At 71.4% G+C, this 57,671-nt stretch carries 49 protein-coding genes and 2 pseudogenes (2 of these 51 cut by a window edge); 14 read left to right on the top strand and 37 right to left on the bottom strand.

Translation table 11 applies throughout. The features are described 5' to 3' along the window. The 11 genes from IMZ35_RS24445 to dgoD all read right to left on the bottom strand — a co-directional run. Positions 1-73, bottom strand: partial view of a glycoside hydrolase family protein gene (locus IMZ35_RS24445; RefSeq protein ID WP_199443532.1) — the 5' portion only. 1,526 nt of this gene lie to the left of the window's left edge; the window shows 73 of its 1,599 coding nt (coding positions 1-73); its start codon is at positions 71-73; its stop codon lies beyond the left edge, outside the window. A gap of 29 nt (positions 74-102) precedes the next feature. Continuing rightward, positions 103-702 (bottom strand): bifunctional 4-hydroxy-2-oxoglutarate aldolase/2-dehydro-3-deoxy-phosphogluconate aldolase, encoded by a 600-nt coding sequence (locus tag IMZ35_RS24440; protein WP_307868716.1) that lies wholly within the window; start codon positions 700-702, stop codon positions 103-105. Beyond that, positions 692-1,462 (bottom strand): IclR family transcriptional regulator, encoded by a 771-nt coding sequence (locus tag IMZ35_RS24435; protein ID WP_199443531.1) that lies wholly within the window; start codon positions 1,460-1,462, stop codon positions 692-694. Before IMZ35_RS24435 ends, IMZ35_RS24440 begins: the two co-directional genes overlap by 11 nt. Before the next feature lies 1 nt (position 1,463). Continuing rightward, positions 1,464-2,414 carry a sugar kinase gene (locus IMZ35_RS24430; RefSeq protein WP_199443530.1) on the bottom strand — a complete coding sequence of 317 codons (951 nt, stop codon included), beginning with the start codon at positions 2,412-2,414 and terminating at the stop codon, positions 1,464-1,466. Further along, entirely contained in the window at positions 2,411-3,403 is a 993-nt protein-coding gene (locus tag IMZ35_RS30985; protein WP_307868714.1) for a Gfo/Idh/MocA family protein, read from the bottom strand. Before IMZ35_RS30985 ends, IMZ35_RS24430 begins: the two co-directional genes overlap by 4 nt. After that, positions 3,400-4,299, bottom strand: a complete 900-nt coding sequence (locus IMZ35_RS24420) for an SMP-30/gluconolactonase/LRE family protein (RefSeq protein WP_199443529.1) — start codon at positions 4,297-4,299, stop codon at positions 3,400-3,402. Before IMZ35_RS24420 ends, IMZ35_RS30985 begins: the two co-directional genes overlap by 4 nt. A 20-nt stretch (positions 4,300-4,319) precedes the next feature. Beyond that, on the bottom strand, positions 4,320-6,713 hold the full coding sequence (locus IMZ35_RS24415; RefSeq protein ID WP_199443528.1) for an alpha-L-arabinofuranosidase family protein: 2,394 nt from the start codon (positions 6,711-6,713) through the stop codon (positions 4,320-4,322). After that, positions 6,710-7,705 carry an ABC transporter permease gene (locus tag IMZ35_RS24410; RefSeq protein ID WP_199443527.1) on the bottom strand — a complete coding sequence of 332 codons (996 nt, stop codon included), beginning with the start codon at positions 7,703-7,705 and terminating at the stop codon, positions 6,710-6,712. The genes IMZ35_RS24415 and IMZ35_RS24410 overlap by 4 nt, the downstream gene beginning before the upstream one ends. Further along, positions 7,702-9,204, bottom strand: a complete 1,503-nt coding sequence (locus IMZ35_RS24405; protein ID WP_199443526.1) for a sugar ABC transporter ATP-binding protein — start codon at positions 9,202-9,204, stop codon at positions 7,702-7,704. Before IMZ35_RS24405 ends, IMZ35_RS24410 begins: the two co-directional genes overlap by 4 nt. Next, a complete protein-coding gene (locus tag IMZ35_RS24400; protein WP_199443525.1) occupies positions 9,201-10,325 on the bottom strand; it encodes a substrate-binding domain-containing protein in 1,125 nt (374 codons plus the stop codon). The genes IMZ35_RS24405 and IMZ35_RS24400 overlap by 4 nt, the downstream gene beginning before the upstream one ends. Positions 10,326-10,457: 132 nt before the next feature. Beyond that, on the bottom strand, positions 10,458-11,606 hold the full coding sequence (dgoD, locus tag IMZ35_RS24395; protein ID WP_199443524.1) for a galactonate dehydratase: 1,149 nt from the start codon (positions 11,604-11,606) through the stop codon (positions 10,458-10,460). Between the two features lie 50 nt (positions 11,607-11,656). Here dgoD and IMZ35_RS24390 point away from each other — a divergent pair, with 50 nt between their 5' ends. From IMZ35_RS24390 to IMZ35_RS24380, 3 genes are read left to right on the top strand one after another with little or no spacing between them, the layout of a single operon-like run. Next, the gene (locus tag IMZ35_RS24390) at positions 11,657-12,382 is read left to right on the top strand and encodes a FadR/GntR family transcriptional regulator (RefSeq protein WP_199443523.1); all 726 of its coding nucleotides are present in this window, start codon (positions 11,657-11,659) and stop codon (positions 12,380-12,382) included. Position 12,383: 1 nt separating this feature from the next. Beyond that, the gene (locus IMZ35_RS24385; protein WP_199443522.1) at positions 12,384-13,151 is read left to right on the top strand and encodes an SDR family oxidoreductase; all 768 of its coding nucleotides are present in this window, start codon (positions 12,384-12,386) and stop codon (positions 13,149-13,151) included. Beyond that, the gene (locus IMZ35_RS24380) at positions 13,152-14,183 is read left to right on the top strand and encodes an alcohol dehydrogenase catalytic domain-containing protein (RefSeq protein WP_199443521.1); all 1,032 of its coding nucleotides are present in this window, start codon (positions 13,152-13,154) and stop codon (positions 14,181-14,183) included. A gap of 425 nt (positions 14,184-14,608) precedes the next feature. On the opposite strand, the gene IMZ35_RS24375 is transcribed toward IMZ35_RS24380, so the two are convergent. The 4 genes from IMZ35_RS24375 to IMZ35_RS24360 form a co-directional block, all read right to left on the bottom strand. After that, positions 14,609-15,559 carry an AraC family transcriptional regulator gene (locus tag IMZ35_RS24375; protein WP_307868712.1) on the bottom strand — a complete coding sequence of 317 codons (951 nt, stop codon included), beginning with the start codon at positions 15,557-15,559 and terminating at the stop codon, positions 14,609-14,611. Positions 15,560-15,621: 62 nt separating this feature from the next. Beyond that, on the bottom strand, positions 15,622-16,314 hold the full coding sequence (locus tag IMZ35_RS24370; RefSeq protein ID WP_199443520.1) for an SDR family oxidoreductase: 693 nt from the start codon (positions 16,312-16,314) through the stop codon (positions 15,622-15,624). A 1,366-nt stretch (positions 16,315-17,680) separates the two neighbouring features. Then, on the bottom strand, positions 17,681-18,604 hold the full coding sequence (locus IMZ35_RS24365; protein WP_199443519.1) for an NADP-dependent oxidoreductase: 924 nt from the start codon (positions 18,602-18,604) through the stop codon (positions 17,681-17,683). Positions 18,605-18,708: 104 nt separating this feature from the next. Further along, on the bottom strand, positions 18,709-19,104 hold the full coding sequence (locus IMZ35_RS24360; protein WP_199443518.1) for a MerR family transcriptional regulator: 396 nt from the start codon (positions 19,102-19,104) through the stop codon (positions 18,709-18,711). A gap of 327 nt (positions 19,105-19,431) precedes the next feature. Between IMZ35_RS24360 and IMZ35_RS24355 the strand changes: the two genes are divergently transcribed. After that, complete coding sequence (locus IMZ35_RS24355; protein ID WP_199443517.1) at positions 19,432-19,902, top strand: hypothetical protein; 471 nt, start codon at positions 19,432-19,434, stop codon at positions 19,900-19,902. 328 nt (positions 19,903-20,230) lie between these two features. On the opposite strand, the gene IMZ35_RS24350 is transcribed toward IMZ35_RS24355, so the two are convergent. From IMZ35_RS24350 to IMZ35_RS24320, 8 genes and pseudogenes are all read right to left on the bottom strand, one after another. Further along, complete coding sequence (locus IMZ35_RS24350) at positions 20,231-20,959, bottom strand: calcium-binding protein (protein WP_199443516.1); 729 nt, start codon at positions 20,957-20,959, stop codon at positions 20,231-20,233. Positions 20,960-22,577: 1,618 nt separating this feature from the next. Beyond that, entirely contained in the window at positions 22,578-23,441 is an 864-nt protein-coding gene (locus IMZ35_RS24345) for a chymotrypsin family serine protease (protein ID WP_199443515.1), read from the bottom strand. Between the two features lie 45 nt (positions 23,442-23,486). Beyond that, positions 23,487-23,861 carry a hypothetical protein gene (locus IMZ35_RS24340; protein ID WP_199443514.1) on the bottom strand — a complete coding sequence of 125 codons (375 nt, stop codon included), beginning with the start codon at positions 23,859-23,861 and terminating at the stop codon, positions 23,487-23,489. Between the two features lie 243 nt (positions 23,862-24,104). Then, positions 24,105-24,875: a hypothetical protein gene (locus tag IMZ35_RS24335; protein ID WP_199443513.1), complete on the bottom strand. Its 771-nt coding sequence runs from the start codon at positions 24,873-24,875 to the stop codon at positions 24,105-24,107. Positions 24,876-25,182: 307 nt separating this feature from the next. Next, positions 25,183-25,659: a DUF1048 domain-containing protein gene (locus IMZ35_RS30980; RefSeq protein WP_307868710.1), complete on the bottom strand. Its 477-nt coding sequence runs from the start codon at positions 25,657-25,659 to the stop codon at positions 25,183-25,185. 65 nt (positions 25,660-25,724) lie between these two features. Continuing rightward, positions 25,725-25,901: pseudogene (locus IMZ35_RS31915) on the bottom strand (DUF1048 domain-containing protein); the annotation flags it as partial. Further along, the gene (locus IMZ35_RS24325) at positions 25,898-26,224 is read right to left on the bottom strand and encodes a PadR family transcriptional regulator (RefSeq protein ID WP_199443511.1); all 327 of its coding nucleotides are present in this window, start codon (positions 26,222-26,224) and stop codon (positions 25,898-25,900) included. The pseudogene IMZ35_RS31915 and the gene IMZ35_RS24325, both read right to left, overlap by 4 nt. Positions 26,225-26,964: 740 nt before the next feature. Further along, positions 26,965-27,828 (bottom strand): NAD(P)-dependent oxidoreductase, encoded by an 864-nt coding sequence (locus IMZ35_RS24320; protein WP_199443510.1) that lies wholly within the window; start codon positions 27,826-27,828, stop codon positions 26,965-26,967. A 69-nt stretch (positions 27,829-27,897) separates the two neighbouring features. Between IMZ35_RS24320 and IMZ35_RS24315 the strand changes: the two genes are divergently transcribed. After that, positions 27,898-28,260, top strand: coding sequence for a MerR family transcriptional regulator (locus IMZ35_RS24315; RefSeq protein WP_199443509.1), 363 nt, complete (start codon positions 27,898-27,900; stop codon positions 28,258-28,260). Positions 28,261-28,331: 71 nt separating this feature from the next. On the opposite strand, the gene IMZ35_RS24310 is transcribed toward IMZ35_RS24315, so the two are convergent. The 5 genes from IMZ35_RS24310 to IMZ35_RS24290 form a co-directional block, all read right to left on the bottom strand. Then, positions 28,332-28,697: a DUF1330 domain-containing protein gene (locus tag IMZ35_RS24310; RefSeq protein WP_199443508.1), complete on the bottom strand. Its 366-nt coding sequence runs from the start codon at positions 28,695-28,697 to the stop codon at positions 28,332-28,334. Between the two features lie 223 nt (positions 28,698-28,920). Continuing rightward, positions 28,921-30,726: a glycoside hydrolase family 15 protein gene (locus IMZ35_RS24305; RefSeq protein ID WP_199443507.1), complete on the bottom strand. Its 1,806-nt coding sequence runs from the start codon at positions 30,724-30,726 to the stop codon at positions 28,921-28,923. 3 nt (positions 30,727-30,729) lie between these two features. Continuing rightward, entirely contained in the window at positions 30,730-31,188 is a 459-nt protein-coding gene (locus IMZ35_RS24300; protein WP_199443506.1) for a hypothetical protein, read from the bottom strand. A gap of 353 nt (positions 31,189-31,541) precedes the next feature. Continuing rightward, positions 31,542-33,239, bottom strand: coding sequence for a ThuA domain-containing protein (locus IMZ35_RS24295; RefSeq protein ID WP_199443505.1), 1,698 nt, complete (start codon positions 33,237-33,239; stop codon positions 31,542-31,544). Positions 33,240-33,292: 53 nt separating this feature from the next. Beyond that, positions 33,293-36,109, bottom strand: a complete 2,817-nt coding sequence (locus tag IMZ35_RS24290; protein WP_199443504.1) for a PQQ-dependent sugar dehydrogenase — start codon at positions 36,107-36,109, stop codon at positions 33,293-33,295. Positions 36,110-36,526: 417 nt separating this feature from the next. Between IMZ35_RS24290 and IMZ35_RS24285 the strand changes: the two genes are divergently transcribed. The 4 genes from IMZ35_RS24285 (at position 36,527) to IMZ35_RS24270 (ending at position 46,762) form a co-directional block, all read left to right on the top strand. Then, on the top strand, positions 36,527-39,385 hold the full coding sequence (locus IMZ35_RS24285) for a glycosyl hydrolase family 95 catalytic domain-containing protein (protein ID WP_199443503.1): 2,859 nt from the start codon (positions 36,527-36,529) through the stop codon (positions 39,383-39,385). A 651-nt stretch (positions 39,386-40,036) separates the two neighbouring features. Then, positions 40,037-42,145, top strand: coding sequence for a family 43 glycosylhydrolase (locus IMZ35_RS24280; RefSeq protein WP_199443502.1), 2,109 nt, complete (start codon positions 40,037-40,039; stop codon positions 42,143-42,145). A gap of 282 nt (positions 42,146-42,427) precedes the next feature. Then, positions 42,428-43,777: a glycoside hydrolase family 10 protein gene (locus IMZ35_RS24275; protein ID WP_199443501.1), complete on the top strand. Its 1,350-nt coding sequence runs from the start codon at positions 42,428-42,430 to the stop codon at positions 43,775-43,777. Positions 43,778-44,023: 246 nt separating this feature from the next. Then, a complete protein-coding gene (locus IMZ35_RS24270; RefSeq protein WP_199443500.1) occupies positions 44,024-46,762 on the top strand; it encodes a beta-L-arabinofuranosidase domain-containing protein in 2,739 nt (912 codons plus the stop codon). 308 nt (positions 46,763-47,070) lie between these two features. Here IMZ35_RS24270 and IMZ35_RS24265 read toward each other — a convergent pair whose 3' ends face one another. From IMZ35_RS24265 to IMZ35_RS24235, 7 genes are all read right to left on the bottom strand, one after another. Next, positions 47,071-47,388: a winged helix-turn-helix domain-containing protein gene (locus tag IMZ35_RS24265; protein WP_199443499.1), complete on the bottom strand. Its 318-nt coding sequence runs from the start codon at positions 47,386-47,388 to the stop codon at positions 47,071-47,073. After that, positions 47,385-47,843, bottom strand: a complete 459-nt coding sequence (locus IMZ35_RS24260; RefSeq protein ID WP_199443498.1) for a hypothetical protein — start codon at positions 47,841-47,843, stop codon at positions 47,385-47,387. Before IMZ35_RS24260 ends, IMZ35_RS24265 begins: the two co-directional genes overlap by 4 nt. A gap of 328 nt (positions 47,844-48,171) precedes the next feature. After that, positions 48,172-48,420 carry a hypothetical protein gene (locus IMZ35_RS24255; RefSeq protein WP_199443497.1) on the bottom strand — a complete coding sequence of 83 codons (249 nt, stop codon included), beginning with the start codon at positions 48,418-48,420 and terminating at the stop codon, positions 48,172-48,174. 119 nt (positions 48,421-48,539) lie between these two features. Next, entirely contained in the window at positions 48,540-49,229 is a 690-nt protein-coding gene (locus IMZ35_RS24250; RefSeq protein WP_199443496.1) for a type 1 glutamine amidotransferase domain-containing protein, read from the bottom strand. Positions 49,230-49,308: 79 nt separating this feature from the next. Then, a complete protein-coding gene (locus IMZ35_RS24245; RefSeq protein ID WP_199443495.1) occupies positions 49,309-49,902 on the bottom strand; it encodes a TetR/AcrR family transcriptional regulator in 594 nt (197 codons plus the stop codon). Positions 49,903-50,019: 117 nt separating this feature from the next. Then, positions 50,020-50,313 (bottom strand): hypothetical protein, encoded by a 294-nt coding sequence (locus tag IMZ35_RS24240; RefSeq protein ID WP_199443494.1) that lies wholly within the window; start codon positions 50,311-50,313, stop codon positions 50,020-50,022. Positions 50,314-50,642: 329 nt separating this feature from the next. Continuing rightward, on the bottom strand, positions 50,643-51,032 hold the full coding sequence (locus IMZ35_RS24235; RefSeq protein WP_199443493.1) for a cupin domain-containing protein: 390 nt from the start codon (positions 51,030-51,032) through the stop codon (positions 50,643-50,645). 65 nt (positions 51,033-51,097) lie between these two features. Between IMZ35_RS24235 and IMZ35_RS24230 the strand changes: the two genes are divergently transcribed. Beyond that, positions 51,098-52,102, top strand: a complete 1,005-nt coding sequence (locus tag IMZ35_RS24230) for a GlxA family transcriptional regulator (RefSeq protein WP_199443492.1) — start codon at positions 51,098-51,100, stop codon at positions 52,100-52,102. Between the two features lie 490 nt (positions 52,103-52,592). After that, positions 52,593-53,330 carry a class I SAM-dependent DNA methyltransferase gene (locus tag IMZ35_RS24225; RefSeq protein ID WP_307868707.1) on the top strand — a complete coding sequence of 246 codons (738 nt, stop codon included), beginning with the start codon at positions 52,593-52,595 and terminating at the stop codon, positions 53,328-53,330. A gap of 47 nt (positions 53,331-53,377) precedes the next feature. Here the strand turns inward: IMZ35_RS24225 and IMZ35_RS24220 are convergent. Next, positions 53,378-54,152, bottom strand: a pseudogene (locus IMZ35_RS24220) (IS5 family transposase). Between the two features lie 92 nt (positions 54,153-54,244). After that, positions 54,245-54,718 carry a MarR family winged helix-turn-helix transcriptional regulator gene (locus IMZ35_RS24215; RefSeq protein WP_307868705.1) on the bottom strand — a complete coding sequence of 158 codons (474 nt, stop codon included), beginning with the start codon at positions 54,716-54,718 and terminating at the stop codon, positions 54,245-54,247. 152 nt (positions 54,719-54,870) lie between these two features. Between IMZ35_RS24215 and IMZ35_RS24210 the strand changes: the two genes are divergently transcribed. The 3 genes from IMZ35_RS24210 to IMZ35_RS24200 form a co-directional block, all read left to right on the top strand. Further along, positions 54,871-55,818 (top strand): NmrA/HSCARG family protein, encoded by a 948-nt coding sequence (locus IMZ35_RS24210; protein ID WP_199443489.1) that lies wholly within the window; start codon positions 54,871-54,873, stop codon positions 55,816-55,818. Then, positions 55,815-56,585 (top strand): SDR family NAD(P)-dependent oxidoreductase, encoded by a 771-nt coding sequence (locus tag IMZ35_RS24205; RefSeq protein ID WP_199443488.1) that lies wholly within the window; start codon positions 55,815-55,817, stop codon positions 56,583-56,585. Before IMZ35_RS24210 ends, IMZ35_RS24205 begins: the two co-directional genes overlap by 4 nt. Positions 56,586-57,163: 578 nt before the next feature. After that, positions 57,164-57,671 carry the 5' portion of a DJ-1/PfpI family protein gene (locus IMZ35_RS24200; RefSeq protein ID WP_307868704.1) on the top strand. The gene runs 299 nt beyond the window's last position, so the window shows 508 of its 807 coding nt (coding positions 1-508); its start codon is at positions 57,164-57,166; its stop codon lies off the right edge, out of view.

The following is a 57,671-nucleotide window of genomic DNA, read 5'->3' as shown; positions in this document are numbered from 1 at the left end:
TCAGGCCCGTGGTCAGGCCCGCCACCGTCGCGGCGCCCGCGCCGAGGACGGTGCGGCGAGAAGGATGGGACATCGTCGTCTCCAGTTCTGCGGTGGGATGGTTCAGCGCGCGAGGGATCTGATGACCTCCGGGTCGGCACCGGTGAAGGCGCTGCCGAGCGACACGGCGCTCGCGCCCGCGTCGAGAAAGGCGGCGGCGTTGCCCGCGTCCACTCCACCGGTCGCCACGAAGCGCACACCGGGGAACGGGGCGCGCAGCGCGGTGAACCACGCGGGCGTCAGCAGGGAGGCGGGGAAGGCCTTCTGCCACAGACATCCGGCGGCGAGCGCGGCGGAGACCTCGGTGCCGGTGGCGACACCGGGCAGGTGCGGGACGCCCGCTGCGGCGGCTGCTTCGACCACACCGAGGTCGAAGCCGGGCGCGACGGTGAACTCGACTCCGAGCGCGTGCACCGCGCGGAACACCTCCGCGGTGGTCACCGTGCCCGCGCCGATCCGCACGGTCGGACGATCACGCGCCCAGTCGAGCGCCGCGGTCAAGGACGGCCCGGACCGCTCACCGTGCCAGGGAACCTCGACCAGCTCGACGCCGAGGGACACCGCGCGCTCGCACAGCCGCACCGTCGTCGACGGATCGTGACCGCGCAGGATCACCATGACCGGGAAGTTCCCGAGGTGGGTCGTGAAGAGGTCATCCGGCACTGCGGCTCACCCCCGCGGGCCCGCTCCAGCCCAGTTCCCGCGAGATCTCCGAGGCCACCTCCCACAACCGGGGCACGTGGCGGCGGAGCTTCTCCAACCGTTCGATGGCGCACAGCGCCGAGATCGACACGCCCGCGCGGATGGAGCCGCTGCCGTCGCGGACCGGGACGGCGATGCAGGCGAGGTAGTTCTCGTACTCGCCGTCGTCCACCGCGTACCCCTGTCTGCGGACCTTGGCCAGTTCGGCGGTGAACTCGGCGCGGTCGGTGATGGTCGAGTCGGTGAACCGCTCGAACGACGCCGACGCGAGAACCGCTTCGCACCGGTCGGGCGGCAGTCCGGCCAGGATCGCCTTGGCCACGCCGGCCGTGTGCACCTGGACGGGCGCGCCGATGCGAGACGCCATCCGCACGGCGCCGTTGCCCTCGACCTTGTCGACGTAGACGATGTCGTGCCCGTCGAGCTGAGCGAGGTGGACGGTGTGCCCGACCTCCCGCCCCAGCAGCTCCAGCTTGGGCCGGGCAGCGGTGCGCAGGTCCATCCGGTCCAGCGTCTCCACGGCCAGACCGATCAACCCGTAGCCGATGGTCCAGGTGAGGTCGTCGAGCCTGCGCACCAGGCGGTGCCGCTCCAGTGTCTGGAGCAGGCGCAGCACGGTCGAGCGGTGCACGCCGAGCAGCCCGGCGAGGTGGGGGAGCCGCTGCGGGCCGGGCGCGCAGGCGTCGAGGATGGCGGCGGCCCGGTCTACGGACTGGGACATGTCAGCTCCCTGCTGCCGTGGCCCGGGCCGCCTCGCGGACCAGGTCAGCTGGCGGACGGGTGGTCGTGACGTGGTCGGACAGCGACGTGAGTGCGGCCTCGGCCATCAGGTGCCCGAGACGCAGACGTGCCGGGTGCGGCAGGTCGATCAGCATCGCGTGCAACCACCCGGCCGCGAAGGCGTCGCCTGCGCCGACCGGTTCCACGACCTGCACGGGTAGCGCGGGCTCGGTGAACCGACCGTCCGCGGTGAACGTCGTCGCGTCGACCGCTCCGTCCTTGACGACCAGGGTCTGCGGTTCGGGAAGCAGGTCGCGCACCTGGTCCGGGGTCGTCGTCCCCCACAGCGCGGTCGCCTCGTCGAGCCCGACGAACACCACGTCCGCCTGCCGCGCGAGACCGCGCAGGGTCAGGGCGGCCTCACGGGGGTCCGCCCACAGCACCGGCCGGTGGTTGACGTCGAAGCTGGTCGACACGCCGAGTTCGGGCGCGACCGCGAGCGCGTGCCCGACGGCGTCCGCACACGACACCGACAGCGCGGGGGTCACACCGGACAGGTGCAGGTGCCGGGGGCGCGCGGCGAACGCCCGGTCCACGTCGGCGCGGGACAGGTGCGACGCGGCGGACCCGTCGCGGTAGTAGGTGATCCGCGAGCCGTCCGCCGCCGGGTCCTTGAGGAAGAACCCGGTGCGGTTCCGGTCGCGGCGCAGGGTCAGCGACACGTCCACCCCGGCGGCCGCGACGTCGTCGAGCACCCTTGCGCCCAGCGCGTCGTCGCCGACCAGGCTGACCCACGCGACCGTGCTGCCGAGCAGCGCGAGGCCCTGCGCGACGTTCGACTCCGCGCCCGCCGTGGTGAGCGCGAAGCTCCCCGCCGAGCGCAGGGACCTGCCGTCGGCGGGAACGAGCTGCGCCATGCTCTCGCCGAGGCACGCGGCGTCCAGGCGCCTCATGCCCGCTCCACCGCGACGGGGGCGCCGTCCCGCTCCAGCGAGTCGACGGCGGCCAGGACGACGGCCAGGTCGTCGAACCCCTCCCGTCCCGGCACGACCGCTTCGCCGCCGACGCGGATCGCGCGGAGCCAGTCGTCGACCACGAGCCGATGACTGTCGTAGTAGTTCTCGGCGCCCCGGCTCTCGCTCCCGTCTGGCGTCCAGAGGCGGCACGCTCCCCCGGTGCCGCCGTAGTCGACCACGACGTCGAGCCGCCCGCCGGTGCCCACCACCGTCGCCTCGGTCTGCACCGCGGGTCCTGGACTGGACCAGGTCAGCAACGACGTCGCGATCCCGCCGCTCGTCATCCGGAGGGTCAGCACCACGGCGTCGGAGGCCCTGCCTCCCGCCGGGTGCGCCGTCACCACCTCGACGGGGCCGCTCAGGTGGCGGATCAGGCTGACCTGGTGGGTCCCCTGGTCGAGCAGGACGCCGCTGGAGGGCCCCTCGCCCCGGCGCCAGCCGTCGCGGATCCACACGCCGTCCACCCGGTAGGCGCGGGTGGACAGGATCGCGAGCACGTCGCCGACCTCCCCGGCGTCGAGCGCCGCACGGGCGTCGAGCACGGCCCGCAGGTGCGGGTAGTTCTCGGCCACCGCGAGGACGAGTCCGCTGTCCACCGCGGCCTCCACCATCCGCCGCGCTTCCGGCAGGCTCGTGGCGAGGGGTTTCTCCACCAGCACGTGGCAGCCCGCTTTCAGCGCCTCCAGCACGACCTCCGCGTGCAGGTGGTGCGGCACGCGCACGTCGGCCGCGGTGGCGCCGGTGACCCGCAGCGCCTCTGCCAGCGTGGCGAACGGCGCGGCACCGGTCACCGCCGCGACCCTGGCCGCGCGGCCGAGGTCGGGGTCGACGGCGGCGACGAGCGTCGGCGCGTCCGGTCCGGCGTACACGGAGCGGGCCACGATCTCGCCCATCGCGCCGCACCCCACCAGGGCGATCCTGGTCACGAGTTGCTCCTCTCGGGTCGGAACCGGTCGGCGGGCAGTCCGGTGACTGCCGTCCGGACCGCGAAGACCTTGCCCGCGTGGGGTTCCGCGGCCGACCGCTCGGGAGAGAAGTTCTCCTGCGAGGTCGTCACGAACAGCACCGACAGGTCCGGGCCGCCGAAGCAGCAGCTGCTGACCTGCGTGGCGGGCACGTCGACCCGCTCCAGCACCTCCCCGCGCGGGCTGAACCGCACCACGGCCGAACCACCCCACAACGCGATCCACAGGCAGCCCTCCGCGTCCGCGGTCATCCCGTCGGGCGCGCCGAGGTCCGGGTCGATCCCGAACGCCGCCTCCCGGCGGAGCAGGCGGCTGTCCCGGTCCAGCTCGACCAGGTCGACACGCTGGGTGGGCGTGTCGACGTAGTGGAACGCGTCCTGGTCGCGCCAGGCGATCCCGTTCGAGATCGTCACGTCGCCGAGCACGCGCTCCGTCCGGGTGCCTTCGAGCCGGTACAGCGACCCGGCTCCCGGCGTGCGGTCGTGGGCCATGCTGCCCGCCCACATCCGGCCGCGCGGGTCGCAGCACCCGTCGTTCATCCGGGTGCGTCCACCGTGCACCCGTTCGGGTTCGGCCAACGTCGTCACGGAACCGTCGACGCCGAGCAGGGCGAAGCCGAACTCGCTCGCGACGACCCAGCCGTCGTCGGGGGACGCGCACGGCACGACCGCCCCGACGGCTTGACCGAGTTCGTGGGTGCGAACGAGGTCGAGGCCGCCGGAGGACCACGCGGCCCGGTGCACGAGCCCCGCGTAGAGGTCCACCCACACCAGCTCCTGGCGCACGTCGTCCCACAGGGGCCCCTCGGCGTGCTCGGCGCGCGCGTCGAGGACCGCTTCGGCCTGGTGTGTCAGCATCTCGTTCCTCCCCCTGGGTGCTAGCCGCGCAGGCGCAGCGACGTGTACGAGTTGGCCGGGAACGTGTGGGTGAGCGTGGTTCCCCCGGCGATGTGGACCGTGGAGTCGTGCGGCACCACGTTGTGCGGGTTGCCTGCGGTGTTCACGCCGTTCGGCCGACCGTCCAGGGTGGTCACCGCAGCCGTGTCGGCGCGGAACCCGTCGAGGCGGACGGTGTAGGTCAGCGACTCGCCGGTGGCGTTGACCACGTCGATCGACAACTGCTCTCCGTCGGCCGAGGCGAGCGCGGTGGCGTTGACGAGCGCGTTCCCCCCGGTGATGTCGGCGCGGACCACGTCGGGCAGCCACGACTTCGCCTTCATCTGGTGGACGTAGTAGGGCGGCTGGCCCCAGACCGCGTTCTGGTTCAGGAAGATCAGGCCCTGGTTCCAGCCGTTGTCGTTCTGCCCGTCCACCTGGAGGGCGTTGGCCGACGACACCACGTCCACCTTCGGCCTGCGCTGCAACGCGTTGATCGTGTAGGCGTTGGCCAGTGCGCGGGCCAGGTCGTGCCGGTCGGCGTTCAGCTCGAAGACGACCACGCGGTACTGGGCGCCGGGGCTGATCCGGCCGAGCTGGTCGACGTAGCTGTCCAGCGCGCGGATCTGCGACTCCACACCGTCTGTCTGCTGCGTCCACAGGTGGATGTCGAAGTCGACCACGGCACCGTACTGCTTCGACAGGTTCAAGATCTTCTGGTGGGCGGCGAGCGTGTTCACCTTGCCGCCGCCGGTGAAGCGGAACGGGTCGACGATCACGTCGCTGTAGGTGAAGTCGCCGACCACGAGCACGATCGTCGGGTCGTAGGACCAGACGACGTCCGCGAGCGCCTTGAACTTCTGCCAGTAGGTCTCGTCGACGGCGTTCTCGTTGCCGAGCTGGATCCGCCGCACCGAGTACGGCGCGGGGTGGCCGTCGGCGGCGCGCCGTGCGCCCCACTCCGAGTTCGTCGGACCGTACAGGTACTGGAGCAGGTCGGCCACGTCCTGGGACGTCTCGTCGATGTTGAGCGACGGGACCGCTTCCACGCCCATCGCCTCGCCCAGCTGGAGGAACTCGAAGATCCCCCACCCGTTGGACTCGTACGGGTACCAGAAGCCCCTGGTCACGGGGCGCCGCACGACGTCGCCGATCATCGCCTTCCAGCGGTACTCGGAGACGTCGCCGCAGCCGCTGTTGGCGCACCCGCCGAACCGGATGGCCTTCAAGCCCTGCCGCACCATCGCGTCGACGACGTCCTTGCGCACGTGCTGGCCCTGGAAGCGGCCCCACGCGCCGGGTTCCAGGAAGGCGTAGCCGATGTCGACCGTGCCTGGCCGGGTCAGTTCGACGACGAACCGGGCGTGCGCGTCGGTCGCGTTCGGGGTCAGCGTGAACGTGGCGGTGCGCCACCCGGCTCCGGAGGCGCGGACCTCGGCGCGGGCGTGGGTGCGGCTGCCGTCGGCGTTCTGCAGGGCCACGCGCACGGTGTGGTCGGTGCGGAGCACGATCGTTCCCTCGTAGGGCCTTCCCGCCACGAGGCCGAGCCCCTGCCGGTTGAGCCCCCGGTTCTCCACGCCGACACCGCCGCGCCCGGAGACGAACCGGACGCGCTGGGCCTGCTCGCCCTTGAACGGGTCCGTCGTGTCGAGGGCGTACTCGCCGCGCGCGTCCCCCGTGGAGGTCGCGCGCCACATCCCGCTCACACCGGGCTGGTACGCGGGTTCCGCGAACGCCTCGCCGAACACCATCTGGCTGTAGAGACCGCCGTAGATCTCGTGGTTCACGTCCTCCAGGCCCGCGGCGACGTGCGTGTTCGGCACCCGGCTGACGACGTCGTCCGCGTGCACGGTCAGCTCGCGGACCAGTTCGGTCGGCACGAGCTTCCACGTCTGTCCGGCTCGTCCCGCGGTGCGGCTCCAGAGCTGGGTCTCGGTGCCCGCGGCCGTGGACCCGTCCTCGGTGGACAGCAGGCGCTGACCGGTCCCCCGGTTGGCGACGGTGACCGCACCGCCTCCGACGTCGTCGATCCGCCACTGCTGGTCGGGGTGAGTACCCAGGTAGTCCCACAGGTGCACGACCGCACCGTCACCAGAAGCACCGTTCACGGTGGACAGGGACTTCCCGTTGCCGTCGTTGACGATCCGGCGGAACCCGTCGCCGAGGTCGACGATCCGCCACAGCTGGCGGCGGTCGCCCGCGTAGGAGTCGATCGTCATGACCGGGTCGCCCCCCGCACCGGTGGCGCTCAGGACGTGACCGCTGGACTCCTCGACGAGCGTGTAGGTGAGCTCGGGCGCCGCGGTGGCCCTGGTGACGGTGACAACACTCGCCACGAGGGCGACCGCGAGGGTGCTGAGCAGGAGGCGGGCCATCCGCTCCCTCCCCCGGGTCATCGTCGGTTCCGTTCGAAGCCCCGGCTGCGCAGCCGGTCGGTCACCACGGCGACGGCGAGCACCGCGCCGAGCACGATCTGCTGGTAGTAGGGCGACACGTGCAGGATGACCAGCCCGTTGTTGATGAGGACGAGCAGTATCGCGCCGAAGGCGACGCCGACCACCCGGCCGACACCGCCCGCGAGGCCGACACCGCCGATCACGGCGGCGGCGATGGCGTTCAGCTCCCAGCCGGTGGCGATGCTGGGTTGGCCGACCGTCAGCCTGGCCGTCACCAGCACGCCGACGGCGGCGGCGCACGTGCTGCTCACGACGTAGGCGAGGATCACGCGACGCCGGGTGCGGATGCCCGCCAGCCGCGCGGCCTCGGCGTTGCCGCCGACGGCGTAGAGCTGACGGCCCTGGTAGGTGCGTTCGAGGAACAGCCAGGCGAGAACGCACGCCCCGACGAACAGCAGGGTCGGCACGGGGACGCCGGCGATCCGGTACTGCGCGATGCCGGTGAACACCGTGCCCACGCCGTCGATCGGGAAGCCCTCGGTCAGCGCCAGCGCGGCGCCCCTGGCCGCCACGAGCGTGACCAGCGTCGTCACGAACGGCGGCACCCCCAGCACCGTGACCGACAGGCCGTGCACGACGCCGATCACCGCGCCGGTGACCAGGGCCAGGGCGATGGCGATCACGTCGGGGAGTCCGGCGTGGACGTTCAGCCAGGCCGACCACACCCCCGAGAGCGCCACCACGGACCCGACGGACAGGTCGATGCCGCCGGTGATGATGACGAAGCTGACGCCGAGCGCGAGCAGTCCGTACTGGGCGAGGTCGACGCCCATCGTCTGGAGGTTCGGCACCCCGGCGAAGTTGCCGTTGGCCAGGGCGAAGACGGTGAAGGCCACCGCGACGGCGATGACCACGCCGATCTCCTTGCCGCGCAGGAACGCCCCGCCGAACGCGGTCTTCGGTGGTGGGGTCTCGATCAGCGACGAGGTCACTGCGCGGCTCCTTCCGGTACGTGGTTGGCCGCCGTCATCAGCGCGTGCTTGCTGTAGTCGGACCGCGGGATCGTGGTGACGAGCCGCCCGCCCGCGAGCACCGCGGTGCGGTGCGCCAGTCGCATCAACTCCTCCAGTTCCGAGGAGGCGATGACGACGGCCGTCCCTCGGGCGGCGAAGGACTCGACGAGGTGGTAGATCCCGGCCTTGGCGGCCACGTCCACACCGCGCGTGGGTTCGTCGAGCAGCAGCAGCCGCGGTTCCGCGGCGAACCAGCGGCCGAAGACCGCTCGCTGCTGGTTGCCGCCGGACAGCGTGCCGATCGGCTGCTCCTGCGTGGCGCAGCGGACCTCGACCGCCTTGCGCACCTCGTCGGTGAACGTCCGTTCCACCGCGGGGTCGAGCCAGGACCGGTGGGCGATGCGCGGCAGGGCCGCGAGCGAGATGTTCCAGCGGACCGGAGCCAGCGGCAGCAACGACTGCCGCGCGCGGTCCTCCGGCACCAGCCCGACACCGGACCGCACCGCGTCGGCGGGGTGCTTCGGCGCGTAGGGCCTTCCAGCCAGGCTCATCGTGCCGCCGGTGGTCCGCACGGCACCCATCAGGGCGTGGACCAGTCGGCTGCGCCCGGACCCCATCAACCCGGCGACGCCGAGGATCTCGCCCCGGCCGACGTCCAGATCGATCGGACCGATTCCGGCCGCCTCCAGCCCGCGCACGGTGAGCACGGGACCGCCGACCGCGGGCGGCGGGTCGCCCTCCACCAGCACTTCGGCCTCATCACCCGCCATCGCGCGGATCATCGCCTCGGTGGTGGCCCGCTCGGGCGTCAGGTCCGCGACGAGCCTGCCGTTGCGCATCACCAGCACGCGGTCGGCGATCTCGCGGACCTCGTCGAGCCGGTGCCCGATGAAGATGACCGCTCGTCCCTGCGCGGCGAGGTCCCTGGCGACGCGGATCACCCGCCGGGACTCGACCGGCCCGAGCGCGGAGGTGGGTTCGTCCAGCACCAGCACCTTCGGGTCGCGGCCGAGCGCCTTCGCGATCTCCACGAGCTGCTGCTGCGCGACCGGCAGCCTGGACACCGGCTGGTCGAGCGGGACGTCCGCGCCGATCAGGCCGAGCACCTCCCCGGCTGCGCGCTCGGTCGCCCGGCGGTCGAACAGCACCCCTCCCACGCCCGCACGGCGGCCCAGCATCAGGTTCTCCGCCACGGACATCTCCCCCACCAGCGGGAACTCCTGCGACACTGTCGCGACACCGAGTTCCTGCGCGTGCGCCGGGTCGCCGTTGCGCAGCTGCCGGCCACCCAGTTCCACGTGGCCGGCGTCGGCGGCGGTGGCTCCGGTCAGGACCCGGACCAGGGTCGACTTGCCGGCCCCGTTCTCGCCGAGCAGCGCCACCACCTCCCCGGCGGCCAGGGACAGCCGGTCGACGTGCAGCACCTCGACGGTGCCGTAGGTCTTGCGCAGCCCGGTGGCGTCGACCAGCGCCGTCACGAGGTCACACCCAGCTTCTTCAGGTCGTCGAGGTAGGTGGGCAGGTTCTCGGCGGTCACCAGGCCGATGCCGGAGCTCAGCGTCGTGGCTCCGTCCTGCTCCTCCAGGTAGGGCTTCAGCAGCGCGTCGGTCGCGTCCTCGCCGAGCACCTTCATGGCGGTGAGCACGTACACGCCGAGGTATCCCTGCTGGTAGGGACGTTGGAGCACCATCGCCTGGATGGTGCCGTCACGGACGAAGTCGACGGTCTTGGGCTCGGCGTCGTCCGCGACGATCTTCACCTGCCCGGACTTGCCCGCGGACTTGACGGCCTGGCCGGCGGCGGGACCGTCGTAGGACCAGACGGTGTACATCCCGGTGAGGTCGGGATTGGCCTGGAGAGCGGTCTGCGCGTTCGACAGCGCTTTCGACGGGTCGGCGTCGTCGTTCAGCGTGTCGACGATTTCAATGCCACTTCCCTCTAGCGCCTCGGTGAATCCGGCGATGCGCTGGGTCGCATTCGCGGCGGTGAGTGAACCGGTCAGAACGGCGACCTTCCCCGATCCGCCGAGCAACTTCTTCATCGCTTCTCCGGCCTGCCGCCCGGCCTCGGTGTTGGGCGTGCCGAGGTACACCACCGGGGCGGGCGTGCCGGACAGCGGCGAGTCGATCGCGACCACGCCGATGCCCTCGTTCTGCGCCGCGCCGACCGGACCGCGCACGGCGGCCGGGTCGACCGCCGAGACCGCGTACCCGTCGACCCTGTCGGCCCTCAGGGTGTCCAGGATGGACAGCTGGGTGTTGAGATCACCACCGGCCGGGGCTTGGAAGTCGGCCTGAACACCCAGCTTCCTGGCTGCGTTCTCCATCCCCGTGCGACCTTCGGCCCAGTAGGCCGACGGGCTGTTGATCACCATCGCGACTCGGACGCCGCTGGTGTCCCTGCCCTCCAGCGCCGTTTCGATCGCCTCGGCCAGTTCCCCGAGCTTCGCGTCGTTGAACGCGGTCGAGCCCTCCAGGCCGACCGGGGCGGCACCGCTCCCACCCGCCACGTCGTCGGCGGCGGAGGTGCACCCGGCGAGGAACAGGAAGGACACCGCGGTGATGGCCGTGGCGCTTGCTCGAACGCGTCTGCGGATCATGTCGAACCCCTCCGTTGCACCATGCGCACACCCTTGTGCGAATTAAGCACGTTCGAGCGAACAGTGCGCGGGGACCCGGTGACAGTCAAGATTTTCCGCGTTATCCACCGCTCGTGTTGCGCCCTGTGCACATCACCATTCCGCGAAGGACCCGTCGGGGTGGTTCCAGGTCGGCGTGCGCCACTGCCCACCGCGCTCGTGGGCCTTCCGGACCGAGGCCTCGTCGATCTCCACGCCGAGCCCCGCCCCCGTCGGACGCTCCACGTACCCGTCGGTGAAGGTGAAGACCTCCGGGTTCGCCACGTGGTCGAGCAGTTCGGCGGTGCTGTTGTAGTGGATGCCGAGCGACTGTTCCTGGATGAGGAAGTTGGGTGTCGCGAAGTCGACCTGGAGGCACGCGGCGAGCGCGAGCGGACCGAGAGGGCAGTGCGGTGCGAGGAACGCGTCGAAGGTCTCGGCGAGCGCGGCGATGCGCCGGACCTCGGAGATGCCGCCCGCGTGCGCGAGGTCGGGTTGCACGACCCGCACCCCGGCCTGGAGCACGGGCAGGAAGTCCGACCGGGAGAACAACCGCTCGCCGGTGGCGATCGGGGTCGTGGTGGACTCCACGATCCGGCGCAGGTTGGTGTGGTTGTTGCCGGGCAGCACCGGCTCCTCGACGAACAGCGGCGCCAGGGGCTCCAGCGCTTCGATCAGCCGGGGCGCGACGGCGGCGCTGACCCGGCCGTGGAAGTCGACGGCGAAGTCGTTGCCCCCGCCGAGCGCCTCGCGGACCTGCCCCGCCCGCTCCACGACCGCCGCCACCTCGTCCGCGCTCGGAATCGGCCCGAACTGCGCGGTGGCGTTCATCTTCACCGCCGTCATCCCCGCGTTCCGCTGAGCCTGCGCCGCGGCGGCGACGTCGTGCGGTGAGTCGCCGCCGATCCAGCCGTAGACCCGGACGCGGTCGCGCACGTGGCCGCCCAGCAGTTCGTGCACCGGCACGCCGTGCAGCCGCCCGACGATGTCCCACAACGCCTGGTCCAGCGCCGCGACGGCGGAGGACAGCACCGGACCGCCGCGGTAGAAGCCGCTCTTGACGAGGCGCTGCCAGTGGTCCTCGATCCGGCGCGGATCGGTGCCCACGAGCTGCTCGGCCAGCGCCGCGACCGCCGCCCCGGTGACGTCGGCGTACCCCTCCAGGCCGCCCTCGCCCCACCCGCACACGCCGGCGTCGGTCGACACCTTCACGAACATCCACCGAGGAGCCACCTGGAACGACTCGACCTCCGTGATGCGCATACCGACCCCTTCATTAGAGTATGATTAATCATACTTATTTTGGAGGCGATGTGAACCCTCTCCACGACCGCGGCGGCTCCGGCCTGCACGCGCGGGTCGTCGACGCCCTCGGCAGCCGCATCGCCGACGGCGGCATCCCGCCCGGCTCGGTGCTGTCGACCGAGGCCGTCGAGCAGGACCACGGCGTGTCCCGCTCGGTGGTGCGCGAGGTCGTGCGCACGCTCACCGGACTGGGCATGGTGGAGGCCCGCCAGCGCGTCGGCACGACGGTGCTGCCGGTGTCCTCGTGGGACCTGCTGGACCCGAGGGTGATCGCGTGGCGCGACGACGGCCCCGACGCGCTGCGCCAGCTCGACGAGCTGATCACCCTCCGGGAAGCTCTGGAGCCCGTGGCGGCCCACCGCGCAGCGGCGAACGACGACGGGTCCACCGCCGCCGCCCTGCGCGAGCACCTGGCGCTGATGGACGAGGCGTTCGAGGCGGCCGATCCGCGGGGTTTCGCCGCGGCCGACACCGCGTTCCACGGTGCCCTGCTGCGCGGTGCTCGCAACGACGTCCTCAGCCAGCTCGTGCAGACCGTGCACGCCACGCTGCACGCCCGGTACTCGGGCCACCGGATGTTCAGCGACGACACCCCGGAATCGCTGACGAGGCACCGCGAGCTGGTCGACGCCGTCGCGAGCGGCGACGCGGCGCGCGCGGAGGCGGTGTCGCGAGCGCTGGTGCGAGCGGCCCGCGTGGAGGTCCTGGGCGGTACCGACGAGGGGAAGCGCTGACATGACGTCGTTCGACCTGACCGGAAAGCTCGCCCTCGTCACCGGCTCGCGGCGCGGCATCGGCCGTGCCGTCGCGCGCGCCTACCTGGCCGCGGGAGCCCGTGTCGTCCTCAACGGCCCGGACGCCGCGCGTCTGGAGCCCGTCGCAGCCGAACTGCGCGCGCTCGCACCCCCGGACACCGTGCTCACCAGCGCGTTCGACGTGACCGACGAGTCGGCCGTCCTCGCCGCCGTCACCGAGCTGACCGACCGGCACGGCTGTCCGGACGTCCTGGTCAACAACGCGGGCATCCAGATCCGCGGACCGTTGACCGAGATCTCCCTCGCCGACTGGCGCCGAGTCGTGGACGTCGACCTGACCAGCGCGTTCATCGTCGGCCGCACGGTCGCGCGCGGCATGGTCGCCAGAGGTAGCGGCAAGATCATCAACATCTGCTCGGTGCAGAACCACCTGGTGCGTCCCACGACCGCGCCGTACGCGGCGGCCAAGAGCGGACTCGGCGGGCTCACGCGGTCCATGTGCGCGGAGTGGGCGCGCCACGGCGTCCAGGTCAACGGCCTCGCGCCGGGCTACCTCGACACCGACCTCAACGCGAGCCTCGTCGAGGACGCCGAGTTCACCTCGTGGATCACCTCGCGCACGCCCGCCGGCCGCTGGGGCCGCGTCGAGGACGTCACCGGTCCCGCCGTGTGGCTGGCCTCGGCCGCGTCGGACTTCGTGAACGGCCAGGTCGTGTACGTCGACGGCGGCCTGACGGCGGTGATCTGAGTGACGGTGATCCCGATGGGCCTCGCGCTGACCGTCCTCGGTCCCGGACGCCTGGAACTCCGCAGGTGGCCCGAGGTCGAGCCGGGTCCCGGCGACGCCCTGGTCGACGTCGCCTACGGCGGGATCTGCGGCTCGGACGTGCACTACTGGCAACGCGGCGAGGTCGGCGAATCCGTCCTGCGCGACCCGATGGTGCTGGGCCACGAGATCGTCGGCACCGTGCGCCACGCCGCCGCCGACGGCTCCGGACCGCCCGCGGGCACGGCCGTGGCGGTCCACCCGGCGCAGACCTGCGACGTGTGCCCGCACTGTCTGGGCGGCCGGTCCAACCTGTGCGCCGAGCTGCGCTACCTGGGCAGCGCCGCCCGCCGCCCGCACACCCAGGGCGGGTTCGCCGAACGGCTCGTCGTCCCCGGTGCTCGCCTCACGCCCGTGCCGGAGGGACTCGACCTGCGCACCGCCGCGCTGGCCGAACCCGCCTCGGTGGCACGGCACGCCCTGGCCCGCCTCGTGGACGGGGTGCGCGGCCGCACCGTCCTGATCACCGGAGCCGGTCCGATCGGGTTGCTGACCGTCGCCCTGGCCCACCTCGGCGGAGCCGCGGACATCATCGTCACAGACCTCCACCCACGCCCGCTGGCCATCGCGAGGAGAGTCGGGGCGACGCACACCGTCGAGGCGGGCAGCGACCTCCCCCCGGTGGACGTCGCGCTGGAGTCGGCCGGCTCTCCGGCCGCCCTGGCCGCCGCCTTGCGGGCCCTGCGTCCCGGCGGCACCCTGGTGCAGACCGGCCAACTGCCCTCAGCCGGCGTCACAGCACCGTTCCACCTCGCCGTGACGCGCGAACTCTCCATCACCGGCTCCAGTCGCTTCGCGGGCGACATGACCGACGCACTGGCGGTCATCAGCGCCCACCGGGCGTTGTTCGCGCCGATCATCTCGGCCGAGCACTCCCCCGGCGACGCTGCGGCGGCCCTCACCTCAGCCGCAGACCCGGCCACGTCGAGCAAGGTCCTGCTCCGCCTCGGCTGACCGGGGTCCGGCCGGGGTGAGCGCCGGAGTCGGCGGTGAGGGCACGCCCCGATCGACGTGCAGGAGCCGCTGCTGCCCCGTCCGTCGCGGTCGGGCCGGAGCGTTGACGTGGACTCCACGATCGCCGTCGACCCTCCGGCCGAGGCGGACATCGCGTACTGGGCGGACGAGGCGCGGGCGGCCCGATCCGGATTCCCGCCGGTCCGGTGGGACACCTCTCGCCAGGACAGCAGGCGGTCGACCGCTCCCCCGTCCGCGTCCGCGCGCTCGACCACGCGCCGCCCCTCCCCCAAGACCTGGCGACCACTGCGCAGACTCCGCTGCTCCACCGCCCGCACCACCGACCTGCCCCGAGCCGTCCTCGTCCTTCACCTCGCGGCCGAGCGAGGGTGGAACGGGCTCGGTCCCCCGTGTCCGACGGCGGCTCAGCCGCTCGGCGTCCTCTCCGGGCGGCGGCGGCGGAGGCGTGCCGCGATCCGGTACTCCCCGGGGGCACTTCCCCGGATCCGTTTGAACGCGCGGCTGAAGGCGTGGGGGGAGGAGTAGCCGACGGCCTTGGCGATGCTCTCGACCGGTTCGTCGGTGTCGCGCAGGCGCAGGACGGCGAGGTTCATCCGCCAGCGGGTCAGGTACTCCCCCGGTGGCTGACCGAGCGCGTGGGGGAACCGACGGGCCAGCGTGGCTCGGGAAACCGCGATGTGGTGAGCCAGGCTCGCCGTGGTCCACGGCTTCTCCGGCGCGGCGTGGATCGCTTCGAGGGCGTCACGCACGACGGGGTCGACGACAGCGCCGAGCCACGAGGCGGGCCGCTGCTCGGGTTGCTCGTCGAGCCACGCGCGGATGAACTGAACCAGCAGGAGGTCGATGAGACTGTTCACCGCGGCGACGGTGCCGACACCGGGACGGCTCAACTCCCCGGCGAGCAGGCCGATGGTTGCGGTGAGCGACGGGTTGTGGCGGGCCGAGAGCGACATCGACGTTCCCAGTACCGTGCGGACGGGTGTGTCCACCTCGGGATCCTGCTCGTAGTGCAGAGTGATCAACTCGGTCTCGGGCGGTCGGGTGCCGAGGGTGACGAGGTCACCACGCTCACGCGACTTCTCCGCAGAGGCGGCGTCGCACGCCCCCATGCGCACGCCCGGCCCGCTCGACAGACCGTGCCGGGTGCCCGGCGGGAGCAGGACGACATCACCGGCCCGAAGTCGCGTCGGTGTCGCGCCGGGGACGAGGAGCCAGGCACTGCCGCTGACGACCGCGTGCAGCGCGGCTCCGGGGAAGTCGTCGAGCCGGAGCCCCCACGTTCCTCCCGCTGCCGTGCGGGTGCCCACGGAGCCGCGGGCACCCGAGACGCGCAGCGCGTCGGCCAGAACGTCCACGTCCCTGCCAACACCGCGGGGAAGGACGGTGATTCCGGGCGCGGGCGGCATCATGACGCTGATCACGGCACGAACACGCCCGGCTTCTCGGCCACGGAGGCCTTGGCCCGGCGGCTCATGTCGTCCGTGGTGACTTCGATCTCACCGTTCTCGAGCGCGTCGAGCACGGCACTCACGAACTCCGCAGGTGAGCTCTTCTCCACGTCGATCGCGGCGCTCATGTCGGTGTCGACCATGCCGACGTGCGCGCCGAGAACCTGGGTGCCCTGGCCCGCGAGTTCCATGCGGACACCGGTGGTCAGGCTCCACTGCGCTGCTTTGCTGACCGCGTAGGAGCCGCTGCCGGGGAAGGTGAACCACGACGCCGCGGACAGGACGTTGATGATGCCTCCACCGCCGACGCGCCCCAGGCCGGGTGCGAACGCGCGGGTGACGTCGAGGGTGCCGAAGACGTTGACGTCGATCTCGGCACGCATCTTCGCAACGTCGCCGTCGACGAGGTTCTGCGCGTTGGCGATGCCGGCGTTGTTGACGAGCAGGGTGACGTCGCGAGCCTGCTCGGCCGCGGCGGCGACCGACGCGGGGTCGGTGACGTCCAGGACCAGCGGCACCGCACCGGGAACACCGGGGGCGACACCGCGCCGGGACGCGGCGTAGACCTTGGCCGCACCGCGCTGCAGCAGCAGTTCGACGAAAGCGGCACCGATCCCCCGGTTGGCGCCGGTGACCAGGGCGATGGAGTTCTCGATCTTCATGGTGTCGTCCTCTTCTGGGTGTGTGCGGTGGTCGGGTCGGAAGCGGTGTGCGGCGGGGCGTTCGAGGGTGCGGATGCGAGTCGCGACGCCTTGCACGAAGGAGCACAGGAGCGGTTCGGCGGTGCCGACGTGCCCACCGACGGGTGTTGCTGACGACCGCTGCTTCCCGTTCTCCCCCGGCGAGATCCCCACCGCGCGGACGCGTGGCGACCGATGACGCGTGGTGCGTTCACGGAGGCACCGGGGTCTTGCCGACGTCGCGGCCGCTCAGCACGTCGCGGAACGCCTGCGGAGCGTTGTCGATGGCGTGGACGACGGTCTCCGTGTGCCGGACACGACCCTCGCGCACCGCGGGGACGACGCTCGAGCACCTCACCCGTCCCCGGCACGGTCGATCACGGCGAAGTCGTCGTGGCGAGGCACGTCGACCTGACGACGTACGAGGTGGATCACGCAACTCTCGACCATGAGGCGACCTTCTCGTGAGCGGACGGGTGAGGCGAGACGTGGCGGTGACACGCGGACGCACCATCGCCGGTGGTAGGACTCCCACGCTAGGGGCCGCGGCGGTACGGGTCTGTGATCGTCTGTGTCGCCGCTGTGCCCGTCCGTCTCACCGACCTCGTCGGTGACGAGCGGGTTCTGGCCCTCGTCCGGCGAAGGTCGTCGTCGAAGCAGTCGTGGCGCTGTCCGGTGGTGCCGGCGCAGGTTCGACGCTGCCGGTCGGGTCGACGACCCCCGTCGCGGAGACCGCGCTTCGACGCCCGCTTCCCGCGGTCGACCGCTCGTGCACCGAACGTGCGCCAGGCCCCGGAGCCGACCTGCGCAGCTACTCGTTCCTCTCACCGCTGGAGAGCGGTGAGAGGAACGGACACCACCGCGGCACTCACGATCGCGGACTTCCGTGCTGACACCGAACACGTCGTCCACCTGGCTCTCGTCGCCGGGCGCTACCGCGTCCACGGAGAGGTCCGGTGCGGCCGTCCGCCGGACGGCGTCGGGTGAGAACAGGACGAGGCCGCCGTCCCGACCGATGGGCACGAAGGCGCAGCGGCAGGCGTCCCGTTCACCTGGGGAACACGACCGGGCCAGCACCGCCCCCACGCCGACCACGCAGAGACGAGGACCCGTACGACGCAGGACACGAACCGGAACGCACCGCACCGCAGAAGGGCCACGTGCTCGTCGCCACCGATGTGCGCGTCGTGGGTGTCGTCGCCGGGACCACCGTGACGCGTGGCCTGCCGGCCGACCGAGCCACCGTCGGAGCGTCACCGGTGGACACCGGGACCCGACCGGGCAGCATGGCTGATGCTCGATCCGCGGTCCCTAGCCCGCTCCTGGCACCGGTCGCCCGGGGCACTTCTCACGCCACCTTGATGACGACCTTGCCCGAGGCGTGGCCGTTCTCGACGGCGGCGAGGGCGGCCGGGGCGTCGGAGAGCGGGTGGACCGCGGTGATCACGGGAGCGAGGACTCCGTCGAGGGCCAGCTGGGCGGATCGCTCCAGGTTCTCGCGGTCGAGGCGACGCTCGACGAAACGCCCACCGAGATCGGACACGGACACGTCACCCACGGCGACGACGTTGCGGGGATCGCGGGCCAGCGGAGCGACCGCCCGCAGCGAGGTGCCTCCGACCAGGTCGACGATCCCGTCGAAGCCGTCCGGAACCAGCTCGCGCGCCGCGACGACGACGTCCCCGGCGGTGTAGTCGACGAACCGCACCCCGGCGGCTTCGGCGTGCTCGCGCTTGGCGGTGCTCCCGGTGCCGACCACACGCAGCTCGCGCCCGATGGCCAGCCGGGCGACGGCAAGGCCGACCCCGCCCCCGACCCCGTTGACCAGGAGCGTGGCACCGGCCGGGAGGCCGAGCTGGTCGAGCACGTCCACCGCGGTCGTCCCGGCCACCGGCAGCGTTGCCGCCACGGTCGCCGACAGGCCCGTCGGGATGCGCGCGGTGTTCGGCGCGGACAGCACCGTCGTCTCGGCGTAGGTGCCACCACCGGTGAGCGCGAAGCCGAAGACCTCGTCACCCACCTCGAGCCCGTCGACGTCCTCACCGAGGGCGAGAACGGTTCCCGCTGCCTCCATGCCCAGCACGCGGGGAAACGGACGCCCGCCGTCGAGCCCGGGGGCCAGACCCGAGCGCACGACGTGGTCGAGGGGATTCACACCGGCCACGGTGACCCGGATCAGCACCTCACCGCGATCGGGGACGAGATCAGGACGGTCGAAGAACTCCTGCACCTCGGGCCCGCCGTGCTCGCTGAAACCCCATGCTCGTCCCATTTTCTGCCGCCTCGTGTGACCGACCCGGTGGTTCCGGGCGTTGTCTCCATCGTCACCCCTGACATCGTTGTGAGGGGCAAACGGTTGAGGTGCAGGTCACAGCACTAGGCCGACCGCGCCTCTGGTTCCGGGGTCGTGGACAGCTGCGTCCGGTGTCGCGCGTTGACCTCGATCAGCACGTCGAGTGCGTTCCGGGTCTGGATCAGGTGCGCGATGTCGACGTCGATCCGGTCGCGGACGCGCATCATCGCCGTGAGCGTCTCCTCGGCCACGCTCAGGTCACCGGGGACGTCCACGCACGGCAGCACGGTCGCGATCACCCGACTGGACATACCCGCGTCGAAGAGCTGCCGGATGAGCGACACCCGCTGGACCTCGAAATCGGAATAGTGGCGCTGCCCCGAGTCGGAGCGCGAACTGACCAGCAGACCCTGCTCTTCGTAGTACCGCAGTGAGCGCGGACTCACGCCCGTGCGCTTGGACAGTTCGCCGATTCGCATTCCCGCGAGGTTACGCCCGTGCGCTCCGGGCTCAGACGGTCGGCGAGTCGTGGACGCGCGCCGACACCACCACCCAGAAGGAAGTCCCACGTGGTGGGTCGTGTGAAGCACGTCAGCGCTGCGGCCGGGGTGAGGTGGGCGCGGTGGTTGAGCGCGAGGCGTTCGTAGCGGACGGTCGGCCGACGGTAGAAGCGGCGGCGTCGGCCCACCGTCCCCTCTTCGGCGTGGCGAACCACTCCGCAGCGCACCGGACCGGTGGCACCCCACCGTCACCGTGTCCCCTGCCGCCGAGGAACCTCCGCGTTCCGGCCGCAGGAGAATGCGGCCATGAGCAACGGGGAAAGACGTGCCGCGGTAGCGGCGCTGATCGGACTCGCGGGAAGCCCCGACCACCGCGACAGGGCCGACGCGGGCCGCGGCCTGGCCAGTTTCGCCGAGATGCCGGAGGCCGGGGAGGCGCTGCTGGGACTCGTGCTCGATGCCGGTGACACGTTCGTCACCCGCGTGACGGCGGAGGCGTTGCTCAGGCGTCAGGACTCGGCCGGGCTTGCCGTGGTGGCCGCTGCCCTGGCCACCGCCGACCTCGACCACGTCGACTGGATCCACACCGCGGTGCTCGACGTGTTCGGGGTGATCGACGGAGAACGGGACGCCGCTGTGCGGGAGTGCGAGGCGCTGGAACGGGACGCCGATGAGCGGACGCGCCAGGGCGCGGGCCAGTTGACCGCCGTGCTCACCGGGATCACCCCGATCCTCCACGCAGCGCGGAACGACCGATCACCGACGAGGTGCCGGTGATCGTGCCGCGCTGCCGGGCGTCGCAGCCGTGGGAGGTACCGGCCGCGCAACCGGCGCTGTGACGACGGGTGCTGCGCCGTCCTCCGGCTTCGGCAGGGACCCGCTGTGCGGTGCCGACCACTGCCGTCGGTCGCAGGTGCCGGCCCCGTCCCACCGGCCCGGTCCCCGCTCCGCGGACCAGGAGGGGTGCTCGGTGCCCGTCCAGCCGGACCCCGGACCCGACGACAGCACAGGTCTTCAGCTCGTGGTGGTGGTTCTCGGTGTCGACCTGCGCGTCGGCATCCGGCCGGAACTCGCTGAGATCGCTCCGGTGGTGCGGGTGGGGGTGTCAGTGCGTGGTCGGCAGGAGGCAGGAGTAGGCCGCGGGGAGCGCGTTCACGAAGGTTCCGCCGGCCCCGGTGCAGATTGCACGAGCCTCGGGAACGCGGCGGTTGTTCGAACTGAGGGGGTTGAACACGCAGACGTAGCCCACCGGGTTCACGGTGAGGGACAACACGCCACCGGTCGTGGTGCACAGAACGGTCGCGTTCCCCAGGCCCGAGCCCGGCCCCGTGGTCGGCGGGGTGCTCGTGTTCTCGCAGTTGGCGTGGATGTCCGGGTCCGGGGCGGGGCCCTGGCAGGTGTCGGTGCCGAGGCCGCCGTCGAGGCTGTCCTGACTGCCGTCGTTGGACGCGCCGACGAGGATGTCGTTGCCGGCGCTGCCGGAGATCGTGTCGATGCCCAGGCCACCGTTGAGGGTGTCGTCGCCGGTGCCGCCGGTCAGGGTGTCGTTGCCGTCGCCACCGTTGATCGTGTCGTTGAAGTCCGAGCCGGTGATGGTGTCGTTGCCCGCGTTGCCGTTGATCGTCTTGCCGGGGTTCGTGCCGCCGCAGTCGATCGTGTCGTTGCCGGGGGTGCCGGTGACGACGGTGTCGGTCTGGGTCACGCCGGCGCTGACGACGCAGTCAACGGCGGCGTGCGCGGTCAGGGGGGTGACCGCCGATAAGAACGGGACGGCGAGGAAGCCGGCCAGTGCGACGACGGCTCCTCGGCGAATCTGGCTCTGCTGAATTCTCATGATCGTTCCCTCGACGCGTTGTTGATGACGACTCGCACAGCGTGATGCGCTGGCGAAACCGACTTGCTGTGAATCGCACACCGCACAGCCGACGTGACTGTCGGTGCCCACTTCCTCCGCACAGAAGAAATTCGGCTCGCGCTGCGCGACCGTTCACGACGGATGGCTCACGTCACCGAGATCTGGGTGTACCACAGGACATTACTCCTGCCGCAGCAAATAGTGACGCCGGATCGCCCGAATGGACGCACGTCGTGTACGCCAGCAGGACGTCTCGCCGGTGCGCACGGGCGGTACTCGACCGACGGCCCGGGTCCGGCCAGCACGTCGCACCAGACACGACAAATCGAGACCGAGCGGGATTCGATCCGTTGACGTGATTGCCACGCCCTCCGGAGAATCGACTCGAATGATCGACACCCGACGACCGAGCTGGTCAGCTGCGCAACGGAACCAGTGACATCGTCCTGGTCGACCGAGCCGTGGACCGGTACGCCCCCGCCGGTGGGGCTTGCCGGAAGTCGTACCGGTCGGACTCCGGCATCAGAGGCCGAGCAGGAGAAAAAGACGGCTCCGGCAGCACCGGGAATCCCGGCCACGGTGCCGGAGTCGATCAGACCACCGACGACCATTCCCACGCCGAGCGCTCCCCGAGTCATAGATCTGATGGACTTTGGCCACCGCATCTTTCGGGACACGATCGATTGACGGCCCGTGCGACGCACCAGTGGCCAGAATGTACGAGTGGTCCGGACGTGCGCGGGCACGATTCGAGTCGGCTGACACCGTCCACCGGTGGACAGAAATCGGCGTGCGGTCCACCTCCGACCGGTGCGGAGTTGACGCCACCGGGAGCCGGGGAAACAAGCACCGACCCCGTGCCGTTCGAGGAGTCGCCGTCGCCGGCAGAGCGCGGGTGTCACCGTGGTGAAAGTACGTCCGGACGATCGTGCCCTGCTGTACGAGTCGGCCCGTTGCCTGCTGTCCGCGCCGTCGATGCTTCTCCGCGGTGAGCCAGCGACGGACGCCGAGCTGCTCGTGTTGCGGCACGAGCCCGCCGACCGGCCCCGGTTCACCGCTCTGCCCGGGGGTGGTGGATCGTCCACATCGGCCGGAGGTCTTCCCGTCACGCCGGGCACCCTGCTCACCCGGCATCACACGTTCGTGACCGGCAAGTGGGACCGCGCTGCGCGTCGACGCGCCGGACGTCCACCGGCGCGAGCGGCGGTCGAGTCGCGCGTGCTGCGGCTCGTCAAGGAGAACCCGCACGACCTCGACACCCACAGCACGACGCGGCGGGTGCGCGGGTCGGCGAGCAGTCCTGTCCTGTCCGGAGATGGCCGCGGAGGCGTCACGGGGAGCGCGCGCAGAAGACCAGGGCGTGGGCCGCGGGTGAGCGAGATCCGTGCTGGATGCGGAGCGGCCGCCCGCCACCCGCGACGCCGATATCCACACAGGACGAATCGCCGTCGAACGCTGCATCGACGAGATCGAGGTGTGGCGCGAACTCGCCACCCGCCACGAAAGACGCCCGAGAGCTGCCTCGCCGACCCGCACCTGCGCGGAGCACTGCTCCGGGTCCACGGGCCCACTGGATGATCACCGCTCCGGACAGGCCCTACAGGGCTGGCAGCGTCGTCAACGACAGGTCGCGGAACACGTCTCGGATCTGGTGGCCGACGCCGTCGTTGCCTGCTCCGCCCCAGTGCAAGCCGACCACGGCTCCGTCCGGCTGGACGTAGAGCGCGCCCGAGTCACCGGCGTCGGAGAAGTCCGCGCTGTCACCGTCGATCCACAGGTCAGACCGCGACCCGCTGTGTCCGGAGTCGTAGTCGATCAGGTCGACGACTCCTGCGGTGAGTCCCGTGGTCCGCCCGGTCTTGCGCACCGTCTGGCCGATGGCGGCGTCGGCGATCGACAACACGGCCGGACCGAGTCCGAGAACGACCAGGTCCGCGACCACCTCGCTCACCGGAGCAGCGATCGCCGCATCCAGCTCACCCGCCCGGAGCACGACAGCGACCTCGTCGGCGGGCAGGATCCCACCGTCCTCCGCCGACGGCTGCGGAACTCGAGTACCCGCCAGCGACCCGAACACGTGCCGGTTGGACAGCGCGACGGCCTGGTTCGTCACCGTGTCCCACACCCAGCCGCCCAGGGTGCCGGCGAATCCGGCGCTCACCCCGCCGGGCACCGGCCGCACCCGGCTCCCCAGTGACACCGCAGCCGCCTCCAGCAGCGGCGACGGCCGCTGCTGGACATCGACCGGCACGACCACCTCACGCCCGTCCGGCGTGGTGAACCGCAGCGTTCGTGGCACCAGGCGGTCTTCGGGGACCTGGTCGGGCGGCAGCTTCCTGCTCAGGTGGACGACGATCGCGTACTCGTCGGTCAGCGTGCCGGCCCGACGGCGCAGGCCGACGCCCACACCGTGCACGTCGGGGTTGGCGAGCAGGTCAGCGCCGAGGTGCTCCCGCGCCACGCGAACGGCGTCGAGCCCGACAGACGGCCGGGGGGCCGCCACCGGTCAGCCCCCGTCCGGCGCTTGCACCACGGGATGTCCGCCGTCGGCCCCGGCGTCGCCCCCGCCGTGCGGGAACTGGGGCTGGCCTCCCGGCGGCAACCCCGGGTTGGTCACGCCGCAACCGCACTCCGCGATGACCTGCGCGTGCTTGCGGCTCGACCCGCTGAGCCGGTCGTTGCCGAGCAGTTCGTCGGTGATGAGCCGCCTGATCACCTGGACGGGTGCGGTGCTGACGTGGATCGATCCGATCCCGGCCGACTCCAGAGCCTGCTTCGCTTCGTCCCACAGGTCGTTCTTGGCGAGGAAGCTGACGAACCCGATGAAGTTCTCGATCGGGGTCTCGGTGAGGTCTTGCTGCTCTTCGTAGGACGACGACATGCGATCACGTTCCCTCGAGTCGTTTCCCGGCAGGCGAGCACCTCAATCATCCGGCCGGAATGCGGGCCGAGAAGCGCAATCCCCCCGTTCAGGTGAAAGACCCGTGGTGCGGCGCTGACTGTTCGCGCCGGTCGTGCGCACCGGGAGGATCTGGCCGGCAGTTGCGGCATCCGGCCGTGCGCGGGTGCGGTTGCCGCAGGTCGCTGGCCGCCCCCGTGAACCGGGGGGCGGCCAGCGGGCGGATCAGCGGCGCAGCAGGCTGCGGAGCTTGGGCGAGGCGACGAGCGCGGCGCCGGCCGCGACCAGCACACCACCCAGGACGAGCAGCCACGTGCCGTTGAAACCGGTGTCCGCCAGCCCGTCCGACGAGCCGGGCGCGGCGACGACGGCCGCGGAGCTGGTCGTCGTGGGCGCGACGCTGCCCGACGGGACCTGCGGACCGGTCGAGACGCCGGGCGTCACAGACCCGGTGGACTCGGCCGGCTCGGTGGACCCGGTCGGCTCCGTGGACTCGGTCGGCGGGATCGACCGGGTCGGCTCGGTCGGCCGGGTCGGTTCGGTCGGCCGGGTCGGCTCGGTCGAGGTGGCGACCTTCTCGACGCAGACGAACCAGTGGCTGATGCCCGCGATGTTGCCGCCGTTGTTCACCGGGGGGTGCAGGTCGAGCCACGGCAGGTCACCGAGGGCGGTCGCCGGGTAGGTGTTGTAGGCGTCGCCGCCCTTGACCACCACGCCGGTGAGCACGTGGCCCGGAGGGAACGCGGTGATGTCGATGTCGTGGCCCTCGACGGTGAAGGTGCCCGCGGTCGGCGCGGCCTCGTCACCGGGCAGGCCCGCGACCTCGCAGCCGTTGCCGGGCTGGCCGAGGTCGACGTTCTTGGTCGCGCCGAGCACGGCGCGCGGGTCGCCGGTCTCGTTCTGCCGCGGGCTCGCGAAGGCGGCGGTGGTGGACAGACCTGCGGTGATCAGCACCATCAGGGCGGTGCCGATCAGTCGTCGTGCGGTGAAGCGCATGGGTGCTCCGAGGGGAGGATGTGAGGCCGGTCGGCGTATCCAACTACGCCGACCGCCGATCCGGCCCCGGACTTCGCCCTGGTGGGGCGAGTCGCGCCCTGTTCGTTACGCACCGGTGATGGTCGGGTCTGCGCCAGCCGGGCGGAGGCGCGTGCGCTGTCCGGCACGGGAAGGACTTCGCGCGGGAGCGAGCACGGACGACGTGGTGGACGAGCCCATCGCGCGAACCGGACACGGGCGAGGTGGGCGGCGGCAGGACGCGGAAGAGCCCGCCGACCTGGACTTCCCCCGAGGCCAGCGGACTCCTTCAGACCGTGGGAACGACAGGATCCGAACCTGCGGACCCCCGGACCCGCCCAGAAGATGATCCGACCCGAGAGACGTCGTCTTCTCGAACTGCCCCGGCGCACGTGACGCCACGTGACTCCTCGTGCCACCTCCAGCGGGTCCACGGCTCCTCATCGCCCTCCTGGTCGCAGAACTCGCACGCACACGTGACGCCACGTGAATCACGTGGCGCGCGAGTTCTGGAGCAGGTCGTCGCAGAAGGCGGCGACGTCGTCTCCGACGAGTTCCAGGACCCCCTGCCAGCCGCAACGCCCTCCTCGAAGAAGTCGACGACCCCTGAGAGCAGGTTCCGGTCGGTCAGGCCGACCGGGCCGACCTTGAAGAGGTACCTCTGCATCTCCTCGCAGACGATCCGGTAGTCCGGCGGGAGCGCCTCGACCCGCGCCACGTGCGCCCGCCACTGCTTCTTGCCCTCGATGACGTCCCGAATTCCCACGTCATCCCCCCAGGCACGTCCTGGACGTCCTGCCCGTCGGCCGCCGTCTCTTCGAGCAGTCCCAGGACGCCGTCGAGGATCGGCACCAGGTTTCGACCCGTGAAGTCCGCGTGGGGCAGGAGATGACCTCCGACCTCCTCCCACGCGGCCCGGTGGTCGGCCGGCAACGCCGGCGCCCGGACTTCGAACGCCTTCCAGTCCCTCGTGAGATCGCTGCCCGTGACGGTCTTCCAGAAGTTCATCTCCCGCCCTCCCTGAGCTCGTCGATCCGCGATGTGACGTACTCCCACTTCGCCCAGAACCTCGCGAGCTCGGCGCGTCCCGCGTCGTTGAGCGCGTAGAACTTGCGCGGCGGGCCCAGCTCGGAGGGGCGTCTCGTCACCTGGACGAGCCCGTTCTTCTCCAGTCGCAGCAGGATGGCGTACACCGTTCCCTCGACGACGTCGGCGAAGCCGAGCTCGTTCAGCCGACGCGTGATGACGTACCCGTAGGTCTCCTCACCACCGACGATCTCGAGCACGCAGCCCTCGAGCGTGCCCTTCAGCATCTCCGTCAGGTCGTCCATCGTGAGCCCTCTTCACCGTTTCCACTACTCGGCGATACCGAGTACCACTACACAGTAGCACCAAGTAGTGAACCGGCGCGGAAGCGATGGCGCCGGTCGGCGGTGACCGGTGGACGGCCAGGACGACGCCGAGCGGGAAGGCGAAGCGGACGTCATGATCTCGGAACGTCCTCGCACCAGCAGAGTCGTCGTGCCGACTCGTTCTGAGCCGGTCCTGTGGCCCGTCCTCGACGACGTCCCGGCGCGGGGAGCCGTGCCGGTGTGCCGGTTCCTGCTCCGTCTCCGGAAGTTCCGCTGCGCGGATTCTGCTCACCCGAGGCAGGAGCCGAGGGCGCGGTGCTGGAGCACGGCGACGCGAACGCCGTGCGGGTCCTGGTGCGGGAGTGGTCCAGGCACCCGGCCCTCGCCCCGGCGTGGTCCCTCCCCGCCGCGACGCAGAAACCCGGGACGCCGGGGTGACCCACGTGCACAGCGACGACCGGCGCCACGACGGGGAGCGCCTTCGACCAGGTGGTGCGATCGGTGGACCACCGGCACCGTCGTGCGCCGCCTCGAACCACGATCAGGTGCCTCCTGAGCGCCCTGATCCGCGCACAGCGCGTGAGGCGTCGATCTCGCCGGCGGCGACCGACTTCCGACCGCCGGGCACCGCTCGTGCTCGCCCGTCTGCGCGGGTGGTGACGCCTGCATCCGGCTCGCGGCCGGGTTCGGCACCTCGGCGAGCGCCCCCGCCGCGCCGGTCACGGCGTGCGGAACTGCTCCACCAGCGCCACGTACCCGCTGGCGCCGTGACCGGCGGCCGCCGCTCGTTCGGCCAGCGCCTTGACGAGCCTCGGCAGCTCTGCGTTGACGCCGAGCGACTCGCTCTCCTGGACGACGTTCGCCATCGCCGCCAGGTGGGTGTCGACGGTGCCGTCGTCGGCCGGGTAGGTGGCGTCGTCGACCTGCCGCGCGTAACCCGGCAACCAGCCCGCGACCGTGTCGATCGCCGTCCGGGCGATGGGGAGGTACGCCGTGGCGGACACACCGGCCGTGCCGAGGATCGCGGCGCCGTTGAGGAAGCCGTCGAGCATGCCCCACACGAGGACGAGCGTGGCCATCTCGTGCGTGGCCGACAGTCCGGGGTCGTCGCCGAGGTGGAGGCCCGTGCCGAGGCTGTCCAGCGTGAGCGCGTGGGCGTCGTACAGCGGTCGCGGCCCGCTGTAGGCGACCACGGAGCTGGCCGTGCCGACGGCCTCCGGCACGGCCATGATCCCGCCGTCGAGGTAGCCGCCGCCGCGGCGCGCCACCTCCTCGGCGCGCGCTCTGGCGCGTGAGGGAGTCCCGGAGGTCAGGTTCACCACGACCCGGCCGTCGAGCGGCCCGTCGAGGACGTCGGCCACGGCGTCGTCGTCCGACACGCAGACCACCACGAGCGGAGCGGCCGCGATCGCGGCCGCCGGAGACTCCGCGAGCGTCGCACCCCGCGCCACGAGGTCGTCGGCCTTGGCCGTCGTGCGGTTCCAGACGGTCGTCGGGTGTCCCGCGCGCAGGAACGCCCCGGCGAGGGCGCCGCCCATCAGTCCGAGACCCAGAACCGTGACGGGTGTGCCGGTGTGCGTCATGTGCTCCTCCTCCGATCGGTGGCACGATCATCGACGTTCATACCGATGTGAAGGTCAAGGAGAATCCACGTGCTGATCGGAGAGCTGAGCCGACGGACCCAGGTGAACCCGCACCAACTGCGGTACTACGAGGCGCAGGGCCTGCTGACGCCCGATCGCGCCGGCAACGGCTACCGCGACTACGACGAGAACGCCGTGCTGGCCGTGACCCAGATCAGGAGGCTGCTCGACGCCGGGTTGTCGACCCAGGAGATCGGGTACCTCCAACCGTGCGTCACCGGCGAGGCCCCCGAGCTGAAGCCCTGCCCGGAGACCCTGGACCTGCTGCGGGAGCGCATCACCGGACTGGACCAGCAGATCGACACGCTCGTCCGATCCCGCCAGACGCTGCGGGAGTACCTGGCGGCCACGGAGCTGCGGCTGTCGAGCTAGGTGTTGCGGTTCATGACGTCGGTGACGACCAGCAGGGCCCGAGCGGACACCGTGCCGACTCGTGCCCGGCGTCACGTCCACGGGCTGGTGGCCTGCAACACCGCCTCGCTCAGCGCGGCGGTGCGCAGACGGGTGACCTCCTGGTACTCCGGATCGGCGACCATGCGACCGAACGCGGCGCGGTCGGGGTAACGCACGACGACCACCGCGTCCCAGCTCTGCCCGTCCTCCGCGACCAGCACCGTGGAGCCGGTGCCCGCGTAGAGGACCTCTCCCCCGTGGCGGGGCAGGAACGTCTCGCTCAACCGGCGCGCGTACTCCCGGTAGGTCTCGACGCCGCCCTCGGTGAACCGGAGCAGGTTGAGCATCACCACCGGCCCGCCCCGGTCCTCGGCGAGCAGTCGTTTCAGATCGGCACCCCGCGGATCGACGGCCATGCCGTCATCGTGGCCACGGGTACCGCGGATCGCATCGGTCGATCCACCGGTTCCGCACACCGGCGGGCGCGTCGTCGACCGATTTCGACGGGGTGCGGCCGCACCACCGGGTGAGAGCTGGCCCCGGCCATTCCCCGTACGTGCTGGAGTTCGCCGGTTGAGGGGGTGGTGGCGCGCAGGACGCGGCGGGCGGCACCGCAGGCACGGCACGCCCTCGACGAGGTCACAGAGCTTGCTCGTCCTTGCCGGCGGAGGTGCGGGTGGACGCGCCGCCGAGTTGCCGGGCGGTGTTGACCAGTCCTTCCATGCTGAAGGCCTGCGGGGTGTTGCCCATGTGGCGTCCGGTGGCGGTGTCGTACTCCTCGCTGAGCAGGCCGACGTCGTTGCGCAGGTCGAGCAGCCGCTCGAACAGCTCACGGGCCTCGTCGACGCGGCCCGTGCCGTGCAGTGCGTCGGCGAGCCAGAACGTGCAGACCAGGAACGCGCCCTCGGTGCCGGGCAGGCCGTCAACGCCGCCGTCGGCGTCGGTGCGGTAGCGCAGCACGAATCCGTCCTCGCACAGGTCGCGGCGCACGGCGTCCACCGTGCCCCGCACGCGGGGGTCGTCGTGGGGGAGGAAACCGACCCTGGGGATGAGCAGCAGGGCCGCGTCCAACCCCTGCGAACCGTAGAACTGGGTGAAGGTGCCCCGCTCCGGGTCGTACCCCCTGTCGCACACCTCGGTGTGGATGCGGTCGCGCACCTCCCGCCACCGGTCGACCGGGCCGTCCAGGCCGTGCTTCTCGACCGTGTGCACGGCGCGGTCCAGGCCGGCCCACGCCATGACCTTGGAGTGCACGAAGTGCCGACGCGGGCCGCGCACCTCCCACAGGCCGTTGTCCGGGTCGTCCCAGTGCCCCTCCAGGTGCTCCAGCAGCGCCCGTTGCAGGCCCCACGCCGTGTCGGTGGTGGACAGTCCCGCTTCGCGCGCCAGGTGCAGTCCGTCGAGGACCTCGCCCCACACGTCGAGCTGGAACTGGTCGGCGGCGGCGTTGCCCACCCGGACCGGCGACGCACCCTCGTAACCGGACAGCCAGGGCAGGGTCTGCTCGGTCAGTCGCCTGCGGCCGTCGAGGCCGTACATGATCTGCAGCTTCGCCGGGTCGCCGGCCACCGCGCGCACCAGCCACTCGCGCCAGGCTCGCGCCTCGGCCACGAACCCCGTGCCCAGCAACGCCTGGAGGGTGAACGTGGCGTCGCGCAGCCAGCAGTAGCGGTAGTCCCAGTTGCGCGGACCGCCCCACTGCTCGGGCAGCGAGGTGGTGGCCGCGGCGACGATGCCCCCGGTGGGTGCGTAGGTCAGGGCCTTGAGCGTGACCAGAGCGCGACGCACCGCCTCGGACCACGGGCCGTCGTAGGTGCAGCGACTGATCCAGCCCGCCCAGAAGTCCTCGGTGTCGGAGATCGCCTGGTCGGCGTGCACGGCGTGCGGGCGTGGCAGGTGCGAGGCGGTGTGGGTGAGCACGAACGGCACCCGCTGCCCGGCGCGCACCTCGAACTCCGCGGTCGTGGTCAGGTCGTGGCCGTGCACCGGCACGCCCGCCTCCAGCCACACCGCGTCCGGTCCGGCGATCGCGGCCAGCGCGCCGTCGCGGTGGTTCACCCACGGCTCGACGCTGCCGTAGTCGAACCGCAGGCGCAGGTCCATGCGCATCGGCACGCTGCCCGACACGCCCTCCACCACGCGCACCACGTCGGCGGCCTCGCCGCGCGGCGGCATGCAGTCGATCAGCCGCACGGTGCCGTGCGGGGTGTCCCACTCCGACTCCAGCACCAGGGAGTCGCCGCGGTAGCGGCGCCGGGTGGCCGGGCCACCGTGCGCGGGAGCGAGCTGCCAGCGGCCCGCGTCCACGTCGTCCAGCAGCGCGGCGAAGCAGGCGGGCGAGTCGAACGCGGGCAGGCACAGCCAGTCCAGGCTGCCGTCCCGGCTCACCAGTGCGGCGGTCTGCAGGTCGCCCAGCAGGGCGTAGTCCTCGATCTTCGACGGCATCGGTCAGCGGCCTCCGTCCCGGGTGATGACCACCTTCACGTCGCCGGACGGGGTGTCGACGGCGTCCGCGAACGACTCCGGCGCCGCTCGCCGGGTGGTCGGGCCACCCGGCCGGTCGGCGTCCGCCTCGGCCAGCGCCTGCGCGTGGTGAGGCGGGTCGGCGTCGACCGAACCGGTCACCAGGTCGAGAACGTGCACGTCCGGTGTCCGCCGCACGGCGAGGACCGCCGCCAGCAGTCCGATCGGACCTGTGCCGGTCACCAGCTCCCGCTCGTGCCGAACACGCTCCCCCACACGCCACACCCGGTCGGGCGGGGCCCTGCGGCACTCGGCGCGCACGAGCGCCCCGTCGGCCCCGCGCACCCCGACGGCCAGCAGCTCACCCCGGCGCAGTTCGAGCTCGGAGGGAGTCGTCGACCGCGAGGAGTCCGCGGTTCCGGGGAGCACGGTGAGCGCACGCACGGCCCTGGACTACCCGCCGTCGCCCGTGCCACACCCGCGCCTGCCCGCACGGCGTGGCGACACCGTCTCCGACGAGCGCGAGCAGCACGACGGCGAGGGCGCGGTGCAGCAGGCTGCCGGTGGTCCTGGCGGCCAGGTACCGGCCGTCCCGGAAGCCGGGGGTCGCCGCACCGGCGAAGGGGCCGATCACCAGCCGGTCCGCCGGGGTGCCGGCCCGGCGACCACGTCAGCACTCCGATCGTGACTCCGATCGTGTCGACCGACGCCGCCACGGCGGCCGTGCCGCGTCGCCGGCGTGGCAGCGAGGAGGCCGGTCGCCTCCCCGCTGCTCCTCATCCGAGCACTCCTCCGGTTCAGGGCAGGGTCCACCGCTGGTTGGCGCCGCCGTGACAGCTCCAGACGATCAACTGCGTGCCGTCCGCGCTGCCACCGCCGTTGGCGTCCAGGCACTTGCCCGACTGCGGGTTCACCAGCGAGCCGTTCGCACCGGCGGCCCAGTTCTGACCGCCACCGCCGTGACAGCTCCACGACCTCACGACAGCGCCGTCACCGGTTCCCGATGCGTCCAGGCACCTGTCCAGCGCCCGCACCGTGGACCCGGTGACCGTCCAGCGCTGGTTCGCACCCCCGTTGCACGTCCACAACTGCACCTTCGCACCGTCGGCCGAACCACCACCGGCGACGTCCGCGCACTTGCCCGAGGCACCGACGACCGGACCGGTGCGCGGGGGCGTCCCGCCCAGCTCCCTGATCCGGATGTTGCGGAACGACACGTCGTCGCCGGTCCCGTGGTTCTGGACGCCGATGTGCCCGGACGTCAGGGACCGGGCCGGATCGGTGTTGGTGAAGTCGTTGACCTGCACTCCGTTGAGGAACACCCGCAGGCGCTCCCCCTCGACCAGCAGCTCGAAGGTGTTCCACTCGCCGGGCGGGTTGAGCGCGGCGTCGCGGGCGGTCTGGTCGGCGCCCTTGAACCCGTGGACGGCGCCGGTGGTCCCGTCCGCGGTGCCGGTGGCGTCGATCTGCACCTCGTAGCCGTTGGCCATCGCGGAGCCGGGGTCGTCGCTGGCCGGGAAGCCGACGAAGACCCCCGAGTCGTCGTCACCGGGCATCCGCCAGTCCAGCTTGAGCGAGTAGGAGCGGTGCTCGCGCGCGCTGTTCCAGAACAGGCCCTGGCCTCCGAAGGAGGTCAGCGTGGCGTCGCTGCTGGTGAAGCCGCCCGGCCCGGCTTGCGACCAGCCCGCGGTCGCGCCGTCGTACAGCGCGGTGTAGCCGTTCTCGGGCCGGCAGTCGGCCCTGGTCCGGTTGGCGGCGTACCGGATGCCGCCGAGGACCACGGCGCGGAAACCGGGCTCGGCGTAGGCGGCTTGCGTGTGACCGCTCCCGGTGTAGAACGAACGTCCGCTCCCGATGGTCCTGCACCAGGTGTGCGGGTGGTCGGCGCCCATCGAACCGCCGGTGTAGCTCGACTCGTCGAGCGTGGCCAGGACGCGCGCTGTGGACCGGACGCTGCCGCGGAAGTTGTACCACTCGTCGGTCCGGGTCACCACGGGGCCGAGGTGCGCGGTGGCCGCGTGCGCCCGGTCCTCCACCCGCATCGTCGCCTGCTGGATCGCCGGGTGGGAGGTGAAGTAGGTGCCGACCAGCTCGCCGTAGAACGGCCAGTCGTACTCGGTGTCCGACGCCGAGTGGATGCCGACGTACCCGCCCCCGCCGCGGACGTAGGACTCGAACGCGGTCTGCTGGGTGGTGGTGAGGACGTCGCCGGTGGTGTTGAGGAACACCACCGCCTCGTACCGCGCCAGGTCTGCGGTGGTGAACCGGGCCGAGTCCTCGGTGGTGGTCACCGTGAAGCTGTTGGCCGCGCCCAGGTCCCGGATCAGCTGGGTGCCCGCCGGGATCGAGTCGTGGCGGAAGCCCGCCGTCTTGGAGAACACCAGCACGTCGTAGGGCACGTCGGCCGCGGCGGCCGGTGGGCCGACGGCGAGCGCGGCGACGGTGCAGACGGTCGCCGTCACGCCGATCGCGCGTCGGGTCAGGGAGCGTGTCATCGTCGCCGTCCTCGCCGGTCGGTCCGGGACAGGATTGGTCGGGGCGGGTGTGGTCACGGCAGGGTCCACCGCTGGTTGGCGCCGCCGTGGCAGCTCCAGACGATCAACTGCGTGCCGTCGGCGGCACCACCGCCGTTGGCGTCCAGGCACTTGCCCGACTGCGGGTTCACCAGCGAGCCGTTCGCACCCGCGGCCCAGTTCTGACCGGCACCGCCGTGACAGGCCCACAACCGCACCGCGGAACCATCGGCCGTGCCGGACGCGTCCAGGCACTTGTCCAGCACCCGCAACGTGGACCCCGCAACGGTCCAGCGCTGGTTCGCGCCCCCGTTGCACGTCCACAACTGCACCTTCGCACCGTCGGCCGAACCACCACCGGCGACGTCCGCGCACTTGCCCGAGGCACCGACGACCGGACCGGCCCCGGTGCCCGTCGACGTGCCGAACGTGTACGAGTCGACGTCGAACAGGGTGCCCGTGCCACCCGCGAACGTCAGGTACAGCACGACCGTCCCGGCAGGCACGTTCGACAGGCTCGTGGACACCTCGGTGAAGGTCTCCCAGCCGCCGGTCACCGGCACGGTCACCGTGCCGAGCACCGGCCCGGTGGGAGACCCGGTCCGCACGGACAGCGTGCCGCCGGAACCGGCGGAGGAGACCCGCGCGGTGAACCGGGTGGCCCCGCCGAGCGCGTACGGCTCGAACGCGATCCAGTCGCCGTTCTGGACGTCGCCGACCGTCCGGCCGCCTTCGGCGGCCGCCTTGTCGTAGAGGCCGGTGCCGGACTGCGCCGAGTGGTGCTCGGCCTGGCGGTGCCGCAGCTGGAGCACGTGCTGCGTGTGCGTGGTCACCGGTGGCTGGCCGTTCGCGCCCAGGTCCGTGTACTCGGCGTCGAACACCGCGAACAGGTTCGCCGCTGTGTCGTGCTCGCCGTCCACCGGGATCTGCATCGTGCCCGAGCAGCCGGTGCGCGAGCTGATCGGGTGTCCGTGGCTGTCGTGGCCCAGCACGTAGCTCAGCTTCACCCTGGCGCAGTCGATCGTGCCGTCCTCGCGGTCGGACACCGTGATCGTGTACGGCACCGCGTCTCCGAAGCTGAACAGCGCGCCGTTGGCCGGGGCGTCCAGCCTCACCGCGGGAGCCGTGTTCCCGACGGAGATGGACACGGTGGCCGAGGCCGAGCGACCGCCGGGGTCGGTCACGGTCAGCGTCGCCGCGTACTGGCCGTCTGCGGTGTAGGTGTGGCTGGGACTGGCCGCCGTGGATGTGGTGCCGTCACCGAAGTTCCACGAGCGGGTCAGCGCACCGCCCTCGGGGTCGGAGGACCCGGCCGACGAGAAGTTGACCGTCAGCGGCGCGCTGCCGGATGTCCGGTCGGCTCCGGCTCGCGCGGTCGGCGCCCGGTTCCCGGCCGGGTTGTACTCGATGCGGTAGAGCGCGGAACTGGCGTCACCGCTGCCCCAGCCCGTGCCGTAGTCCAGCACGTACAGCGCGCCGTCCGGGCCGAAGGCGGCGTCCATGACCTGCGTGCCGCGCCACGGGAAGTCGCTGACCTGCCCGGCCGAGCCGTCCGCGTTGACGTCGACGGTCTTGATCCAGCGCCGTCCGAACTCGGTGGCGAACACGTGCCCGTCCAGCGAGGCGGGGAACTTGACCGACGACGGGTTGGCCGCGTCGTACCGGTACACCGGCGCGGCCATCGGGGACTCCGACCCGCAACCGAACGCGGCGATGGAGCAGTTGTCGTACTTGATCCACGCCGGCCGCGCGGCGGGCAGCGTGGTCAGGCCGGTGTTGCGCGGTGAGTTGTTGACCGGCGCGGCGCAGTTGAACCGGCTCCCGGACGGCCCGGAGGGGAACACGTAGTCGACGTAGGCCTCCGCGGTGGTGTTCGAGCCGACGCAGTGGGGCCAGCCGAAGTTGCCCGCCGCGGTGATCCGGTTGAACTCCACCATGCCCACCGGGCCCCTGGCGTCGCTGCTCGTGCCCGCGTCCGGCCCGTACTCGCCCAGGTAGATCGCGCCGGTCGGCTTGTCCACGTTGAAGCGGAACGGGTTGCGCAGACCCATCGCGTAGATCTCCGGCCGCGTGCCCGCGGTGCCGGGCGGGAACAGGTTGCCCGCCGGGATCGAGTACGACCCGTCGGCGTTCACCTTGATCCGCAGCACCTTGCCGCGCAGGTCGTTGGTGTTGCCGGCGCTGCGCTGCGCGTCGTAGGCGGGATTGCGGTTGGTCCGCTCGTCGATCGGGGTGTAGCCGCCGGAGTCGAACGGGTTCGAGTCGTCACCGGTGGACAGGTACAGGTTTCCGGCCGCGTCGAAGTCGATGTCGCCGCCGACGTGGCAGCACATGCCCCGGTCGGTCGCGACCTCCAGCACGGTCACCTGGCTGGCCGGGTTGAGGGTGTAGTCGGCGTTCAGGGTGAACCGGGCCAGCCGGTTGACCCCCCTCCACGCCGAGAAGTCGGTCCCGGTGGCCGGCGCGTCACCGCCGGAGGTGGACAGCGGCGGCGCGTAGAACAGGTAGACGAACCGGTTGGAGGCGAATCCCGGGTCCACCCCGATGCCCTGGAGGCCCTCCTCGTCGTGCGTGTAGACCGGCACCGTGCCGATCACGCTCGTGGCGCCCTCGGCGGTGGTGCGGCGCAGCGTCCCGTTGCGGGCGGTGTGCAGCACCGAGCGGTCCGGCAGGACGGCGAGCGTCATCGGCTCGCCCATCTCGGCGACCCCCCGCGCCAGCTCGACCTGTTGGAAGTCGGCGGGGTTCACCGCGTGCGCGGCAGCCGGCGGCGACGAGCCGATCGTCGTGGCCACCACGGTGGCGGCCACGAGGAGAACGGCGCTCATCGCCGCTCTGACCTGGTGTCTCATGGCAGGCTCACCCCTGATCTCGTTCGAGCGGGCTTCGACGCGGATCGCACGACGGTGACGACGGCCAGGTCCGGTGGACGGGAAACGCGAATGCGGAGATCCGCTGAAGAACTGTCCTGAGTGGAAGGTTCTCGGCAGTCGTCGGACCTTTTCGGCACCGTATCCACCGGCGACACCAGAGTCAACGGTCACCACCGCTAAAATTGTTAGCGCTAACTGGTTACGCCGAATGCGCGAGTACGCCATTTCAGCGGTTACCAGAAGCTGTCGAACGCAGATTCGACGAGGTCAACCGACAAATGGTCGTGCTACCGATCACGAGTCGTCGCCACCACCGATTGACGGACGGGTTCACCGCTGGTTACTTTGCCGGAAGTCCCCGGAACGTCGACGACGACGTCCACTTCGGAGGGTCGCATGCCCGAGATTCCGCGAAGGCGGCTGATGCAACTCGGCGCGGTGGGCGCCGGGGCCGTGCTGGCGCCGGGAGTACGGACGGCGGAGGCCCGTGCCGGATCGGCCGCGCCACCCGACGTGCGCGCCGTCGACGACCTGGCGCTGTGGTACGACGAACCGGCCGGGACGGACTGGCTCCGCGCACTGCCGGTCGGCAACGGCCGTCTCGGCGCGATGGTCTTCGGCAACGTCGACGCGGAGCGGTTGCAGCTCAACGAGGACACGGTCTGGGCCGGTGGTCCCCACGACTACACCAACGCGCGGGGTGCGGCCAACCTGGCCGAGATCCGGCGGCTGGTGTTCGCCGACCAGTGGGCGCAGGCGCAGGACCTCGTCGACCGGGCGATGCTGGGGAACCCGGCCGGCCAGCTGGCCTACCAGCCCGTCGGCGACCTCAGGCTCGTGTTCTCGGCACCGGGCGGGGTGTCCGGCTACCAGCGGTGGCTCGACCTGACCACGGCCACCACCGCGGTGACCTACGCGGTGAACGGCGTGCGCTACCGGCGCGAGGTGATCGCCAGCGCGCCGGACCAGGTGATCGCCGTGCGGCTGACCGCCGACACACCGGGTTCGATCACGTTCACGGCCTCGTTCAGCACGCCGCAGCGGGCGACGGCGTCGAGCCCGGACGGCACGACGATCGGCTTGGACGGCCGGTCCGGCGACCAGCGGGGCATCGCGGGCTCGGTCCGGTTCCTCGCACTGGCCGGGGTTCTCGCCGAGGGCGGGAGCACCAGCAGTTCGGGCGGCACGCTGCGGGTGTCCGAGGCCACCAGCGCCACGCTGCTGATCTCCATCGGCACCAGCTACGTCGACCACCGCAACGTCGGCGGCGACTACCAGAGCATCGCGCGAGGACGCCTCAACGCCGCGCGGGGCTCGGCGTACGACGTGCTGCGCAGCCGACACGTGGCCGACCACCAGAGGCTGTTCGGGCGCGTCGTCCTCGACCTGGGACGGACCGCGGCGGCGGACCAGCCGACCGACGTCCGGATCGCGCAGCACGGCAACGCCGTCGACCCGCAGTTCTCCACCCTGCTCTTCCAGTACGGCCGGTACCTGCTGATCTCGTCGTCGCGGCCGGGAACCCAGGCCGCCACCCTGCAGGGCATCTGGAACGACCAGATGGCTCCGGCGTGGGACTCGAAGTACACGATCAACGCCAACCTGCCGATGAACTACTGGCCCGCCGACACGACGAACCTCGCCGAGTGCCACGAGCCGGTGTTCCGCATGATCGACGACCTGGCCGTGACGGGTGCCCGCACCGCCAGGGCGCAGTACGACGCCGGCGGCTGGGTCACGCACCACAACACCGACGCCTGGCGGGGCTCCTCGGTGGTCGACGGCGCGCTGTGGGGCATGTGGCCGACCGGCGGCGCGTGGCTGGCCACCACGATCTGGGACCACCACCTGTTCACCGGCGACGTCGCGTTCCTGCGCTCCCACTACCCCGCGCTCAAGGGCGCCGCCCAGTTCTTCCTCGACACCCTCGTGGAGGAGCCGAGGTTGAAGTGGCTGGTCACCAACCCGTCGAACTCCCCGGAACTGCCCCACCACGCGAACGCCAGCGTGTGCGCCGGTCCCACCATGGACATGCAGATCCTGCGCGACCTGTTCGAGGGGTGCGCCCGCGCCTCGGAGGTGCTGGGCGTCGACGCCGACTTCCGGGCGCGGGTCCGCGCGACGAGCCTGCGACTGGCCCCGACGCGGATCGGCTCGCGGGGAAACGTCCTGGAGTGGCTCCACGACTGGATCGAGACCGAGCCGAACCACCGGCACGTCTCGCACCTGTACGGCCTGCACCCGAGCAACCAGATCACCAAGCGCGGCACGCCCCAGCTGTTCGAGGCGGCCCGGCGGACCCTGCAACTGCGCGGCGACGCCGGCACCGGCTGGTCCCTGGCCTGGAAGATCAACTACTGGGCCCGGATGGAGGAGGGCGGCCGGGCGCACGACCTCGTCCGCTCCCTGGTGACGCCGGAGCGGCTCGCGCCCAACATGTTCGACCTGCACCCCCCGTTCCAGATCGACGGCAACTTCGGCGCGACCTCCGGCATCGCCGAGATGCTGCTGCACAGCCACGACGGCGAGCTGCACCTGTTGCCCGCGCTACCGCCCGCCTGGCCCAGCGGCCGGTTCGCCGGCCTGCGCGGCCGAGGCGGGTACACGGTCGGAGCTGCGTGGAGCGGCGGCTCGGCCACCGAGCTGTCCATCACCTGCGATCGCGACGGCGCGGTCCGGGTGCGCAGCCGCGCGTTCACCGGGACCTGGGAGCTGCGCGACCTGACCAGCGGTGCCCCGGTCCAGCCGGAGCGCGTCGAGCCCGACCTGGTCCGGTTCACCGGGCAGGCCGGGCACACCTACCGCGTGACCTCCCAGGGACCGCCGCCACTGGTCGAGCCGGGCGTGAACTACCACCTCGTGGCGCAGCACAGCGGCAAGCAGGCCGACGTCAGCGGCGCCTCGACCTCCGCCGGCGCCGTCCTGGTCCAGTGGTCGGGCACGAGCGGGCTCAACCAGCAGTTCGACTTCCTGCCCGCCGACGGCCACCACCGCGTCCGGGCCCGGCACAGCGGCCTGGTTCTCCAGGCCGCCGGTACCGGCGCCGGAGCCGACGTCACCCAGCAGCGCGATGCCGGGACTCCGGACCAGCTGTGGCGGCTGGTCGACCACGGCGGCGGCGTGGTGAGCCTGGTCAACCGGCAGAGCGGCCTCGCGCTGGACGTGTGGTCCGCCTCCACCGACGACGGCGCACGGATCTCGCAGTGGACCCCCACGGGCGGCTCCAACCAGCGCTTCCAGCTCCGGCGCGCCTGAGCGGCTCCCGACGGCACCGGTGACGTGGCCGCCGACGGGCGGCGCGGGTGCGGGGCGGCCGTCGCCTGCGAGTCGTCGAGCACGGTCACCGGGACGACCGCGTCGTGTCCGCCGGCTCCGGGGTCGAGGAGGTGGGGCCAGCACCGGCTGCGCGGATGCCGCGCTGGTCCCCTCCGCCGTCGCGCGAGCCGCGGCGCTCTCCGCCTCGACGAGCGGTCGCGTCGAGCGAGCCGGTCCACCGCTCAGCGCGGCGGCCACCGCGACCCCGCCGGGTGACGCGCGTGAAGCTAAAACTTATTGCCCGGTCTTTAGCACCACCGGGGCAATTCATCGTCGAACAGCGTTCGACCCCAGCCCGCTTCTCTCCCGCACAAAAAATTCGTGCGACATCTTGACCCGGCGTGCGCCATCGTTCACAGTCGAAGGCACAACAGGCACTTGCGGTGACGACTACCGCACCCCCGCGATGTTCAATTCACCAGGGAGCAACCGGCCTCAAACTGTTAGCGCTAACAGTTTCTCGGGCCCCCGCCGCACCGGTGACACCGGTCGGTTCCCGCACGTCGGCCGATCAGATTTCACCCGACCGTGCGGCAGGCGACCGCGCACCGCACGTGCACGCGTCCCCACCTCGACGAAGAGGAGCACACCATGGTCGGGCCAGGCCAGCACCCCACCACCACAGCTCGGCGAGTCCGCAGAAGCAGTCGCCTGGCCGGTGTCGCCCTCGCGGCCGTCACCGTGCTGCTCGGCGGTCTGGTGGTGGCGCTCGACGTGACCGCCGCGGCTGCGGCGACCGTGGACACGACCGCGTGGTATGTGCTGGTGAACCGCAACAGCGGCAAGGCGCTCGACGTCTACAACCTCGCCACGGGCGACGGCGCCCGCATCACCCAGTGGGCCCGCAACGACGGCAACCAGCAGCAGTGGCAGTTCGTCGACTCCGGAGGCGGCTACTACCGGCTCAAGTCGCGCCACTCCGGCAAGGTGCTCGACGTCCACAACTCCTCCACCGCCGACGGCGGAGCCGTCGTGCAGTGGGCCGACGGCAACGGCACCAACCAGCAGTTCCGCCTGGCCGACTCCGACGGCGGCCACGTGCGCCTGGTCAACCGCAACAGCAGCAAGGCCGTCGAGGTCCAGAACGCCGCCACCACCGACGGCGCCAACGTCGTCCAGTACAGCGACTGGGGCGGCACCAACCAGCAGTGGCAGCTCGTCCGCGTCGGCGGCGGGCCCACCCCCACCACGACCCCGCAGCAGCCGGGCGGCCAGTACACCAATCCGGTGGTGTGGCAGGACTTCGCCGACGTCGAGGTCATCCGGGTCGGCGACGCGTACTACATGACCGCCTCGACCATGCACTACTCCCCCGGAGCGCCGATCCTGCGCTCCTACGACCTCGTCAACTGGGAGTTCGCCGGCCACTCCGTGCCGTCCCTGGACTTCGGCACCAAGTACGACCTGACCAACGGTCAGCGGGCCTACGTCAACGGGATCTGGGCTTCGACGCTGCAGTACCGGCCCAGCAACCGGACCTACTACTGGGCCGGGTGCATCGACTTCAACGACACCCACGTCTACACCGCGGCCAGCGTCGAAGGACCGTGGAACCGGCACGCTCAGATCGACAACTGCTACTACGACGCGGGCATGCTCGTCGACGACGACGACACGATGTACGTCGCCTACGGCAACGGCACCATCAGCGTCGCCCAGCTCTCCGCAGACGGCCGCACCCAGGTCCGCGCGCAGCAGGTCTTCCAGACCCCGTCGAACATCGGCACCCTGGAGGGTGCGCGGTTCTACAAGCGCAACGGCAGCTACTACATCTGGCTGACCCGGCCGGCCAACGGCCAGTACGTCCTCAAGGCGAGCAACCCCTTCGGCCCGTACACCCTGAGGCAGGTCCTGCTCGACCTCCCCGGCCCGATCCCCGGTGGCGGAGTGCCCCACCAGGGTGGTCTGGTCCAGACGCAGAACGGCGCCTGGTACTACATGTCGTTCGTCGACGCCTACCCCGGTGGGCGCGTCCCGGCCCTCGCTCCGATCAGCTGGACCGCGGACGGCTGGCCGACCCTCCAGACGGTCGACGGCCGGTGGGGCGTCAACTACCCCGCGCCCCTGCCGACCCGACCCGTCAAGCCCCTCACCGGTACCGACACCTTCGCGGGCACCGCCCTCGGTCCGCAGTGGGAGTGGAACCACGACCCCGACACCGCCCGGTACTCGGTGAACAACGGGCTGAGGCTGCAGACGGCCACGGTCACCGGCGACCTGTACGCCGCCCGCAACACGCTGACCCACCGCATCCAGGGGCCGACGTCGACCGCCACCATCGAACTGGACCACAGCGCGATGCGCGACGGCGACCGGTCCGGCCTGGCCGTGCTGCGCCAGTCGTCGGCCTGGATCGGCGTCCGGCGCGACAACGGCCAGACCCGCGTTTCCACGACCACCGGACTGGCCATGGACAGCAGCTGGCGCACCACCAGCACCGGCACCGAGGCCGCGAGCGCAGCGGTCAGCGGCAACCTGATCTGGCTGCGGATCAACGCGGACATCCGGCCCGGTTCCAACCGTGTCGCCCGCTTCTCCTACAGCACCGACGGCGCCAACTTCACCCCGCTGGGAGGAGCCTTCACCCTCAACAACGCCTGGCAGTTCTTCATGGGCTACCGCTTCGGCATCTTCAACCACGCCACCAGCGCCCTGGGCGGCTCCGTCACCGTGCGCAAGTTCGACCTGAGCACCCCCTGACCCGTGAACGACACCGTCCGGGGTTCGAGTTCCCGTGCGGAACCCCTCTTCGCCGCGGTCGTCCGTGCCGGAAGGCGTCGTGGTGCGCACCAGCTCGGTCGGCGACGTGCCGGGCGGATCACGCCTCTCCGCCCGCTCACCGACGGCAGCACGTGAGCAGAGCCGCTCCGTCGCACCGCCACGGGACGCACCGCGCCCGCTGCCGCTCGACCCGATCGGGTGCCCTCCGATCGTCCTGTCCACCACCCGGACACCCCGGGTGACCTTCCGAAGGTGTGGAACATGAACCTGACGACGAAGTCAGCGTCGCGAGCCGCGCTCGTGACGGCGACCGTGACGGTCTCGCTCAGCGCCTCGTTGATCCTGGCGTCCTCGGCGAGCGCGGCGACCACCCTCGGCGCCGCCGCCGCTCAGACGGGGCGGTACTTCGGCGCGGCCGTCTCGGCCGGGAAGCTCGGCGACAGCACGTACACGACCGTTCTGAACCGCGAGTTCACCAGCGTCACCGCCGAGAACGAGATGAAGTGGGACGCCACCGAACCCAACCGCGGCCAGTTCAACCACACCAGCGGGGAGCGCGTCCTCGCCCAGGCGGCGAGCACCGGCAAGCAGGTGCGCGGCCACGCCCTGCTGTGGCACCAGCAGCAACCCGGCTGGGCGCAGAGGCTGAGCGGGTCCGACCTGCGCCAGGCGGCGATCAACCACGTCACGCGGGTGGCGACCCACTACCGCGGCAAGATCCACTCCTGGGACGTGGTGAACGAGGCGTTCGCCGACGGCGGCGGGGGCGGGCGCCGCGACTCCAACCTGCAGCGCACCGGAAACGACTGGATCGAGGCCGCGTTCCGCGCCGCCCGCGCCGCGGACCCGAACGCCAAGCTCTGCTACAACGACTACAACACCGACGGCGTCAACGCGAAGTCGACCGGCATCTACGCCATGGTGCGCGACTTCAAGGCCCGCAACGTGCCCATCGACTGCGTCGGCTTCCAGTCCCACCTGACGAACTCGGTCCCGTCGGACTACCAGGCGAACCTCCAGCGCTTCGCGGCCCTCGGCGTCGACGTGCAGATCACCGAGCTGGACATCTCCGGGGCCAACCAGACCGCCGTCTACGGCAGCGTCACCCGCTCGTGCCTGGCCGTGCCGCGGTGCACGGGAATCACCGTGTGGGGCATCCGCGACACCGACTCCTGGCGCACCGGCCAGAACCCCCTGCTCTTCGACGGCAACGGGAACAAGAAACCCGCCTACACCGCGGTGCTCGACGCCCTCAACGCCGGCGGCACCACCACGACCACCACCACCACCACCACGACCACGACCACCGGTCCCGCCCCGAGCACCTGCACCGCGTCCGCGTCGGTGAACTCCTGGACCGGCGGTTTCACGGCCACCGTCAAGGTCACCGCCGGCTCCACCGCACTGCGCGGTTGGAGGGTCACCACCTCACTGCCGCCGGGCACGACCGTCACCAACGCCTGGAGTGCCGATCGCAGCGGCGACAGCGGCACGGTGACCTGGACCGACGTCGACCACAACGGCAGCGTCGCGGCCGGCCGGTCCGCGGAGTTCGGTTTCCTGGGAACCGGGAGCGTCGCCGATCTCGCCCCGACCTGCGCGGGGAGCTGAGCCGGGGGATGGCGCGGGTGACGGGCGAACGCCCCCGCCCCGGAGTGCTCGCGCGTCGCACCGGCGTTCCCGGCCAGAACCGTCCTCTCACGACCGCCTGACGGCACCGGGCCTCCGCCGGTCCCACCAGGGCGACCACGCACGTCTCCGGGCCGGTCACCGCGCCGTGGGCCGGAACGATCGAACACCGACCACGCTGTCGCCGGGCTCGTCACGGTGCTCGGGACAGCCGATGACAGGAGTGCCATGTCGTCCTCATCGTTGAGCCGACGCCGACTGCTGCAGGCCGCCGGGGTCGCCGTCGTCGCGACCTCCGCGCCGTCCCCGCTCACCGGAACGGCCGGCGCGGCCTCGGTCCCGCCCGTCCGCGCGGACATCGGCGTGTCGGCGCACCCGTTCGACCTGGGCGAGGTCCGTCTGACCGCGGGGCGTTGGCTGGACAACCAGAACCGCACCCTGTCCTACCTGCGCTTCGTGGACGTGGACCGGCTGCTCTACAACTTCCGGATGAACCACCGGCTGTCCACGAACGGCGCGGCGGCGCTGGGCGGGTGGGAGGCCCCGAACTTCCCCTTCCGCACGCACAGCCAGGGGCACTTCCTCAGCGCGTGGGCGCAGGCGTGGGCGACGCTCGGGGACGCCACGTGCCGGGCCAGGGCCGAGCACCTGGTCGCCGAGCTGGCGAAGTGCCAGGCCAACAACGCGGCGGCCGGGTTCAACACCGGGTACCTGTCGGGGTTCCCGGAGTCCGACCTGGACGCGCTGGAAGCGGGCAGCCCGAAGGCGGTGTCGTACTACTCGCTGCACAAGACCCTGGCGGGCCTGCTGGACGTGTGGCGTCACATCGGCAGCACGCAGGCGCGCGACGTGCTGCTGCGGTTCGCCGGTTGGGTGGACCGGCGCACCGCCAGGTTGTCCCACACCCAGATGCAACGCGTGCTCGGCACGGAGTTCGGCGGCATGAACGCCGTGCTGACCGACCTGTACCAGCAGACCGGGGACGCCCGGTGGCTCGCGACCGCCCAGCGGTTCGACCACGCGGCCGTGTTCGACCCCCTGGCCGCGAACCGGGACCAGCTCAACGGACTGCACGCCAACACCCAGGTACCCAAGTGGATCGGCGCGGCGCGCGAGTACAAGGCCACCGGCACGACCCGCTACCGCGACATCGCGTCCAACGCCTGGAACATCACCGTGGGCGCGCACACCTACGTCATCGGCGGCAACAGCGAGGCCGAGCACTTCCGCGCGCCCAACGCCATCGCCGCCCACCTCGACACGGACACGGCCGAGGCGTGCAACACCTACAACATGCTCAAGCTGACCCGCGAGCTGTGGCTGCTCGACCCCGGCAACACGGCGTACTTCGACTTCTACGAGCGTGCGCTGATCAACCACCTCATCGGCCAGCAGAACCCCGCCGACGGCCACGGCCACATCTGCTACTTCACCGGCCTCAACCCCGGCCACCGCCGCGGCAACACCGGACCCGCCTGGGGAGGCGGCAACTGGAGCACCGACTACACCACCTTCTGGTGCTGCCAGGGCACCGCCCTGGAGGTCAACACCTCCCTGGCCAACTCCGTCTACTTCCGCGACCGCACCACCCTCACGGTCAACCTCTACGCCCCGTCGGTGCTGAACTGGGCGGAGCGCGACATCACGATCACCCAGACCACGACCTACCCCGTCTCCGACACCACCACCCTCACCGTCAGCGGCAGCGCGAACGGGTCGTGGACGATGCGCCTGCGCATCCCCGCCTGGACCACCGGGGCCACCGTCGGCGTCAACGGCGTCGTCCAGAACGTCACCACCACCCCGGGCAGCTACGCGTCGCTGACCAGGTCGTGGGCCTCCGGTGACACGGTCACCCTGCGCCTGCCCATGCGGGTGGTCGCGCAGGCCGCCAACGACGACCCGGCCGTCGTCGCGATCACCTGCGGCCCCGTCGTGCTGGCGGGCCACTACGGCAACACCGCCCTGTCCCGGCTGCCCTCGCTCGACGTCGGCTCCATCACCCGGACCAGCGCGTCGTCGTTGGCGTTCACCGCGCGAGCCGACGGCGCGACGGTCGGCCTCGGCCCGTTCTACGACGCCCACGGCTACAACTACACCGTGTACTGGAGCACCACCGGCGGCGCAGGCGGCTCCGTCGGCGGGTACCGGCTGATCAACGCCGCCAGCGGGCTCGTGCTCGGCGTGCAGAACATGTCCACCGCCGACGGAGGGCTGGCCGTGCAGTGGGGCGACACCGGAACCGCCGACCACACCTGGCAGATCGTCGTGGACGGGACCGACGTCCGGCTGCGCAACCTCAACAGCGGGAAGGTCCTCGGCGTCGAGAACATGTCCACCGCCGACAACGCCCGCGTCCTGCAGTGGAGCGACACCGGCACCGCCGATCACCGCTGGACCGTGGTGGACGACGGCGACGGAACGCACGAGCTGCGCAACGTCAACAGCGGCAAGCTGCTGGGCGTCCTCAACGGCTCCACGGCGCAGGGTGCCCAAGCCGTGCAGGACTCCGACAACGGCTCGGCCGACAACCGGTGGCGGTTCGTGCCCACGGGCGCGCGTCGCGTGCAGAACCGCGCCAGTGGCCTGGTGCTCGGCGTGCGGGGCACGTCCACCTCCGACGGCGCTCTGGTCGTGCAGGACGACGACGACGGCACCCCCGACCACCTGTGGGTCGCCGTTCTCGACCCCGACGGTTACTTCCGGCTGCGCAACTCCCACAGCGGCAAGGTCCTCGGCGTCGAGAACGGCGCCAACGCCGACAACGCGCGAGTGCTCCAGTGGTCCGACAACGGCACCGCGGATCACAAGTGGCGCCTGCGCCACGGCGGCAGCGGGTGCTTCCGCATCCAGTGCGGCAACGGCGGGCGGATCCTCGGCGTGGCAGGCGGCTCCACCGCTCGCGACGCGCAGGTGGTGCTCGCCGAGGACAGCGGTGCCGACCACCACCTCTGGCGCTTCATCTGATCCAGGCCGATCCGGCGTCGAACCCGAAGCTCGGAACGGTGATCAGCCCGGTCACCGTTCCGAGCACCGCACGACGGGTCCGCGACACCCCCGAGGGGGTGGCAGCCCGCGTTCGTGCCCCACCGACCACTCGGCCCGACCGGACCAGGACTTCCCGCAGTGGCACCGCGAACGCCTCGTGCCGGCGACGTCGGCCCGGACCGGCGCACCGGGCGTGAGCGAGCGGGCTCAGCACCCGCACCCCGAGCACGCCGCGAGGCACCGGGAACGGCGCTGGCGGGCATCGCCAGCGCCGCACGGTCACCGCCTCACTCCCCGTCACCGGGCCGCACCAGGCGCTGTAGGGCGGCCACGTGTGCGGTGAACCGTCGTCTGCCCAGGTCGGTCAGGTGCAGCCAGGTGCGGGGACGGCGGCCCACGAACCCCTTGCGCACCTCGACGTACCCCGCCTCCTCCAAGGCTCGGGCGTGTTTGGACACCGCGGAGTCGCTGAGCCCGGTGCTGTCGCGGGCGACCGCGAACTCCACCCACTCCGGTCCCGCGGCCAGCGCCGCGCACAGCGACAAGCGGGGCAGGGGGTGGATCGTCGCGTCCAGGCCCCGCCCGGAGGAGCCGGACGTCGTCATCGACCCGCGAGCACGTCGTCGCGGATGCCCGTGTTGACCCGCCACACCTGCGCCGTGGCCAAGCCACCGGCCACCAGTCCGACGGGCAGGGCCTGCAGCGGCAGATCCAGCACCGTCAATCCCCAGGTGACCAGCGCACCGCCACCCATCACCGCAGCCGTCCCGACCGCGTGCCGCCGCAGCGCGGGGTAGGCCCGGCTGCGCACGGCCACGTTCAACCCGGAACGCCGCCGGTAGCTCATCAGCACCACCACCAGCAGCAGCGCGAACGCAGGTACGTAGGGAAACGCCGGCAGGCCGAACCGGTCGTGGTGCGAGGTCAGCACCGGAGCGAGCAGCAGTCCGGTCCACACCACGCAGAACGCACATCGGAACCACAACGGCAGGTGTATCCGCGCCGCCATCGCCACGCGCTGGCGCTCGACCTCGTCCAGTGCCCTCTTGTGCTCGTCCACGACTTCCCTTCGCGAAACTACTTTCCGCATGGAAAGTAGTGGTTCTTCGGGGAGAGCACCAGACCGCGATCGACCGTGCGGTCCGGCGAGTCCACCACAGCCGAGCTCGCCCGGACCGGGGTGCCGAGCGGCAACGACCGGCGACCCACCTCCTGCCGGCGTCCGCTGGTGGTCGTGTCGGGGTCGGCATCGTTCAGGAAGCTCACCTCGAGGACCCGGCGACAGCAGGACTCCCGGGCGAACGACACGCGGGCACCGTCCGGGCCGCCAGGCGTCTCGCCGTCTCGCACCAGAGTCGCTCACCCGCCCACAACACGAGAGCAGGCGCTCAGGACGGCGGCCAGCTGCGCAGGGCCGCGTCGGCCATCTCCTGGAGCTCGTCGCGGCCGACACCACCGGCGGCGTGCACGGCGATGCCGTACGTCAAGGTGGTGACGTGGCGGGCGAGCAGGGCAGGAACGGTCAGCGGCGGCAGATCGCCGTCGTCGCGCCAGGCCACGAGGAGGTCGCGCATCTCGCGCCCGGAGGAGGCCGCCGCTGCGGTCCTCCCCGCCTCCGAGCGGAACAGGTTCACCACCGGTTCGAACTCGCACGTCGACGGCGGCCCGAACCAGGTCCGAGTCCGCCGTCCGCACTCCCGGCGAGGACGGCGACCCGGCCCGGTCGCACGCTCACCGACGGCGAGCGCTCACGTGCTCACGCACGCATCGTGTCGACCAGCGTGACGAGGGCGTCGGCGGCCGGAGCCGAGGAGGCCGGGTTCTGCCCGGTGAGCAGCAGACCGTCCCGCACGACGTGGGGGGCCCAGTCCTCGCCCTTGGAGTAGACGCCACCCAGGGCCTTGAGCTCGTCCTCGACCAGGAAGGGAACGACCGCGGTGAGCTGGACCGCCTCCTCCTCGGAGTTGGTGAACCCGGTGACCCGCCTGTCCCGCACCAGCGGGGCGCCGTCCTCGCCGACCACGTGGCGCAGCACGCCGGGGGCGTGGCACACCAGAGCGACCGGCTTGCCCGAACGCAGGGTCGTCTCGATCAGCCGCGCGGAGTCCGCGTCCTCGGCCAGGTCCCACAGCGGGCCGTGGCCACCGGCGTAGAAGACCGCGTCGACGTCCCCGGCCGAGACCGAGTCGAGACGCACGGTGTCCGCCAGCGCCGCGGTGGCCTCGGGGTCGGCCTCGAAGCGCCGGGTCTGCTCGGTCTGGAAGCCGGGTTCGTTGCTCTTCGGGTCCAGCGGCGGCCGACCGCCCCGCGGCGAGGCCAGCACGACCTGCCAACCGGCCTCCTTGAAGCGGTAGTACGGCGCCGCCAGCTCCTCCAGCCAGAACCCGGTCTTGCGACCGGTGTCCCCCAACTCGTCGTGCGAGGTGAGAACGATGAGAACCTTCACAACTTTCCTCCGTGACAGCGGACCGGTCCACTGGTCCGCGAGAACAGCTCGTGCCCGGCCGGGCACGAGATCCGAGGAGCTACAGGTGCAGGAACTGGCGGGTCGCCGCCATCGTGTCGTCCAGCGGCGCGAGATCGCGGTGGATCTTGGCCATGACGCTCGCGCCGAGCCACATGTCGTACAGGACCCTGGCCACGACGCGGGCGTCCCCGTCGACCGAGAGCGAGCCGTCCTCGACACCGGCGGTGATCGCCCGCTCGATCCGATCGACGATCGCGTCCGTGCCCTCCTTCAGAGTCAGTCGCATCGACTCCGACAAGTCGGCCACCTCGGCGCCGAGCTTGACGGCGAGGCACCTGCCCTGACACTCGTCCACGCTCTGCGTCTGCCGCCACTGCTGCCAGTAGGCCATCAGGCGTTCAGCGGCCGATTCGTCGGACCGCGCGAGAACGCGGTCCATGTCGGCGACGTAGTCCGCGAAGTAGCTCCGCAGCAACGCCTCGCCGAAAGCGTCCTTCGAGGCGAAGAAGTGGTAGAAGGACCCCTTCGGCACGCCGGCCTCCGTCAGCACCTCGGCGAGACCGACCGCGGAGTAGCCCTTGCGGGCCATCAGCCGCTGAGCGGCGTCCAGGATGCTGCGACGGGTGTCCGTGGCGCGTGCGGTGACCGGCATGGCACGACCATAGCTCCTAGTAGACCAGTCGTCTAGTGCGTCCGCTTTCCACCGCTCCACGCGGTGCGTCCCGCTGCCCGGCGCCACGACCACCGCCGGCTTCCGGCACCGGGCCGGTCAGCGGATCGGTCGAGGACGAGGCTCGTGCACAGCGCCGTGTCCCCCCTCGGACTCGGTGGCGCGGTAGAGGGAGGTGTCCAGCGCGACGAAGCGTCGCGCGGTCTCCGGCGTCTCGTCGACCCCGGACTCGTCGTCGGGGAAGACCTTGCGAACCGGTGGGTCCAGCCCGGTGGGCCGAACGGTGAAGTCGCCCTCGGAGGCGACCACGTCGAAGACGGTGTCCGGGCTGACCTCGCCCCCGATGACCGCGGACCCGTCCCGTGCGCTCTCCGCTGCGCGACAGGTGCCCACCTCCGCCGCCCCGTGTTCGACCGCTCCACGGTCAGGTGACACCACTTCCCGACCCCGTCGGCCCGGCGCACCGCGACGTCCTTCTTCCTGCGTGAGGACCGGTGAGGCGGTCACCGGAGCACCGGTGCAGTCCGCTCGTCCCGTGTCGGTGTGCTGTTCGCGGAAGGACGTCCGGTGACGAGAGGAGTACGCGATGACGGCGTTGCCCGTCCCTCCGACCACCTGATCACGGTCTTCCCGATCACGGTCTTCGAAAGCGACGGGCCGTGGTGGCGGGTGCCGTCAGGAGCACTCCGACCAGGAGGCGCACGGCGTTGAGCGTGCCGTCGTCAGGGAGCAGCGGATTCGGTGTCCACGTAGCTCCAGTCGGGTTTGCCGCCAGCCTCGTTCGAGGTGATGTCCGGACCGACGAGCAGGAAGTGGGCCTCCTCCTCGGCGACGGGACGGTGCTCCGTCCCCCTGGGCACCACGAACAGGTCGCCCGGTTCGAGGTGGACGTCACCGGCCCGGAGCTGGATGGTGATGCGTCCTCGCAGGAGGAGGAACGTCTCGTCCTGGTCCTCGTGCGTGTGCCAGCGGGTCGAGCCGATGCCTCTGGCGACCTTGAAGAGGTTGCCGTTCGCACTCGCCAGCACCCTCTGCGACCAGTACTCGGTCAGCTCCGACGCCGCCGATGGCAGGTGCACCTTGTCCACGTCCGACTCCTCGTCGATCTCCACGGCGTCCTTCGCCGTCCCGAGACTGTCAGTTGTGCGGCACTGTCGGTGAGTGGTAGGACTGGCGGATGTCGCAAGAATCCTTCCACGTGAAGGACGGCGGTCCTCCCCTGACGGTCGCGTTGATCGTCGACGAGAACTCGAACCCCTTCGAGATCGGTTGTGTCTGCGAGGTGTTCGGGGTCCGTCGACGCGCGGAGCTGGGGCGCGAGCTGTACGAGCTGTCGGTGGTGACGCCGGGTGGGCCGGTGTCCGTGCGGGACTCGATGTTCACGGTGGCGGCGACCGGCACGTTGGCCGACCTCGACGGGGCGCACACGGTGGTGGTTCCCAACCGGCCGGACGTCGAGTCGCCCGTCCGTCGCGAGGTGCTCGACGCCGTCCGGCGGGCTCACGCCCGCGGCGCGCGGCTCGTGGGGCTGTGCACCGGGGCCTACACCCTGGCCGAGGCCGGCGTGTTCGACGGCCGTCCGGCAGCGGTGCACTGGCAACTGGCCGCCGACTTCCAGCGACGCTTCCCCGAGGTCCGGGTGAAGCCCGACGTCCTCTTCGTGGACAACGGTGACCTGCTCACCTCGGCGGGCAGCGCCGCCGCGCTGGACCTGGCCCTGCACATCGTCCGTCTCGACCACGGTGCCGAGATCGCCAACGCCGTCAGCCGCCGCCTCGTCTTCTCCGCCTTCCGGGACGGCGGTCAGCAGCAGTTCATCGAACGTCCCGTCCCCGCGACGGCACAGGTGCCGCTGACCCGGACTCTGGTGTGGGCCCAGCAGCGACTGGACCGTCCGCTGTCGGTCGCGATGCTGGCCGCTCACGCCAACACCAGCGTCACCACGATGCACCGGCGGTTCCGGGCGGAACTGGGCACGACCCCGCTGGCCTGGCTCACCGCCGAGCGGGTGGAGCTGGCACGTCGGCTGCTCGAGCGAGGAGCGCTCGGCCTCGACGCGATCGCTCAGCGCAGCGGTCTCGGCAGCGGCGCCAACCTGCGCGCGCTCGTGAAGCGGCACACGGGGCTGAGCCCGTCGGACTACCGAGCTCGCTTCGCCACGACGGCGCGGACGCACTCGTGACCGGCAGACCTCGGCGACAGCTCCTCACCACGGGCGTCGTCCGCACCGACGAAGCAGAAGACGGCGAGCACCGGATCGTCGTCGACTCCGGCACACGCGGATCGCGTGCTGGAGGTACTCGGAACCTCGGCGGTGAGGTGCGGAACAGTAGCGGGTGATCGCCGAACGTCGACGGGCGCCGGCAGGACCGGGAGGCGGGGAACGCGTCGGGACACGCGTGTTCCCCGTCAACTCTCTCCCCGCCCGAACGGCGGCGCGGCCGTCGCGGGGCCGAGCGAGTGACGGACCTGGACCGTCCTTTGTGGACGGGAGTAAGAACTCCTGATGAAGTGATCTCCAAGGAGGTTGGAACACTCCAGGACTGGTGGTCCGGATGCGGGGTGGTTCAGCCGAAGCCGTGGGAAGGCGACGACGAGTTGTGGGCGCTGCACGCAGCGCCGCTGCGTAAATGCGTCGACAGCGCCCTCGGCACTCGGCAAGGTGGTTGTCCGTGACGAGCAGTGAACTGTGGAGCCGTGCGACCGCCGACCGCTACGACGCCGAGGAGACCGAAGCGTTCTCGGCCGCCGTTCTCGGGCCGACTCTCGCCTTCCTCGCCGAGCTCGCCGGAGACGGCCGGGCACTGGAGTTCGCCATCGGGACCGGACGAGTGGGAATCCCGCTCCGGGAACGCGGCGTGCCGGTAGAGGGCATCGAACTGTCCGAGCACATGGCAGCGGTGCTGCGGCGCAAGATCGACGAGGACACGCTCCCGGTAGTCATCGGGGACATGGCCACCACCGTCGTTCCCGGTGAGTTCACCCTGGTCTACCTCGTCTACAACACCATCACAAACCTGCTCACCCAGGACGAGCAGGTCGAGTGCTTCCGCAACGCCGCACGACATCTGGAGCCCGGCGGCCGATTCGTCATCGAGCTGGGCGTGCCGCCGCTGAGGTTCCTGCCGCCCGGCCAGGTCGCGGTGCCGTTCGACGTCTCCGAGCAGCATCTCGGCTTCGACACCTTCGACCTGGTCGAGCAGATTCTCGTCTCGCACCACTTCAGCCGCGACGACGACGGTCGCTACCGCCGCGACAACTCCCGGCACCGGTACGCCTGGCCGGCAGAGCTCGACCTGATGGCACGGATCGCCGGGCTCGAACTGGAACGTCGCGTCGCCGACTGGGACGAGGCTCCGTTCACCCGGGACTCCGCGAAGCACATCTCCGTGTGGCGCAAGCCAGTCTGAGGTCGGCCACCGGGCTGTCAATGTTGGCCGTGCCTGTCGTGAAACTCCTACTGGGAGTTCAGGCGTCGCCAGCAGATCAGCGCCATCCGAGGGTGAGGAAGGCTTCGTGGATGTCGTCGCGGATCTCCCAGCGGATCCGCAGGCGGCGAAACCAGTGCAGCAGCGCGAAGGTCTGCTCGACAACCCAGCGGTACACGCCCAGCCCGGAGCCGTGCCCGCTGCCGCGGCGAGCGATCACCGGTGTGATGCCCTTGTCACGCACCAGCGTGCGGTACTTGTCGTGGTCGTAGCCGCGGTCGGCGTACAACGCGTCAGGACGGAACCGGGGCCGACCTCGTTCGCCGCGCACCGGCGGAACCTTGTCGATCAGCGGCATCAGCTGAGTCACGTCGTTGCGGTTACCGCCGGTCAGTGACACGGCCAGCGGGATGCCGTGCCCTTCGGTGATCAAGTGGTGTTTCGAGCCCGATCTGGCGCGGTCAACCGGGCTCGCACCCGTTTTGGGCCGCCTTTGAGGGCACGTACGTGCGAGCCGTCGATCACCGCCCTCGACCAGTCCAACGCGTTCGCGGCGTTGAGTTCGGCGAGCGGGTTCTCGTGCAATCGCTGCCAGACGCCGGCGTGGCGCCAGTCCCGCAGCCGCCGCCAGGCGGTCATGCCGGAGCCGAGTTCCTGGGGAAGGAACTCCCACGGGATGCCGGTGCAGAGCACGAACAGGACGCCGCACAGCACTTTGCGGTCGTCCAGCCGCTTGCGTCCCGGATGGTCGGCGCGACGCGGGAGCAGCGGCTCGATCCGCGCCCACAACTCGTCGGACACGATCCGGGGAAGCTGCTCGCCCTTCCTCACACCGTGATCAACGCGCCGATGATCAACCTTATTCCAAGATCATTCCGTGAGGAGTTCCAAGCCCGTCAGGACCTGGTGACCGCGGCCGACAGGTTGGTCTCGATCTGGGCGAGCGCGTCCAGCAGGGGGGTCAGCGTGGTCGCGGGCAGGTCGCCGACGGTCGACGCCTCGAGGTCGTGCCACATCCTTTCGATCTCCACCCGCAAGGCGTCGCCCGCGGAGGTGGAGGACACCAGGGTGGCCCGGCCGTCGCGGGGATCGGGCGCCCGCTCGACCAGACCGGCCTTCTCCAAGCGCTGCACCATCCTGGTGATGGTCGCCGAATCGGAGTCCAGCACCTCGATCAGTTCCGTCTGGCGCACCGGACCCGAATCCCACAGGTGCATCAGGAGCAGTTCCTGACCCCGGTGCAGGCCCAGGTCGCGCAGGAGGTGACCGGCCAGCATCCGGTGCAGCCGGACCACCCGGAACAGCGCGTGGCTGACGGGTCCGCGTTCCGCTGCGCTCGGAGACTTCTTCGCACCTCGTTCTCGTGTCACGGGTCAATGGTCCACGTGCGTCTCAGGTGGGAGCACGAGCGACTCCCCACTGGTGACCCAGCTCACAATCTCCTGCGGAATGCCCGAGCCGCTTACCTGTTCAACTAGGTAAGTGGCCGCACGGGTGCGGCCACATCGCAGAGGGAGTGCTCGTGAGCGACAAGAAGATCATCGCAGTGCTGGGTTCGACGGGCGCACAGGGCGGGGGTCTGGTCAGGGCGATCTTGGACGCCCCCGACGGTCCTTTCACCGTGCGAGCCATCACCCGCAACGCCAGCTCGGCGAAGGCCGGGCAGTTGGTCGAACGCGGTGCCGAGGTGGTCGAGGCGAGCCTGGAGGACGAGGACTCGCTGCGGAGGGCGTTCGACGGTGCCCACGGCGCCTACGTGGTGACCAACTTCTGGGAGTCCATGTCCGCCGACGTCGAACTGGCGCAGGCCGCGACGGCCGCACGGGCCGTGAAGGCAGCCGGCGTCGCCCACGCCGTCTGGTCGACCCTGGAGGACACCCGCGAGGTGATCCCGGTGTCCGACCAGCGGGTGCCGGTGCTGCAGGACCGCTACTCGGTTCCGCACTTCGACGCCAAGGCCGAGGCGGACGCGTTCTTCCGCGACTCGGGCGTCCCCACGACCTACCTGAGGAGCACCTTCTACTGGGAGGGGTTCACCCAGGGCTTCGGGCCGATGCGGGGCGAGGACGGGCGGCTCGTGCTCACGTTGCCGATCGGCGAGTCCAGGCTGGCGGGCATCGCGGCTGAGGACATCGGTCGCACCGCTCACGGCGTGTTCGCCGCGGGCGACGACTACACGGGCAAGACCGTGGGCATCGCGGGCGAGCACCTGACCGGTGCGCAGTACGCCGCCGCCTTCGCCGACGCGCTGGGCGAACCGGTCGACCACCGACCGCTCACCCACGACCAGTTCCGCTCGCTGGGCCTGCCCGCGGGTGACGAGCTCGGCAACATGTTCCAGTTCTACGTCGAGGGCGAGCACGACTTCGTGAGCGCCCGCGACCTGGACCTGGTCCGCACCCTCAACCCCCGGCTGCAGACCTTCCGCAGCTGGCTGGCCCAGCACGTCGAGGCGGTCAGGCCCGCATGACCACCATCGACGACAACCTCTCGGGAGACCAGCGCCTCGCCGGACGGACGGCGCTGATCACCGGTGGATCGCGCGGGATCGGCGCCGCCGTCGCCCGCCGCCTCGCGCGCCACGGCAGCAACGTCGCCATCACCTGCTCCACCTCCTCGACAGCGGCAGACGAGGTGGTCGCCGACGTCGTCGGCCGGGGCGGACGCGCCGTCGCCCTTCAAGCGGACAGCGCCGACCCCCGTGCGATCCGGGCGGCCGTGTCGCGCGTCGTCGAGGAGTTCGGCGGCTTGGACGTCCTGGTCAACAACGCGGGGATCGGGGTGTTCGCCGCCACCGAGCAGCTGAGCCTGGACGACTTCGACCGCATGGTCGCGGTCAACGTGCGCGGCGCGTTCGTCGCGGTGCAGGCTGCGCTGCAGCACATGGGGCCGGGTTCTCGGATCATCACGACCGGAAGCGTGTTCGCCGACCGCAACCCGTTCCCGGAGATGGCGGTCTACTCCATGACCAAGGCGGCGCTCGCCGGACTGAGCCGCGGACTGGCTCGTGAACTCGCGCCGAGGGGCATCACGGTCAACGTCGTCCAGCCCGGCGCGGTGGACACCGAGACCAATCCCGCCGACGGGCACGCGTCGCGGACGATGTTGCCGGCGACGCCGGTGGGCCGGTACGGAACCGCCGAGGAGATCGCCGGCCTCGTCGCCTACCTGGCGAGCCCGGAGGCCGCGTTCGTCACGGGTTCGACGATCAACGCCGACGGCGGCTTCTCCACCTGACCGCTGCCGGACCCCCGGGGGGACGGCGAACCGGGATCAGAGCAACGGTGACGGTTCCGTCTCCCAGGGGCGGGTGCGGGTGCTGGGTGACGCGGTGTTCGCGAGGCAGTGACGAACCCGGACGGGTTCGGGGTGTGTCGGCACGGGTGGACGCGGATCGCGCGGGTGGAGCAGCTCCTGTCGGCCAGCACGCCCGCCGCGGTCGCCGCCCCCGTGCCCGCCGCGGCCGTCGGCGTGCGGCGAGCTCCGGCGGCGCGCCGGTGAGCCCGCACCGTGCTGGAGTCCACCGAGACCTCCCGGTCGAGTTCGTCGATCGCCTCGGTGACCACCCGCACCGCTCCGGGAGATCACGCCGGTCGGACGACAACGGCCACCGCCGCAGGTACCGGCCGGGCACCTGACACCGCGATCGACATCGAAGAGGACGTGCTGGGAACGACGACCGGGTTCGGCAGGACCGGCCGGCCGAAGCACGTGGCGGTGGAGGGCGGCGCGGCCGGGGAACGGTTGCCGCAGGTCGCCGAGGACCTCGGCGTGTCCGTCGGCTCCGCCGGTCGGTCGGTCGCGGTGACCGCACCGTGCGCATCAGCAGCGCCGCCAGCGCGCGGTCGGAGAAGATCGCGGGCGGAGGGAACCACGACCGTCCGCACGACGACTACCCGGACATGAATCGTCGAACCCTGCTCAGCGCAGCCACCGTCGTCCCGCTGGCCGCCGCCGTCCCCACCACCGCCTCAGCAGCCGCGGCCGCTCCGAACGCCTCCTGGTCCGCGGAGAACCCGTTGCGCGTCCAGGTGCTCGTCTTCGACGGAGCGGAAGAACTGGACTACACCGGGCCCTACGAGATCTTCTCGGTCGCGGGCCGGATGAGTTCCGGCGCCGTGACGGTGTCCCTGGTGACAGGGGACCAGCCCGGCGAGGTCACCGCGTTCCACGGCACGAAGATCATCGTGGCCGAGAGCCTGAGGCCCGCCGAGGCTGATCTGCTCGTGGTGCCCGGTGGCGGCTACGGGCAGAAGAACGGCCCCGGGATCTGGGGCGAGATCGCCAAGGGCACGATCCCGGCCGCGCTGCGCGCCGCGCCCC

Source organism: Umezawaea beigongshangensis (assembly GCF_016464305.1).
Taxonomy (GTDB): Bacteria; Actinomycetota; Actinomycetes; order Mycobacteriales; family Pseudonocardiaceae; genus Umezawaea_A; species Umezawaea_A beigongshangensis.
This window is presented reverse-complemented; position numbering and strand designations above follow the sequence as displayed.

Bases quoted from the DNA above. Each gene is read 5' to 3' on its own strand.
- IMZ35_RS24310 (WP_199443508.1), bottom strand. From the start codon at position 28,697: ATGGCCGTCGATCCGCGGGGTGCCGATCTGAAACGACTGCTCGCCGAG.
- IMZ35_RS24370 (WP_199443520.1), bottom strand. From the start codon at position 16,314: ATGAAGATCGAGAACTCCATCGCCCTGGTCACCGGCGCCAACCGGGGG.
- IMZ35_RS24350 (WP_199443516.1), bottom strand. From the start codon at position 20,959: ATGAGAATTCAGCAGAGCCAGATTCGCCGAGGAGCCGTCGTCGCACTG.
- IMZ35_RS24420 (WP_199443529.1), bottom strand. From the start codon at position 4,299: ATGCTGACACACCAGGCCGAAGCGGTCCTCGACGCGCGCGCCGAGCAC.
- IMZ35_RS24360 (WP_199443518.1), bottom strand. From the start codon at position 19,104: ATGCGAATCGGCGAACTGTCCAAGCGCACGGGCGTGAGTCCGCGCTCA.
- IMZ35_RS24400 (WP_199443525.1), bottom strand. From the start codon at position 10,325: ATGATCCGCAGACGCGTTCGAGCAAGCGCCACGGCCATCACCGCGGTG.
- IMZ35_RS24205 (WP_199443488.1), top strand. From the start codon at position 55,815: ATGACCACCATCGACGACAACCTCTCGGGAGACCAGCGCCTCGCCGGA.
- dgoD (WP_199443524.1), bottom strand. From the start codon at position 11,606: ATGCGCATCACGGAGGTCGAGTCGTTCCAGGTGGCTCCTCGGTGGATG.
- IMZ35_RS24285 (WP_199443503.1), top strand. From the start codon at position 36,527: ATGCCCGAGATTCCGCGAAGGCGGCTGATGCAACTCGGCGCGGTGGGC.
- IMZ35_RS24435 (WP_199443531.1), bottom strand. From the start codon at position 1,462: ATGTCCCAGTCCGTAGACCGGGCCGCCGCCATCCTCGACGCCTGCGCG.
- IMZ35_RS24280 (WP_199443502.1), top strand. From the start codon at position 40,037: ATGGTCGGGCCAGGCCAGCACCCCACCACCACAGCTCGGCGAGTCCGC.
- IMZ35_RS24290 (WP_199443504.1), bottom strand. From the start codon at position 36,109: ATGAGACACCAGGTCAGAGCGGCGATGAGCGCCGTTCTCCTCGTGGCC.
- IMZ35_RS24295 (WP_199443505.1), bottom strand. From the start codon at position 33,239: ATGACACGCTCCCTGACCCGACGCGCGATCGGCGTGACGGCGACCGTC.
- IMZ35_RS24320 (WP_199443510.1), bottom strand. From the start codon at position 27,828: ATGACGCACACCGGCACACCCGTCACGGTTCTGGGTCTCGGACTGATG.
- IMZ35_RS24340 (WP_199443514.1), bottom strand. From the start codon at position 23,861: ATGTCGTCGTCCTACGAAGAGCAGCAAGACCTCACCGAGACCCCGATC.
- IMZ35_RS24430 (WP_199443530.1), bottom strand. From the start codon at position 2,414: ATGAGGCGCCTGGACGCCGCGTGCCTCGGCGAGAGCATGGCGCAGCTC.
- IMZ35_RS24265 (WP_199443499.1), bottom strand. From the start codon at position 47,388: ATGACGACGTCCGGCTCCTCCGGGCGGGGCCTGGACGCGACGATCCAC.
- IMZ35_RS24245 (WP_199443495.1), bottom strand. From the start codon at position 49,902: ATGCCGGTCACCGCACGCGCCACGGACACCCGTCGCAGCATCCTGGAC.
- IMZ35_RS24305 (WP_199443507.1), bottom strand. From the start codon at position 30,726: ATGCCGTCGAAGATCGAGGACTACGCCCTGCTGGGCGACCTGCAGACC.
- IMZ35_RS24230 (WP_199443492.1), top strand. From the start codon at position 51,098: ATGTCGCAAGAATCCTTCCACGTGAAGGACGGCGGTCCTCCCCTGACG.
- IMZ35_RS24415 (WP_199443528.1), bottom strand. From the start codon at position 6,713: ATGACCCGGGGGAGGGAGCGGATGGCCCGCCTCCTGCTCAGCACCCTC.
- IMZ35_RS24275 (WP_199443501.1), top strand. From the start codon at position 42,428: ATGAACCTGACGACGAAGTCAGCGTCGCGAGCCGCGCTCGTGACGGCG.
- IMZ35_RS24355 (WP_199443517.1), top strand. From the start codon at position 19,432: ATGAGCAACGGGGAAAGACGTGCCGCGGTAGCGGCGCTGATCGGACTC.
- IMZ35_RS24270 (WP_199443500.1), top strand. From the start codon at position 44,024: ATGTCGTCCTCATCGTTGAGCCGACGCCGACTGCTGCAGGCCGCCGGG.
- IMZ35_RS24335 (WP_199443513.1), bottom strand. From the start codon at position 24,875: ATGCGCTTCACCGCACGACGACTGATCGGCACCGCCCTGATGGTGCTG.
- IMZ35_RS24365 (WP_199443519.1), bottom strand. From the start codon at position 18,604: ATGGGACGAGCATGGGGTTTCAGCGAGCACGGCGGGCCCGAGGTGCAG.
- IMZ35_RS24385 (WP_199443522.1), top strand. From the start codon at position 12,384: ATGACGTCGTTCGACCTGACCGGAAAGCTCGCCCTCGTCACCGGCTCG.
- IMZ35_RS24325 (WP_199443511.1), bottom strand. From the start codon at position 26,224: ATGGACGACCTGACGGAGATGCTGAAGGGCACGCTCGAGGGCTGCGTG.